A 56,058-nucleotide genomic window follows, 5' to 3' on the forward strand; every position below is an offset into this window, starting at 1 on the left:
GGCTTCCTTGGCGGCGATCTGCGCGCCTGACATTGGGGCATCGATAAGGGTGATGGTCTTTGAAACGCGTTCTCTCAAATCCAAAACATAACGGGGAGATAGGGTGGAAGACACAATAATGCGTTTAAGATGTGGTGCAGTAATGAGGTTTTGCTGCCCGAATAGAACGTCTTCGGTTTGTGAAATATCACGTACGACCGTGATGAGCGTTTCTAAGTTTGATGCGAAACCAAGAGGGTCCTGAGTGACCTGCGCATGCAAATTTGCAAAATCAGGCGCAGATCTAACATCAAAACCTGTGGCACGAATTCCTGCGCGTACGAGGGATTCCAGCATTGGAGCCCCCATGCGACCGCATCCTGCAACACCGATCATTTTACGATAGTCTCGTCTTTGACAAACATATTGGCCCAAGCCCGGTCAATGAGGTCCGGTGTCATTTGGTAGGGGATACCTTCAAATTCGCAAATCGCAATCATCTGGTCGATGAGGAACACGGGTTGATAGTTGGCATAGATGTTGTCGATTGTCGGATATTTCTTCTTGAGCAGGTGAATCAGAGAAGGTTCGTCCAGGGGCATTCCTTTTTTCCGAGCTACGAGGGCAAAGATCTTTAGGAAATTTTCCTGATTGGGACCGTCAATTTTGATTTTAAAGAAGATCCTTCGCAAAGCGGCTTGGTCAAAAATCTCGTTCGGGTGGAAGTTGGTCGAAAAGATCACCAAAGTGTCAAACGGGACTTCGAACTTTTCGCCTGATTGCAGGCCAAGGATATCCTTGCTCTCTTCCAACGGAACGATCCATCGGTTGATCAGGGCCTGCGGGGATTCAGCCTGACGACCAAGGTCATCCACGATAAAGATGCCACCGGTCGCTTTTAACTGAAGCGGGGCCTGATAGGTTCGTGCAGTTGGGTTATAGACAAGATCGAGCATCGAAAGGGATAGTTCACCGCCGGTAACCACAGTCGGGCGCTCGCAACAGACGTACCGTGCATCAAACCGTTTGCGTCGACGCAACTGGGTTGGGTCGTCGGGTTCTTGCTCAATGGCCGTATGTACAATTGGGTCATAGACGGTGATGACCTGACCTGAATATTCAATTGCGCGCGGTACATAAACTTTGTCGCCCAATGCATCGCGAATGCCGTTTGAAATGGACGATTTCCCATTTCCGGGTGGGCCATACATCAGGATAGAGCGCCCGGCGCTTACCGCGGGGCCTAAATGATCGAGCAAACTATCGGGGAGGACGAGGTGTCCCATAGCGTTGAGCAATTGGTGGCGGCTGACTTGGATGTTGCGAATTGATTGGCGTTTTACCTGTTCGCGGTAGACATCGAGCGGGACTGGCATTGCGCCAAAATACTCTGACTGGGCCAAGGCATCCAATGCGCGGGCTTTGCCGGTGTCTGTAAGCTGATACCCCATCTCGTTGCCGCTGTTGGCATTCAGGGTTCCGGTTGCTTCTAACAGTTTTTGATCTCGCGCCATATCGACGAGCTCTTGTGTGACGGTTAAAGGCAAGCTGATGGCTTCGCTGATTTCGCTGACCATGTTGGTGTTCTTGCGGAAAATCGTCTTCAACAGGATGTCGCGCATCATAACAAAGGGCAGCTGCATCTCTGACAACGTGGTCGGAGAGGGAGGGGCACTCACTGTAGGCGTTTGCATATTCATTTTTGAAACCCGTCGGTTGCGGTCACCACGATTCTACGGGCGAGCCCCGTATGATCCCGATTTTGGCGGCGCAATGTGGCAGTACAAGGGCACCGCTTTGGCAGCACCAAGATCGATTAACTGCCGAATTGTGTGCCAAGAATTAGGTACAATGCCAGGCTGCCGCCGAGGCTGAGACCCATTGGGAATTTCCAGCCCATGTCCCAGCTTTTCCAGCCGGGTGCGATTTGGCGTAGTGGGGTGTATTTGACCAGACGATGGGTCACAAAGGCAGCCAGCAGGTTTGCGGCAAACAAAGCCAAGAGTACGCGCAAATCCGCGATCATAATATAAGGTGCAGCGGCGGCTGCGAATTTGGCGTCGCCAGCACCAATTGCACCACCTGCATTCAGCAAAACCCCCAGCACAAGCACGATGATCATCTGGGCAAGCTGCCAGCCATAAACCGGCAGGGGGAACAGAAACGGGCCAACCACGATAAAGACCAACGCCAGCGCCATCACAGCCTGATTTGTAATGCGCATTTCGCGCAGATCTGTGAACGCAACGTAGAAACAGATTGGCAAAACAAAGGGGAGAAACCACAGGGCAACGTGAGCCGGGATTTCCATCAGTTAACTGTTCTCAAGCGCACGCAACGAACGAACGGCTTCTTCGAAATGTTGCGGATGTGTTGCGATGGCTTCGCGCAAAAGACCTTTGCCTGTTGTGATGTCACCTTGTTTGATCGCTGAAAGCGCCAGCGTATGGAGCAGCTGCGCGCGCTCTGCTTGGTCCATTGGGATAACGGGCAGGGTGTAGTTGCGTTGTGCGCTACGGGCCAAGATCAGGTTGTTCTTAGCTGTGAACAGTGTTTGATCTTGGCGGATGGCATCGCCAAACAGTCGCTCTGCTTCGGCGTAATCTCCACGGGTTAGCTTGGAGTAGCCCCAGTTGTTCATGACGCCAGCAGGGCGGGTGGTGAGCCCAATGGCGGTTTCATAAAATGTGTCGGCGCGTTTCCATTCACGATTGGCATCAGCGACCATCGCTTCGAGCCTGTAGCGTTTAAAGGTTTCGTGAAGTGGGGGGACGGAATCCAGTGTTTTTTCGGCGCGTTCCCAATCACCACTACGGATCAACGCATCAGCAAGGTCAACCGAGTCATCCGGTGTCGCATCGTCCATTTTGACGACTTTGGACCAGGCTGCAACGGCTTCAGTGGTCCGCTTGGAGCGGATGAGAGACTTTGCGAGGCCGCGCTGTAGGTCGGTGCGGTTGGGATTGTCGCGTATAGCTTTCTGGAAATAGGAAACCGCTTCGTTGGGGTCCGCAACGGTTAACATCACATCATTCAGGTTGGTTTCATCAACAACGTTGACGTCCTGAAACGCTCGCTCAACCGTTTCGTCTGCCTTTTTGGCGCAGGCTGACAAAGCCAATCCGCCAAGCAAAACTGCTGGAATCAAGATTGTGTGGCGCATTATTGCGTCCTTTTACTGCTCTTGCCTCGATCATGGTGTCTTACGGATTAGGAATTCACCATTACCCCGTTGCACCAATTTATAATCTTCTTGTTGTTCAACAGTATTAGCAGGTTTTTCTGTTTTTGCGAGTGCTATCCGTAAATTGTCTCGGATTGAGTCACTTTGGCCATCATCCAGGGCATAAGCCTTGCGAAAGACTTGTGTTGCCTCAGCAACATTGCCCTGTTCCATCAGCAAAACCCCAAGATTGTTCCAGGCCTCGGGCCAGTCTGGGGCTTCGACAACGGCGCGGCGCAGCAATGTTTCGGCTTGACCCAAACGACCCAAACCAAGATTGGCAGTGCCCAGCCCGGTCAAGATCTCAGTGGTCAACCCTTCATCCAAAGCGGCGCGCGTGAACGCATCAATCGCAAGGTCGTATTCCCCAGCAGCCATCAGGCGTTGACCGACCTCGACACCGCCGACGGCGCTTTTGGTATGGTCTATGCCCGGTGCGAATGGGCTGTCAGGCAGGGGCGGCTGTGATGTCGAATTACAAGAGGCCACCGCTGCCGCAGCAACGATGGCCAATAGTGTTCGGGTAAACGGTGCGTGGTTCATCACACCTGTATTTTTCATTTTATCAGTTGCTCATATTACCAAGGTCCGCGATGCCTTTTGCTGAGGGTCCGATCAGGATGATCAGCAATGGCGGAACCGTCAGCATCATTGTGGCAAGGGTCATTTTGGTTGGCAACTTGTTTGCGGCCTCTTCTGCGCGCATCACGCGTTTGTCACGCATTTCCCCGGCATACACTCGCAGCGCTTCAGCAATCGAGGTACCAAAGGCTGCTGATTGGATCATCACCGTAACAAATGAGGCAACATCGGTCACGCCACTGCGTATGCCCATGTCGCGCAGAACTTTATCTTTGTCTTTACCCGCTTTCATTTCGTGCGAAACAACTTCGAATTCATCCGCAAGATCAGGGTAAGAGGCGCGGAGCTCTTTCGCGACCCGGATAATCGCTTGATCCAAGGATTGTCCGGCTTCCACGCAAACCAGCATCATGTCCAGTGAATCTGGAAAGCCTGCGGTAATCGCCTCTTTGCGTTCTTCGACCCGGCGTGTGACCCAATACTTGGGCAACATATATCCAGCGCCACCTGGGCCTAAAACGCGAATGAGTTGAGCTTGCGTGTCAAATTCCTGATCAGCAGCGATAACGGTGACGTAAATAACGCCTAAGATTAGCCCGGTGATCCCCAGCGCAAACTGGGCAAAGTGAAAGAAACGCACCGAATCTTTCGATTGATACCCGGCCTGACGCAGCTTGAGCTCCATGGCAGACAGCTCTTCAGCATCTTGGGGCTCTAGGAACGTCGCAAACTTCTGAAGTTGTTCATTCCGTCCGCCCTGACGCAATTTTTCTTTCTGGGGGGCGGTTCTCGTTTTTTGATTTATGTCTCGCTTGAATTTCTTAAGCGGATCCTCTGGCTGTTTGAGCATCAAAGGGATTGCCATCAAGATCATAAACAGGCCCAGAACGCCGACTACGATGATGGGACCGAATTCACCCAACTGACCTGTCAAGAAATCATTGATTTGATTCAGGATGTCCATCGAACCCTCCTATACTTTGATGTTCGTGAGTGACCGCATGACGATCAGGTTTACTGTCAGCAAAATCCCTACGACGAAACAGGCCGGAATGAACCAAGGGTGATCCATCACGCCATCGTAGTATCCGGGGTCGTTGAACAAGATGACCATCAGAGCGATCAACGGAAAGGCGGATAGAAACTTGCCCGACCACTGTGCTTCGGCAGTGATGGCTTTGACGCGTCGGAACAGACGGAACCGCGCCCGAATAACCTTGGCCAAACCTGCGAGAACTTCGGCTAGGTTACCACCGGATTGCTGCTGGATCGTCACCGCCACAGAGAGGAAGCGCAAATCCTGCATCCCCATCCGTTCGGCCATTTCCTTGAGCGCTTCGGATACATCCCGCCCATAGGCGCTTTCGTCTGAGATAATCCCAAACTCGGTGGCGATGGGGTCTTCGGATTCTTTGGCGACGATCTGAATGGCGGAGACAAAGGGGTGCCCCACACGCAACGAACGTACCATAAGTTCAACAGCGTCGGGGAGCTGTTCCTCGAACAATGCCATTCGCTTTTTGGCCTTGCTGTTGACCCAGATGTAGACCGCGCTTACCCCGATGAGGACAGACGCTCCCACTCGAATTGGCAGCTCGGTTTGGGTTCCAACACTGAGCCCGACAAAGGCCACGCCTGACAATCCTACCATGATCATGATGAGTTGCCGGGGTGTAAATGCAATCGCGGCTTTCTGTGCTTTCTCAGCGAGCAGGGAATACAGCGGGATAGAGCGCGATTTCATGTGCTGCTGCATTTCCTTGCGCAGCTGCTCTAGAACCTGTTCGCGTCCAGTGCCCTTATCGAGCATTTCCAGACGTCGGTTAACCCGGCTGTTGAGGCTGATAGATTTGCCAAACGCAACCAGATACAGCCCTTCAACAAGGACCAAAACGCCTATGAAAATCAGCCCATAGATAATCGGCTCTGCACTCAGTTGCATATCGGTACCCCTTACATTGTCGTCGGTTCGTAGATCGAGGCGGGCAGATCATACCCCCACATCCGGAACCGTTCGGAATAATGGCTGCGCACACCGGTTGCGGTGAAATGGCCAATAATTTTGTTGTCAGGCGTCAGACCAACCCGCTGATACCGGAAGATTTCCTGCATCGAGATCACATCGCCTTCCATCCCGGTAATTTCGGTGATCGACGTCATCCGACGCGAGCCATCCTGGAGACGGCTGGCCTGAACAATAAGGTTCACAGCGGACGAAATTTGTGACCGAACGGCCTTGAGCGGCATTTCGATGCCGGCCATCGCAATCATGTTTTCCAAACGGCTGACACCATCGCGGGCGCTGTTGGCGTGGATCGTTGTCATCGATCCATCGTGACCGGTGTTCATGGCCTGAAGCATGTCGATGACTTCTTCGCCACGGGTTTCCCCAACGATAATGCGATCAGGGCGCATCCGGAGAGCGTTTTTCAAACAGTCCCGCGGACTGACTTCGCCTTTGCCTTCCACGTTGGGCGGGCGGGATTCCATACGACCCACGTGGGTCTGTTGCAGCTGAAGTTCTGCAGTGTCTTCGATGGTTAGGATGCGTTCGGCGTTGTCGATGAAAGATGACAAGGCGTTAAGCGTTGTGGTTTTACCCGAACCGGTACCGCCAGATACAATAACATTCAGCCGTGTGGCGACGGCAGCCTGAAGATAAGCGGCCATTTCTTCGGTAAACGCGCCGAAATCGACAAGATCATCGATCCCGAGTTTGTCTTTTTTGAATTTACGAATGGAAACGAGCGAACCGTCCACCGCCACGGGGGGCACCATCGCGTTGAAGCGGGACCCATCTGCGAGACGTGCATCAACATAAGGGTTGGATTCATCAACGCGGCGGCCTACGGCGGACACGATTTTGTCGATAATCCGCATCAGGTGCTTTTCGTCTTTGAACGTGACATTGCTCAGCTGCAATTTACCCGCCCGTTCGACAAAGATCTGATGGGGACCGTTAACAAGAATATCGTTAACGCTTTCGTCCTGTAGCAGTGTTTCCAACGGACCCAGGCCGGTGACCTCATCGTAGAGCTCTTTGTTGAGCGCGGTACGATCATCGCGGTTGAGCACGATCCCCTTACTTTCCAGAATTTCGCTGGTGATGGTGCTAATCTCGGTCCGCAGGTCCGCTTCGCTGGCATGTTCAAGCGCAGCCAAGTTTAGGTTTTCCAAAAGATCCCGGTGCAGTTGGATCTTGATCTCACTCATCCGCTCTTTGCGTTTGCGTTCCCGATCTTGGGGGACTGCTTCTGCAGACTTAGCGGGCATCGGGCGTCGCATGCTATTCGACTGCTTTGCGGAAATGCCTTCTGACCCCGCATCTTTAGGGCTTGGCTTTGCAGGAGTTACCGGCTCAGCTTTACCTTGCTTTTTATATCTTGAAAACACGTTACGCCCCTATTTCTGCCTTTCAGGCTGCTTTTGCATCACTGTTGCCCAAATCATGTAGAGATTGAGCCAGTTTCGCGATTTCCCGCCGCAACGGGTTCTTAGGGGCCGAAGCCGCCAGGGGCAGACCATGATCTGCTCCTTGTGTTACCGGCTTGCCGCCGTCAGGTAGTTGCAAATCTATGGATATGCCCAGTGATTCACCCATGCGTTTCACGCGGCTTTTGCCACTGAGATCCGTAAATTTGGGGGCCTTGTTCAAGGCAAAGCGCAACTTGTTGAATGGCAGATCCTCAGATTGCAGTGCCCGCTTCATGCGCAGGGCGTTCTGTGCCGAGCGCATATCCAGTTCAATCAAGGCGAAATAAACATGCGCGGCCTGAAGAATGGTTTCGGACCATTGCACCAATGTCTTAGGCATATCGACGACGACATAATCGAAGTGTGCCCGCGCCATTTCGATAACACGTTCAATGTCTTCAGGTGAAAGGATATCCAGTGGGACCATGTCAGCCGGGGCGGTGAGCACCTGCAGCTTGTCTTCAAAGTTCAACAATGCCTGACCAAATACATCTTGATCCATGCTTTCAGTTTCGGCCAGCATTTCGAAAACCGCCTCTCGGCGAGGAAGGTCGAGATAGGTCGAGACAGATCCATATTGAAGATCAAGGTCGAGCAAGCAGACGCTTGGGCCGTCGTCTTTTGAGACATTGGCCAGCTCCCAGGCAAGGTTGACAGCCATTGTTGTAGAACCGGTTCCGCCCGCCAACCCGTGCACGACTATAAGTGCACCTTCTTTGGCATCACCGGATTTCAATTGCGAAGTCTTGGGAGGTTGAGGTTGCTCTGGATCGGAGGCGGGTGCGCCTAGGCGATCAATTGCAAACTGTAACTCCTGTTCGGGCAACGGATAAGGAACAAATTCATCAGCCCCTTTCCGCAATAATTGATGCAGAGAAGCCGGGGTGACGTCCTCTGCGATCAGAATGACGCTAATTTCACGAGATTTGGCTTGAGTGATGATCTCGCCCATTAGGACAAGATTGTCTTCATCCTCTCCATCCATCGCCAAGGCGATGAATTCCAGTGATTCCGCTTCGGGTTGACCAAAGAAAGCTAGAGCCTCGGCAAATCCGAGATCTCCCCAGCTTTCTCCCATCGTGGCTTCCATGTCTTCAATCAGAAGGTCAAAATTCTGAACATCACGACTGACTGTGCAAGCCAGAATAGGGGTTGCGTCGGGTTGTGGCGTTTCGCTGCTCATTGCCTCGTTCCTCATCTCGAAGGTGAGCAGGCTGTGGCGGTGCGTTCACACTATTGCCAACCTACTTTTCTTACATGCGGCTCAAAATGGTCGCACGTCACCTATTGAAGGTACTGTCGCTTTGAAGTGGGGCAAGATTTGGGCTTAAAGACACCAATTGTAGGGAATTAGGCGACGATTGCCCTGTTTTCCCTACAATTGTTACTCGAGAGCGGTCGCTTTGCCGCCGCCGGTCAGTTTTGTCAGCGGAACTGCACTACCGATATATTCACGATAAACGATCCGAGCATATTTCCCATCAAGGGAATTCGCGTTGCGATCAACAAAGCCTGAGACTTGTGTTATCGTGCGTCGGTTGCGGCGATCTCGTTCGGCAGTCTGAATGATGGGTTGTGTTTCTCCATAAGAAACAAGTGCTTCTAAGCGAGAGCGTGAAATGCCCCGGCTTGCGAAAAAGGCAACAACTGCCTGCGCACGCCGTAGCCCGAGCTGTTTGTTGTAGGCAGATGATCCAACCGCATCCGTGTGTCCGTAGATCCTGAATTTAACTTCGGGGAACTGGGAAATCCAGTTTGCTTGTTGAATGAGAGCCTGTTGGGCAGTGTTGTCGAGCTGCGCGCTGTCGAACGCAAAGTTAATCTGAGACGGGACTTCCCGCGCAAAGCGTTCACCAAGCGCTTGCGCATAGTTTCGCTCGCCGTTCATCATCTGCGTATTGTTTAAGGTGGCGTTGCCAAAGGCGCCTGAATCAACAGCATAACCAGCTTCGCGGTCGCAAGCGGCCACTGCCAGCGTCAGGCCAAGAACCGGGATCCATTTCAACATTGGTCGCATCCTTAGGGTCATTCCATTACATAGCCATAAGAGCCGCTAAAGTCTTGCTTTGCCACTTCGGATGCAGGGCCACTTTGCGGGCGGTTGGTTCGTGCAACGCGCCCAAAGAGGAACAGATCACTCTCACTCGGTGGTTTTACACGATCAGTTGGCAAGGCGAGGGCTTCACCCCGAGTGGGGGAGACCAAGTGTGCAGTAATGATAATGACGAGTTCCGTTTGGCTGCGCTGATAGTTGGCGCTACGGAAAAGAGACCCTAGAACCGGGATGTCTCCGATCCAAGGAAGCTGCGCATTGTTGTCGAGGAAATTGTCTTGGATAAGTCCCGCGATTGCAAAACTTTCGCCATCGCGCATTTCGACGGTCGTTGTGGTTTCTCTGCGTGAGAACGCATTTACCTGCGCACCGTTCACTGTGACGGCGTTGGCCGGATCCAACGCGGAGACTGCCGCAAGAAGTTCAAGGTTGATCAAATCCTTGTCCACGACACGGGGCGTAAAGGCCATCTCGATGCCAAATGGTTTGTATTCGACCGTAAACACGCCATCTTCCTGAGCAACAGGAATCGGATACTCACCCCCAGCTAAAAACGTTGCTTCTTGGCCAGAAAGGGCGGAAAGATTCGGTTCTGCCAGGGTGCGCACAACCCCTTTTTGCTCCAATGCTTCGAGCAGCAGTCGAACCTGCATCGACCCCGCGCCAAACCCAAAAAGCAACGCGCCCGTGTTGTTGTTTCCCGCTGGAATGTTTCCGTTTAGAGCATTCGTAAGGGGACCTTGGCTGTTCAGAGTGTTAATACCGCCGTTTACGCCTACATCTGAACCGCCGCTTACGCCAAGCGAGGCGCTCAACGATTTAGAAACTGACCGCTGCATTTCTGCAAAGCGCACCTTCAGCATGACCTGTTGAACACCGCCGACACTCATCAGGTTCGAAACGCGTTCGGGCGCATAGCGCTCGGCCAAATCCAAAGCCCGCTGGAGGCGCAGGCTGCTTGAGACCGTTCCAGACAAGACAATGCCGTCATTTGCGGTTCGGACTTCAATTTTTTCGCCCGGAAGGATCTGACGCAGCCGCTCTTTGAATTCGGTTACATCTGCGGCCACACGCACATCAACGTTTGTGATCAAACGCCCAGTTGCATCCAAAAGCGTCAAGGTCGTGAGGCCGGGTGATTTACCAAGGACATAGATAGTTCTGTCTGACAAAGACGAAATGTCAGCTATCCCGGCATTGGCGATGCTGAGTTCCGCAAAAGGCCTGTCACTTTCGACCACGACAGCACGGTTCATGGGAACCTCAAGCGTGGATGAAGTGCCTTGTTGAACAACCCGCAAAGTCTCAGCACCAGCTGGGGAACCAACCGGGTTGCACGTCAATGCCAGCCCAAATAGGGCGGCTTTGATCCAAACGTCGAATTTCATGTGACCTGCCTCTCCGATCACGCCTCATTTTCGGGTCTTAGCGCCCGGAATTTTGTTCACCTTGCGCCAGTTCTATTTTTTTTGCAAGAATCAATGGTTTCCGCATCGTTTCTTATGTGGAGAACGCGCAACAACACGAAATGAGACCTCAGCGTGGGCTGAGATCTCATGATTGATAACTATATGAATTCGCTTAGTTTGTGCATGGGATCGGAATTTCCATCACTTCAGCCCCGCGGCGCTGGCGAATTGTGCAAACCTTTTTCTTGGCTTCCACAGGAGCGGCCTCAATTTCGCCGAGACCTAGAAGGGAGCGCTGGTCAACTTCGATGGCTGAAGCAATTGTATCATCTTCAGCTCCAACCAATGCAAGAGACAACCGTCCCGATGTTTGAGCCTGAGCAAGGGCGGCCACCTGTTCGGGCAGCGCCGACACAGTCACTGTTCTGGCGATTGTCGCACGTGTCAGATCGCCACCGGATATCTGGTCGACTGCAATGAGGTTGATGTTGGCCTGGATCAAGCGGGTTACATCACCACGTGCACCTTCGACTGCATCTCGGATGCTGCCGGTCCAATAGACATCAACTCGGTCTCCGGGGCGCAAAAAACCAGACACGCCTGATGCAACGTCCACGCGGATTGCAAATGCACGCATGCCGCGCTCCAACTGAGAGGTCAGCCCAGCATCTTCACCGGGTTTCGTGACTTTCTGCACAAGGATCGCTTCGTCTTTTTCTATCGCACGTAGAACGAAAGGATTGTCCAATGGATCGACCGGAAACAAAGCGTTTACTTCGCTAAAAGAACCCTCTGGGATAGCAGATTTTGGCCAATTGACGGCCCGGACACTGTCTTTGTCTAACCGCTGTCCATACCGAAGGGGTTTAGTCGCAACAAACACGACTTGGGTTGGAACTGCGGGAACTCGCGCCTGGCGTTCACGTGCTAGCTCATTTTGATAGGCGGAGATATAGTTGCGAGCCATCATGACAGCGCCACCTGCTAGGGCGATACCAAGAATCAAAACTAGTCCAAAAACTGAACGCATATCTGCACCTCGTCATATTACTATTGCCTGCGTCAGCGCAGGATACCGGGCAAGGGCCCTTCATGTAGTACTGAGTATCTGTTGATTGTGACCAAATCAGGGAAGATCAATGCCTATTGGGCGGCATGTCTCTACAATTTCTTAGACTTACCCTTCGGTCGAGACATCTGTGTTGACCATCTTGGTGGAAAACTCACCGGTCAGACTGTCGACGCTGTTTTCCATAGACAAGTAGGTGACAGTCCCCAGGCCGAGAGTGACTGCTGTTAGAACAACCCAGTCCACTGTGACGGCGCCATTCTGGTCTTCGACGATTTTTTTAATTGGTTTCCACACGTCGATACCCCAGCTGATGGTTGTAGAAAGTTTGGGCCGCATCGCTGCGCGATGCGGCCCAAGCGGTAATCTTACGACTATCAGGTCGTTCGGCTATTAGCTGCCGCTGGAGCTGGTACCACCGGTCAGAGCGCCTTCGCTACCCAGTGTAACTGTGGTGCCGGACATTGCAGTGTCTACGTTTGTGGCCAGGCCGGATGCACCATCCGAGATGCCTTGGTATGCAACGCCACCCAGAGCAACAACGGCTGCGGTCAGTACAACCCAATCAACAGTTACAGCGCCGTCTTCGTCATTGCGGAAGTTTTTGATAAAGTTCATCATGGTATGTCCCTCCAAAGGATCACTAGATTTTGTTTCGTTGTCTTAACCGCTTCGTCCGTGTGGCCCTGTCTCTCTCTCAGTAGGACCGTGTCCGTCGTGGTATGCATTACTTTTGCCTGTTCCCCGTGGCAGGAATTGGGCCAAAAATGGAATTAGATTGCCTAATTTTAACTTTTCCCAAAGAATTTTGCTAACACGTTGAAAAGTATGGGGATAAATTTGAATTTTTTTGTAGACACCTGCCATAAGCGATGCAAATCGGTGTCAATTGGGGCGAAACTGCCCTATTTGGCCGGGTTTTTCTGGTTTTGAGGGACAAAATTGGAGAAAAACACGTCAAAGCAGATAGAGAGGCGAGCAGATGGTCCTCCGGATATTGATAATAAGTGGTGGAATCGCGCTTTTGGCGTTGTCACAGCCGACTCGTGCAGAAGCGCAGTCAGCTTTTCCTGAAGTAAAATCGAAGCGGATCAAGGTGACGCGGTCAGGGTTACCCAAAGGGGGGCTTGTTCAGATCTCGCCTGAGGAGCACGCAGCTGCACCTTTTGCTGGGCGCAATTCGCCAGCTTTGGCTGATACTCCTAAACCAAGTGGCAAGTCGCCTGTAAAAGCTAAGCCGGCGCTTGGGCGGTTCTCATGGTTCTGGGAAAAGATTTCACCTGATATGACCAAGTCCCGGCCGGGACGCCTGCAAGATGCCATGCGCACGCTTACGGCGTCTGGTCAGGTGTCCGCGCCGCGGTTGCAAGCCTTGCAGGAGATTGCGCAGGCGCGTGGGGTTCCGATTCTGCGATCTACGATTGGCACTAATGTTTCGCCTGCTTTGGTGTTGGCTGTGATTGCCGTGGAGTCGGGTGGTCGTGCGGACGCGGTCAGTGGGGCAGGGGCACAGGGATTGATGCAACTGATGCCAGCAACGGCGTCCCGGTTCGGGGTCACCGACAGTTTGGTCGCTGAAGATAATATCGCAGGCGGGGTCAAATACCTCGATTGGTTGATGGGCGAATTCAAAAACGATCCGATATTGGCCTTAGCAGGATATAACGCCGGAGAGGGGTCTGTGCGCACTCATAAAGGTGTTCCCCCCTTCGCAGAGACCCGCGATTACGTGCCAAAAGTGCTGGCAGCGTTTCAGGTCGCGCGAGGGCTTTGCAAGACGCCACCTGAGCTGATCACAGATGGCTGTGTCTTCGCCACTATGAACTAAACAAAAAAGGCGCCCTAATCTAGGGCGCCTTTTCTTTGAGTGTGTGGGCAGAGTTAGACGAGAGTCGCCTGCGTTGCCGCGCGCAGTTCTTCTTCGGTCACGCCTTCAGCGCACTCAACGATCTTCAAGCCGCCCTCGACGACATCAAGCACGCCAAGGTTCGTGATGATGCGATCTACAACTGATTTCCCGGTCAGGGGGAGTGTGCATTCCTTGAGCACCTTGGAGTCGCCATGCTTGTTGGTGTGATCCATTACAACCACCACGCGACCAACACCTGCGACCAGATCCATCGCGCCGCCCATGCCTTTGACCAGTTTGCCCGGAATCATCCAGTTTGCCAGATCGCCGTTTTCAGCAACTTCCATTGCGCCCAGAATGGCCATGGCGATTTTACCGCCTCGGATCATTGCAAAAGACTGTGCACTGTCGAAATATGCAGTCTGAGGCAGCTCTGTGATGGTTTGTTTGCCTGCGTTGATCAGGTCTGCGTCTTCTTCACCCTCAACAGGGAAGGGGCCCATGCCCAGCATGCCGTTTTCGGACTGCAGGGTCACTTCGACTCCTTCAGGGATGTAGTTGGACACCAGCGTCGGAATACCGATGCCGAGGTTCACATACCAACCGTCTTGCAGTTCTTGCGCCGCACGTGCGGCCATTTGATTACGATCCCACATGTTCGCTCTCCTTATGCCGCTGGCCGAGTGGTGCGCTGTTCAATGCGCTTTTCGTGATCGCCCTGGATGATCCGGTGCACATAGATGCCCGGCAGGTGGATCGAATCCGGGTCCAAAGAGCCCGTTGGCACGATCTCTTCAACTTCGACGATGCACATCTTGCCACAGGTCGCAGCAGGGGCGTTGAAGTTGCGGGCGGTTTTGCGGAAAACAAGGTTGCCAGTTTCGTCGGCTTTCCATGCTTTCACGATGGCGAGGTCAGCAAAAATACCCTCTTCCATGATGTAGGTGTCACCATTGAAGTCTTTGTGCTCTTTGCCATCGGCAATCACTGTGCCCACACCGGTTTTGGTATAAAAACCTGGAATGCCTGCCCCACCAGCGCGCATACGCTCAGCCAGAGTACCCTGAGGGTTAAATTCCAACTCGAGCTCGCCGGACAGATACTGACGCATGAATTCTGCGTTTTCGCCGACATACGAGCTGATCATTTTCTTGACCTGTTTGGTCTGCAACAGGATGCCGATACCGAAATCGTCCACACCCGCGTTGTTTGAGGCAAAGGTCAGATCCTTAGTGCCTGCGTCTTTGATGGCGTCCAGCAGCAATTCGGGGATGCCGCATAGGCCAAAGCCACCCGCCGCGATAAACATGCCATCGTGCAGCAGTCCATCGAGCGCCTCAGCGGCGTTTGCATAGATTTTTTTCATGGAAAACTCTCCCAATACCTTGGTGATGGGGCGGTTGTGCCGCCGCGTCACAGCGAAGTCAACAATCGGAGAGGGGGGCGGGTATTTCTACCTAATGATCTGGCCCAGTGTTTCAAACACCGGGCCAGACGGCATTATTCGCTGTCAGCAGCCTTGGCCGCTGGTTTTTTTGCTGCCGGTTTTTTGGCCGTTGTTTTCTTTGCGGCTGGCTTCTTCGCCGGAGCTTTTTTCGTAGCGGGTTTCTTTTTGGGCGCGGCTTTTTTCTTTGCGGCGGGTTTTTTAGCGGCTTTCTCAGCAATCCAACCCACGGCCAGTTCCATGGTCACATCTGCGGGTTCGGTGCCCTTGGGAATAGTTGCGTTGACCTTTTCCCATTTCACATAGGGACCATACCGTCCTTCCATGACGTTGACCGGACCGCCGCTTTCAGGATGTTCGCCCAACTCTTTCAGAGGTTTGGCCGCGGTACCACCCCGTCCACGCGGGTTGGCGCGTTTTTCGGCCAACAGTTCGACTGCGCGGTTCATACCAATTTCAAAGACGTCATTGGGGTCTTTGAGGTTGGCATAAACCGGTTTCGCCTCTTCAGGAGCCTGATGCATGATGTAGGGGCCAAAACGACCGAAGTTGGATTTGATCTCGCCGCCTTCGGGGTGCAAGCCAATTTCACGGGGCAGGCTGAGCAGCGTCAGGGCCTTGGTCAGGTCCATATCTTCGGCTGACCATCCGCGCGGTAGACTGGCGCGTGGGGGTTTCTTGTTCTCTTCGGTGACCTCCCCACGCTGAACATAGGGGCCAAAGCGACCCTTTTTCAGGCTGATCTCGTCGCCGTTGTCTTCGCCGAGAACCTGATCGCCGCTGTCGTCCGCATCACCGTTAAGCGGTCGGGTATAACGACACTCGGGATAGTTCCCGCACCCAACGAAGCCGCCGGTCCGCGAGGTTTTCAAGTGCAACTGGCCGCTGCCGCATTTCGGGCAGATGCGTGGATCGCTGCCGTCTTCGCGCGGCGGATAGAGCTGTGGTGCGAGCGCTTCGTCAAGTTTGTCCAGCACTTCGGAGATCCGAAGCTCGGATGTTTCGGCGATGGCGGCAGAAAAATCGCGCCAGAACTTGTTTAACAGCTCTTTGTAATCCCCTTCGCCTGCGCTTACATGGTCAAGCTGACTTTCGAGGTCGGCCGTGAAATCATAACCCACATACTGACGGAAGAAGTTCAGCAGGAAAATCGTAACGATCCGACCTTTTTCCTCGGGGATCAGGCGGTTCTTGTCTTTGCGGACGTATTCACGATCCTGAATCGTGGTGACGATACTGGCATAGGTCGACGGACGCCCAATACCCAACTCTTCCATTCGCTTGACCAGAGTCGCCTCTGTATACCGCGGTGGGGGCTGGGTGTGATGCTGCAAGGCGAGAACGGATTCGTTATCGGACAGAACCGCCTCTTTGGCGACCTTCGCGCCCTCAGTGACCTGTGCTTCGCCCGTCGCCTTGGTAAATTGGTCGGACAGAGAGGTCTTGGCGAATTTGGCGGGTTCGCCCTGCATGATTTGGGGCAGACGCTTGTCATCTTCGTCAGCAACATCGTCACGGCCTTCTTCGTAGACGCGCATGAAACCGTCAAAGAGAACAACCTGACCTGTGGCGCGCAAGGCAACCTGACGGTCTTCGCTGCCGATATCAACTGTGGTGCGTTCCAGACGTGCGGCGGCCATCTGGCACGCAAGCGTCCGTTTCCAGATCAGGTCATACAGCTTGCGTTGGTCGGCTTCGGTGACCTTTAGCTGTGAAGCGTCCAACGTCATATCCGTTGGACGGATACATTCGTGCGCTTCCTGCGCGTTCTTCGCTTTGTTTTTATAAACGCGTGGGCTGTCTGGCACGTAATCGGCACCATAGCGGTCTTTGATCGCCTCACGGGCGGCAGTCACGGCTTCGGGGGCCATGTCGATGCCATCGGTCCGCATATAGGTGATGTAACCTGCCTCATACAGTCGCTGTGCTGCGCTCATGGTTTGGCGTGCACCCATGCCGAACTTGCGGCTGGCCTCTTGCTGCAGGGTCGAGGTCATGAAGGGGGCCGATGGGTTTCGGTTGGCCGGTTTGGCTTCGACAGACTGAACGGACAGAGCACGGCTGGTGATGGCTTGAACGGCCAATTCTGCCTGCGTCACGTTAGACAGGTCGTGTTTGTCCAGTTTGTTGCCTGCCAGAACCGTCAGGCGGGCTTCGAATTCTTGACCGCGAGGCGTTTCAAACAGGGCTTTGACAGACCAGTATTCGCGCGGATTGAAAGCTTCGATGTCCATTTCGCGTTCAACGATCAAACGCAGGCACACCGATTGCACCCGGCCAGCGGATTTCGCACCGGGAAGTTTGCGCCACAAAACAGGCGACAGGTTGAAGCCCACAAGATAGTCCAGTGCCCGGCGGGCCAGATAGGCCTCGACCAGCGGCATGTCGACTTGGCGCGGATTTTGCATGGCTTCGGTGACGGCGGCCTTAGTGATCGCATTGAACACCACTCGGCTGACCGGTGTGTCCTTTTTGATCGAGCGGCGTTTGGTGAGCGCCTCTTGCAGATGCCAACTGATAGCTTCGCCTTCGCGATCGGGGTCAGTCGCGAGGATCAGTTCGTTGTCGTCTTTCAACGCGTCTGCGATGGCTTTGACATGTTTGCGGCTGTCGGTCCCGACCTCCCATTTCATGTCAAAATCATGCTCGGTATCGACGGATCCATCCTTGGGTGGCAGGTCACGAACATGACCATACGATGCCAATACCGTGTAATTGGAACCGAGATACTTATTGATCGTCTTGGCCTTGGCAGGGGATTCTACAACAACTACGGGCATTTAAGGGAAAACCTCATTCAACAGACACGGCGCGTTCTATGGCCGGGCAAGATGTGGGGTGCAAGACCTGATTGTCAATCCGTGTGATTTGGGCGCAGTTTGAGGGTGGTATTGTTGCACTTAAACGAGGGATGGCATGCGAAATGTGATGTTGGCGATAGCGGTGTGTTTGGTTGGGCAAGGGGCCTTGGCATGGGAAGAGCCCGCGCGAGGCACGGCAACACGTGCCGCGTTGATGGATGCCATTCGACCGCATTTGGAATGGACCCTCGGGGCGCCGATTGAATTTGTGGTGCATGATTTGCGGGTTCAGGGACCGGTGGCTTTTGCTGCCGTGACCCCGCAACGACCGGGAGGGGGGCAAATCGATTTGCGTCAAACGCCAAGTGTCCGGCGCGGGGATGTTGATCTGGAGTATATCGATAACCTTGGGGTGCAGGCCCTGTATCGGAAATCTGGCAATACTTGGGTTGCAGTGCATTGGGGGATTGGGGCAACGGATGTCTGGTATTCTGATCCGAACCTGTGTGCCAGCTGGCGATCGGTTATCCCGGATGTTTGCCAAGGTTTGTAACCGGCTCAATCCGATCGGGAGAGCAATCCGCCTGATTGGCGGTTGATCTTGCCATCAAGTTCCAGATCCATCAGCGCCGATCCGACCTCACCCGCTGAAGACGATAGATCGCGGATCAGTTGATCTTCGGCGACGGGTGAGGGTCCCAACCGGTTCAGGATCTGGAGGTGCAGCTTGGCGGTTTCCTTGAGGGTGCGTTTGGGGGGCGGTGCTGGGGCCGTTTCCATGAGATCGTGCAGCGTTTGCTCGGGCTGCTCTTGTTCCTGTGGAGGCAGCGCTGCAATGACATCTTCGGCGTTGCGCACCAATGTGGCCCCGTCGTGGATCAGCATATTGCAGCCGGACGCGCGGGCATCAAAGGGGTGGCCGGGCACCGCTAGAACCTCGCGACCCTGATCAAGGGCATCGCAGGCGGTGATCAGGCTGCCGGACTTGGCTGCGGCTTCGACAACGACCACACCAAGGGCGAGACCTGAGATAATGCGATTGCGGCGGGGAAAGTGGCGCGCCTGCGGAGGTAAGCCCATGGGTTGTTCCGAGATCCGCACGCCTTGGCGTGCGATGTCCTGAGCAAGGCCTGTGTTTTCAGTGGGATAGATGACGTCAACGCCACCGGCCATCACTGCGATTGTCCCGGTGGGAAGGGCGGCGATATGGGCTGCGGTGTCAATTCCGCGCGCCAAGCCTGAAGCCACGACATAGCCTTGTGCGCCTAAATCATGGGCCAAAGCCCGCGCCATGCGGGTTCCGAGCGAGGAACAGTTGCGCGCGCCGACCATGGCAATCGAGGGGCGATTAAGGATAGAAATATCCCCGATGGCCCAGAGCACGGGTGGCGCGTCAGCCAGGGTAGCGAGTTGTTTGGGATAGCGTGCATCCCCCAGGCACAAAAGCTGCGCTTTGGCAGCTTTTGCGGCCTTGAGTTCTGCGTCAACGACACCGATAGGGCATATTTCATACCCTTTTACACCGGCGTCACGTGCCACTTTGGGCAACGCGGCAAGCGCGTTCTGCGCTGTACCATGCTCTGCCAGGAGACGCCGGAAGGTTGCCGGTCCGACCCTGCGAGAGCGCAACAGACGAAGCCACGAAAACCGATCATCTTCCGTGGTGGGTGGGAGTGGGGGGTGATTGGAAGAAAGTTTATCCTCGGTCATCCGTTGCTCCGCCTGCTTGCAAGTTAGGTTTAGCGGTACGGAGGTTAACACAGCGTGAATCGCTACAAATTAGATGCAGATTTTTTCAAAATGGTTTGGGTCAGGGTTAAGACACAACAAAACAAGGGATTTGAGGGGGGGGTGCCATCTGTACACCCGCCGTGCACCGGGCGTGCACCCCCATGCACCGGGGGGAATCACCGGCCGACCTCATTAAGAGGTCGCCCGGTGTAGAGACGAAATATTAAGCCTGAAATTTAGGCGGCTGAGCCGCCGACTGTCAGCCCATCCATCAGAACAGTTGGTTGGCCGACGCCTACGGGCACGGATTGCCCTTCTTTGCCGCAAGTGCCCATTCCGGGATCCAAGGCCATGTCATTGCCCAGGCCGCGGACGCGTTTGAGGGCCGAGGCCCCGTCGCCGATTAGGGTGGCGCCTTTGACCGGCGCACCGATCTTGCCGTTTTCGACGCGGTAAGCTTCGGTACAAGAGAACACGAACTTACCATTGGTGATGTCGACCTGACCGCCACCGAAGCCAACCGCCCAGATACCGTCTTTGATTTCCGCCACCAGATCCGCAGGGTTGGCATCGCCCCCCAACATATAGGTGTTGGTCATGCGCGGCATCGGTTTGTAGGCATAGCTTTGACGCCGCCCATTGCCGGTGGGTTCAACGCCCATTAGGCGCGCGTTTTGACGATCTTGCATAAAGCCGACCAGAATGCCGTCTTCGATCAGGGTGGTTTTGTTCGAGGGAGTGCCTTCGTCATCGACACTGATCGAGCCGCGCCGGTCGGGCAGGGTGCCATCATCGAGAACGGTAACGCCCTTGGCAGCCACGCGCTGTCCCATCAGACCGGCAAAGGCCGAGGTGCCCTTGCGATTAAAATCGCCCTCTAACCCGTGGCCGATGGCCTCGTGTAACAGAATGCCCGGCCAGCCGGGGCCAAGCGCGACCTCCATCACCCCTGCCGGAGCCGGGACGGCTTCGAGGTTCACCAAGGCGATGCGCAGCGCTTCGCGTGCTTTGCCTTGCCAATCCTCGGGAGCGATCAACCCGTCAAGGCCAACGCGGCCGCCACCGCCAGCCGAGCCGCTTTCGCGTCGCCCGTTCTGTTCAACGATGACCGAGATATTGACGCGGGTCATTGGGCGGACATCGCGCACGTGCATCCCGTCGGGGCGCAGGATCTCGACCTCTTGCACCGATGCGGCAATCGTGGCCGAGACCTGAACCACGCGTGGATCCATGTCGCGGGCAAAGGCGTCCATTTCGCGCAGGGTTTCGATTTTGACTGGAAAGGACGCGGATTCGATCGGGTCATCATCCGTATAGAGACGGACATTGGTGGGGCGGGGGGCAACCGCGAGTGTGCCGCCACCATCACCAACCGCAAGGCGCGCGGTTTCGGCTGCGCGCTTCATCGCGGGAATCGAAAGTTCGGTTGAATGGGCATATCCGGCCACATCGCCCTGCACCGCGCGCAGGCCGAACCCTTCGGAGGCGTCATAGGACGCCGAGCGCAATCGCCCGTCATCAAACATCAGTGCTTCGGATTTTCGACGCTCGACAAACAGGTCGCCGTCTTCGGCTCCGGCGGTCGCCTCTTGCAGGACTCGGAGTGCTTCGTCATGCGGAAGGGTGGTTTCGAAGGGACGAAATGGGTCTTTGGGCATGTGCCGGGGCCTCGCGGTTTGATCTGGATCAAAAATAGCGTCCGTTTGACGCAAGCATTTTGCTTTATCTGCTACCCGGAATATGATTTCTAGCGACGTTAAAGACAACGGGGCGAGAATTTTTGATTCACCGACCCTGTCAGGGACATAAAGATCAACCGATCAGGACACGACATGAAGAACGTTTTGACGCTTTCAGGGCTTTTCGCTGCCCTTTCTAGCCTGCCGGCCGCCGCGCAGGATCTGGAGATTATCGGAAAACCTGTTGATGGCGCTTGGGGCTTTCAGCCTGCCGCAACTGAATTGGCACGTGACTTGCAGTCGCTGGACTGGATGATTCTGGTGATCATCACTGTGGTCTGTGTTTTTGTTGCTGCGTTGATGCTGTATTGCATCGTGCGCTTTAACCGCCGCGCGAACCCGACCCCTTCTAGCTTTACCCACAACACTCCGATCGAGATCCTGTGGACCATTGGCCCCATCTTGATCCTGGTTTTTATTGGTGCGTTCAGCTTGCCGGTTCTGTTTAAGCAGCAGGAAATCCCAGAAGGCGACATCACCATCAAAGTAACCGGTTACCAGTGGTACTGGGGTTACGAGTATGTCGACCACGAGTTCGGTTTTGAAAGCTTTATGCTGGGTCGTGAAGGTCTGGAAGCCGCAGGGTACAGCCAGGATGAGTATCTGCTGGCCACCGACACTGCCGTTGTCGTGCCAGTAAATAAAACTATCGTCATGCAGGTCACCGGCGCGGACGTGATCCATTCTTGGACCATTCCAGCCTTTGGCGTAAAGCAGGACGCGGTTCCCGGTCGTTTGGCTGAGCTGTGGTTCAAAGCCGAGAAAGAGGGCATCTATTTTGGTCAGTGTTCGGAGCTGTGCGGTAAAGACCACGCATATATGCCGATCACCGTCAAAGTGGTGAGCCAGGAAGCCTATGACGCATGGCTGACAGGCGCGATCGAAGAGTTTGCGGGTCTGCCGCAGAGCTTTCAGGTTGCTTCTAAGTAAAATGCCGCGATTGGATGGGGGTGACCCCATCTATGGCCACAAGACGTTGGGTGCGCAATTTGCGCACCTTTCGCCCTCAGAGGACCAAAGATGAGCGACGCAAGCATCAACGCCAGCACCATTCGGGAAGACGAGGCGCAGTTTGGCGATTATTTCGCCCTGTTGAAGCCTCGGGTCATGTCCTTGGTTGTGTTTACGGCTCTGGTTGGGTTGGTGGCTGCACCGGTTTCGGTCAATCCCGTGATCGCGTTCTGCGCCATTTTGTTCATTGCCATTGGCGGTGGTGCGTCTGGCGCGTTGAATATGTGGTGGGATGCTGACATCGACCGCGTGATGAAGCGTACCAAGGGGCGTCCGATCCCTGCGGGTAAGGTCACCGAAGGCGAGGCCCTGTCCTTGGGCATAGCGCTGTCAGGTCTGGCCGTGATCATGCTGGCCTTGGCCGCCAATGTGTTTGCCGGGCTGTTTCTGGCCTTTACGATTTTCTTTTACGTGGTGATCTACACCATGTGGCTCAAGCGTTCGACGCCCCATAACATTGTTATTGGTGGCGCAGCGGGGGCCTTTCCGCCGGTGATCGGCTGGATTGCTGCGACAGGGTCGATGACGCTGGAGCCGTGGCTGATGTTTGCCCTGACTTTCATGTGGACCCCGCCGCATTTCTGGGCCTTGGCGCTGTTTATGCGCTCGGACTATGACGATGCGGGTGTACCGATGTTGACCGTGACCCATGGGCGCCGCGCGACGCGGGTTCATATTCTGGTCTACACGGTGTTGCTGGCCATTCTCGCTGTTGGTACTGCGTTTTCAGGTATTGGTGGACCGATCTATCTGGCCGTAGCTCTGGTCATGAATGCACTATTTCTGTTGGGTGCGTTGAAGATTTTGCGCCGCAACGAAGATGATTCCGAAGTGGATGATTTCAAAGCCGAGCGGAGCTTTTTCAAGTTGTCGCTGCTGTACCTCTTCCTGCACTTTGGTGCGATTCTGGTTGAGGCTGTGCTGAAACCATACGGATTGGGGGGCTGGTCATGAGCCTGCGCAAGGAACATGAGATCCACGAACGTCGCTATAGCCGGAACTTGGGCGTGGGCCTGACGTTGGCTGCATTCATCGTGATCGTTTTCGGGCTAACCGTGGCCAAGGTAACAAGCGGCGGTTTCGAAGTGCCCCGCGCTGAGGTGCAGAACTGATGGCGATGAGCGGTCCCAAAAAGACGGTGCTACAGCTGGTCGGCGTGGTTGTCCTGATGGGCGGTTTATCGTGGGCGTCTGTGCCGTTTTATGACTGGTTTTGCCGGGTGACCGGATTTGGCGGCGTGACGGGTGTTGCGACGGCTGGATCTGATGAAATCCTGAACCAGACCATCAAGGTCCGGTTCGATGCGTCCAAAGATCGTGACATGCCGTGGGAATTCAAACCTGTGGTGCGTCAGATGGAAATGCGGATCGGGGAAACCGGTCTGGCATTCTACGAGGCTTACAATCCAACAGACCGCCCTGTCGCGGGCGCTGCGTCTTATAACGTGACGCCGTATTCCGCAGGTGCGTTCTTCGAAAAGATTCAGTGCTTTTGCTTTGAAGAGCAGGTGCTGCAACCGGGTGAACGGGTGCAAATGCCCGTGACCTTTTTTGTCGATCCTGAGATCGTAACAGATCGGGAAGGCAAATATGTACATACGATAACTCTATCGTATACTTTCCACGAAATTGATCTGCCAGAGGGCTACGCGGCCCTTGAAACCAAGGCAGACAATAAATTGAACTAAGCCGCTAGGTGAGGGACACTTAAATGGCACATGCTAAGAACCACGACTATCACATTCTGCCCCCTTCGATCTTGCCCCTGCTTGGTGCAATCGGTGGCTTTATCATGCTATTTGGCGCTGTCGTCTGGATGGCCGGCCCTGTGCCAACGTTGGGCGGTTCTGTTGAACTGAGCGGCCCTTGGATGTTCCTGATCGGTCTCGCGATGGTGTTGTACACCATGTTTGACTGGTGGGCGAAAATGGTCACCGAAGGCAACACAGGCGACCACACCCTGGTTGTGCGCATCGGACTGCGCTATGGCTTTATCTTCTTCGTTATGTCCGAAGTGATGTTCTTTTTCGCTTGGTTCTGGTCGTTCTTTAAGCACGCCATGTACCCGATGCAGGACTATATCGGCACTGAATATATCCAACCTGCGATTCACACTGTTGACCCGTTCCACCTGCCGCTGATCAACACGCTGGTCTTGCTGCTGTCGGGCTGTGCCGTGACATGGGCGCACCACGCGTTGGTTCACAACAACGACCGCAAGGCGCTGATCCAGGGTCTGGCAATTGGCATCATTTTTGGCATCTTCTTCACCGGTCTGCAGGCCTACGAATATGCTGAACTGCTGCTTCATGATGGTTGGGAATTTGGCAGCGATGTGTTCTATTCCAACTTCTTCATGGCCACAGGCTTCCACGGCTTCCACGTTCTGATCGGGACCGTGTTCCTGACAGTCTGTCTTATCCGCGCCATGAAGGGGGATTTCACCCCCGAGCAGCACGTCGGTTTCGAAGCCGCTGCATGGTACTGGCACTTTGTTGACGTTGTCTGGTTGTTCCTGTTCTTCGCTGTCTACATCTGGGGCCAAGCGGTTCTGTAAGACAGGCGGTTGCAAAACGGCTGACAAAGCTTAAACAAGCTACGGCGCGCGGGATCACCGCGCGCTGTTTTCGTATCCTACCGGAGCCATCAATGGGCCGCGTCCTGTTCACGTTGATTTTTGGTCTGACTGGCTTGGCCATTCTGGTGTCATTGGGCATGTGGCAATTGCAGCGCCTGACGTGGAAAGAGGGCGTGCTGGCGGATATCGAGGCGCGTATCAGCGCTGATCCCGTGTCTGTGCCGCTGAACCCAGATCCTGTATCAGACCGCTATCTGCCTGTGCGCCTGACCGGCGAGATGCTGGAGGGCGAGGTGCATGTTCTGGTGTCGGTCAAACAAGTGGGGCCGGGTTATCGAATCCTTGCGCCGTTTGTCACCCAAGATCAAACCCTGTTGGTCGATCGCGGGTTTGTCGCGCTTGAGGACAAGGATACTCCACGCCAGATTGGCGAGATGGAGATCATCGGCAACCTGCATTGGCCCGATGAAATTGATGAATACACACCCGACCCTGATATCGACGCCAACATCTGGTTTGCGCGCGATCTGGACGTGGTGCCTGCTATTTTGGGCACAGAACCTATTCTGGTCATCGCAAAGTCGAAAACCGACCCGAATGTGACGCCGTTGCCCGTAGATACCAACGGCATTCCGAATGATCACTTACAATATGTCGTGACGTGGTTTGGCCTGGCTTTGGTCTGGGCTGGTATGTCTGTCTATTTCCTCTGGCGTACACGCGCCGCAAAACGAGCTGAAAGCTGAGAGCGATGAAATATATCTCGACCCGTGGGCAAGCGCCCGAGCTGACATTTGACGAGGCCATGTTGACTGGTTTGGCGCGGGATGGGGGGCTGTATGTGCCTGCCGAGATCCCGATGTTCACGAGCGATGAAATCGCCGCTATGGCGGGCCAGACTTATGAGGAAGTCGCGTTCCGGGTGATGAAGCCCTTTGTCGGCGACAGCTTTGACGATGTTGAGCTGCGCGGCATTATTGACCGGGCCTATGCCGGGTTTGGCCATGCGGCGCGTGCGCCGTTGGTGCAGCTGAACGAGGGGCATTTCCTGCTGGAGCTGTTCCACGGTCCAACGCTGGCGTTCAAAGACTTTGCGATGCAGCTGATTGGTCAGTTGTTTCAGGTGGCGTTGAAAAAGCGCAATGAGCGGGTGACCATTGTGGGCGCGACGTCTGGAGATACCGGGTCGGCGGCGATGGAGGCGTTCAAGGGCTTGGACGCGGTAGATGTGTTCATTCTCTACCCACACGGCCGGGTGTCCGAAGTGCAGCGCCGTCAGATGAGCACACCACAAGAGGCCAACGTGCATGCCTTGGCTGTAGATGGGGATTTCGACGATTGCCAGGCGGCCGTCAAAGAGATGTTCAATGATTTTGAGTTCCGCGATGGCGTAAGGCTGGCGGGTGTGAATTCGATCAACATTGCACGGGTTCTGGCGCAGGTGGTGTATTACTTCTCGTCCGCTGTCAGTCTGGGCGCGCCGCACCGCAAGATCAGCTATACCGTTCCAACGGGCAACTTTGGCGACATCTTTGCCGGTTTGGTGGCCAAGAAAATGGGCCTGCCGATTGATCGTCTGGTGGTGGCCACCAATCAGAACGACATTCTGCATCGCTGTCTGAGCGGGCAGGGCTATCACAAGGGCGATACGATTCCGTCGATCAGCCCGTCGATGGATATTCAGGTCAGCTCTAACTTTGAGCGCGCGTTGTATTATGCCTATGGGCAGGACGCTGGCGCGGTGGCGCAGTTGATGGAAGAGCTGAAATCCGGTGGCTTTGATGTGAGCCAAGGCGCGATGGAAGCGCTGCAAGAGGTGTTTGATTCGGGGCGTGTGTCCGAAGAAGAAACACTGGCGACCATCAAATCGACACTGGCGTCGAGCGGCGAGTTGTTGTGCCCGCATTCGGCTGTGGGCGTAAAAGTTGCAGAAGATGAGCGGGTTAGCACCACGCCGATGATCACTTTGGCGACTGCGCACCCGGCGAAATTCCCGGCGGCGGTTGAAGATGCAAGCGGCGTACATCCGCCTCTTCCCCCGCGCATGGCGGATCTATATGACAGGTCGGAACGCGTAACCCGGATTGGCAACGATCTGGGCGCACTGAAAACTCATATCAAAGGGCATATCGCCACGTGACTGTTCAACAAGACCAACTGCCCAACGGCTTTCGTATCGTAAGTGAACATATGCCGGGGCTGGAATCGGCCTCGATTGGGATCTGGGTTTCAGCCGGGGGGCGGCACGAGCGGATCGAACAGAACGGTATCGCGCATTTCCTTGAGCATATGGCGTTCAAGGGCACGAAACGGCGGACTGCTTTAGAGATTGCGGAATCGATCGAAGATGTGGGTGGCTATATCAACGCCTACACTTCGCGCGAGGTGACGGCCTATTACGCGCGGGTGTTGAAGGCAGATGTGCCGCTTGCGATGGATGTGATTGGCGATATCGTCATGAACCCTGTGTTTGACCCCAAAGAGATCGAAGTCGAGCGCGGCGTGATCTTGCAGGAAATCGGTCAGGCGGCGGATACGCCGGACGATGTGATCTTTGACTGGTTGCAGGAAGAGAGTTACCGGGATCAGCCGTTGGGCCGGACCATTCTGGGCCCAACAGAGCGGGTCAGCGCGTTTTCGCGGGACGATCTGTCGAGTTTTGTGAACGAGCACTACGGTCCTGAGCAGATGATCCTGTCAGCCGCCGGTGCAGTTGATCACGACGTGTTGGTGAAGTTGGCCACCGAGATGTTTGGTCATTTGAAGCCGCGCAAGGGTCTAATCCCATCGCCTGCGTTGTTCACCGGTGGTGAGGCGCGTCAGGCCAAGGATCTGGAGCAGGTGCATTTTGCGCTGGCTTTGGAAAGCCCCGGCTATCGTGACGATGAAATCTATACTGCTCAGATTTATTCCAGCGCGTTGGGGGGCGGCATGTCGAGCCGTCTGTTCCAAGAGGTGCGGGAAAAGCGCGGTTTGTGCTACACAATCTTTGCGCAGGCGGGCGCCTATGCGGATACCGGGTCGACCACGATTTACGCCGGGACCTCGGCGGATCAGGTAGCTGAGCTGGCCGGTATCACCATTGATGAGATGAAGCGCGCTGCTGAAGACATGACCCCGCAAGAGGTCGCCCGGGCGCGAGCGCAGATGAAGGCCGGGATGCTGATGGGGTTGGAAAGTCCGTCGAATCGCGCCGAACGTCTGGCGCGTTTGGTGCAGATCTGGAACGATGTGCCCTCGCTTGAGGATACGATCGCTCGGATTGATGCCGTGACCACCGAAGACGTGCGTGCCTTTGCTGAAATGATTGCAATCAAAGCGCCTGCTGCCTTGGCGGTTTATGGGCCGATCGACACGGCACCGACCTTGGCGGAGCTGCAAGAAAGGCGCGCTGCTTGATGCTTTTGGGCAAGCGCAAGTTAAAGATCGAGACCGAACGTCTGAGCCTGCGCCCACCGGTGCATTCGGACTATCGGGAATGGTCTGCCTTGCGCCGCTCTAGTCAAGAGTATCTGACGCCGTGGGAACCTAGCTGGGCCCATGACCATCTGGGGCGCAAGGCGTTCACCAATCGGGTTTATTGGGCGCAACGGTCAGTTTCGGCAGGATCGGCGATTCCGTTGTTTCTGTTCCGGCGCGAGGATGACCGGTTGGTCGGCGCGATCACCTTGGACAACATCCGACGTGGCCCGGCACAAGCGGGAACGGTCGGGTATTGGACCGGGGAATGTTATGCGCGCAACGGCTATATGCGCGAGGCCATTGGCGCGATGTTGCATTACGCCTTTGCTCGTCTGGATTTGAGCCGGATCGAAGCGGCCTGTTTGCCAGAAAACACCGCGTCGCGCGGGTTGCTGGAAAGCTCGGGCTTTAAATATGAGGGCGTGGCGCAATCTTATCTGCAGATCGACGGACGGTGGCGAACCCATGTTTTGTATGCCTCGTTGCGGTCAGATCGGCGTGGGCGTACGGACGCCGGATAAAGGCGCACAAAAAACACAGGCATGACTTTGAGCGCTGATGCGTTAATGTTTCAGTTATGCGGTGGTTTTGGACCCTTCTTTTTTGCACGTTAGCGGCCAGTGTTGGCGCGCAGGATCGGCGGTCGAGCCATTGCATTGCGCTGGCTGAGACAGCGCCGGGCCTGCGTTATGTGACCCTTGCGGGTTGGCAGGATCCGATACCCAATTATTCCGTTCGGCTGAGTTACATCGCGCATGCCTCGTTTCTGTTGCAGACGCAGGGCGGGCTGAATGTGGTGACGGATTTCACCGGGTTTACCGGGACGGCGGCGATGATCCCGGATGTGGTCACAATGAACCATGCCCATGAAACCCATTGGACGGCCTTTCCTGACCCTGCAATCCCACATGTTTTACAGGGATGGGGGGCATTCGGCGAAGGGATCGAGCATCATCTGGACCTGGGTGAGATGCTAATCCGTAATGTATCGACCGACATACGATCCCAATTTGCAGGCGTCGAGCCGCGCGGCAATTCGATTTTTGTATTCGAGGTCGAAGGGTTGTGCATCGGCCATCTGGGGCATTTGCATCATGTGCCGACGGATGCACAATTTGCAGCCCTTGGTCGGCTGGATGTGGTGATGGCGGCGGTGGATGGCGGCACGACCATGCCGTTGCCTGAAATGATTTCGGTTCTCAGGCGGCTGAAGTCATCACTGGTGATCCCGATGCATTGGTTCGGTGATTTCACTTTGGAGGTGTTTCTGAGCGGTGTGTCCGATGTGTTTGAGGTGCAACGCAGTTCAGAGTCCTCGGTCGAGGTTTCGTTGGCAAATCTGCCGGATCGGCCAACAGTGCTTGTGTTGCAACCCAAATATCTGGTTGAACAGGCTGAGTAAGCGCAGCAGGACAAGGGTACAGGATGAAACTGAACGCAGCAGATGAAAGTTTTGCAGCGCTGTTGCGCACACGGCTACCCGAGGGTGTCGTGCGGGACATCGAACCCAGATACCTGGACGAGCCGCGCGGACGATATGCGGGGAAGGCCGGGGTGTTGGCCGCGCCACGCACGGTTGAGGAAGTTTCAACGCTGGTTCGTTGTGCGGATGAGGCATGCGTGCCGGTGGTGCCTTATGGTGGCGGGACGGGGCTGGTGGTCGGACAGGTCAAGCCCGATGGCCCAGCACCCTTGGTTGTTTCGTTGGAACGGATGACCGCGATCCGGGGGATTTACCCGGATGAAAATGTATTGGTGGCTGAGGCTGGTGCGATCCTGGCGGATGTGCAGGCGGCGGCCTCGGGTGCAAACCGATTGTTTCCCTTATCCTTAGCAGCTGAGGGGTCGTGTCGAATTGGGGGCAATCTGGCGGTGAATGCGGGCGGGGTCAATGTGCTGCGCTATGGCAATACGCGGGATTTGTGTCTGGGGCTGGAGGCGGTGTTGCCCAATGGTGATATCTGGCATGGGCTGTCGCGGCTGCGCAAAGACAACACCGGGTATGACCTGCGCAATCTGTTGATTGGTTCCGAGGGGACTTTGGGTATCATCACGGCGGCGGCGCTGAAACTGTCGCCGGTTCCGGTTGGGGTGGGCACGGCGATGATGGTGGTGCCATCTGCGGATGCGGCCCTTGCGTTGTTGTCGATGGCGCGGGATCAGGTCGGCGAAGGCGTCAGTACGTTTGAGTTGATCCACGGGCAGGGGCTGGCGTTTCTGTCCGAGGTCTTGCCAATGGTGCGCCAACCCTTTGATCACCGCCCTGAGTGGTCCATTCTGATCGAGCTGGGTCTTGCAGAGGGCTTGGATCCGACTGCGGCTCTGGAGCGGTTGTTTGAGGCAGGACTCGAGCGCGATCTGGTGTCGGACGGGGTCATTGCCCAGTCCGAGGCGCAGCGCGCAGATTTGTGGAACGTACGCGAAAACATCCCCGAGGCGAACCGGTTGGTCGGGTCGATCGCAAGTCACGATATTTCGGTGCCGATTTCATTGATCCCGGCGTTTGTCGCCGAAGGGCAACGCCGGATAGCTGAGCTGGGTGGATTGCGGATCAATTGCTTTGGGCATTTGGGCGATGGGAATTTGCATTTCAACGTGTATCCGCCTCAAGGTGAAAATCGGGCGGACTTTAGCGGTGTCAAAGCGCAGGTAACGCGGGTTGTGCATGATCTGGTGCAGGAGATGGACGGATCCATCAGTGCGGAACATGGGATTGGGCGGCTCAAGGTCGCGGAGCTGGAACGCTATGGGGACCCGGTAAAGTTGGCGGCGATGCGGGCGATCAAAACCGCGCTGGACCCGCGTGGGATCATGAATCCCGGGGCGGTGCTTGCTGTGGCGGGCTAGACGCGCGTGAGGTTGGGCTTGCCTCTGGGTGGGGGGCATATTACGGACTGTCCCTGATTTCGAGAGCGGGGTCTGCAGGCGATCAGTGTCAGCGACCAGAGCACAAGGGGACGGCTATGGACGAGGCGACACCACTGGATATCGCACATGCGGCGATGGAGGCAGACCTTGGCGATGATGGCGCCCGGTTGCGGTTTTACGAGCGGCTGGCCGACAGTGAATTGTTTTTGCTGCTGAACGAAGAAGCCGATGGTGACAATCTGTCTCCAGAAATGTTCGATGTTGCGGATGGGCAGTTTGTTCTGGTTTTTGATCGCGAAGAGCGATTGGCGGATTTTGCGAAAGGCAGCGCACCTTATGCGGCAATTTCGGGCCGTATTCTGGCAGGGATGCTCGAAGGGCAAGGCATTGGCTTGGGGGTGAACCTTGAGGTGGCCCCTTCGTCGATTTTGATCCCTGCAGATGCGGTGCAATGGTTGCTGTCCACACTCGGTCATGCACCGGATGAAGTCGAGACTGCGATTGCCGAAGTGTCCGCACCTGTTGGATTGCCAGGTGTGCTGATTTCAGCGCTGGATACAAAACTGGCGACAGCGGGTGGCCTGGCTAAGCGAGCGTATCTGGTTGGGGTGACTTATGGCGATGACAGCCGGGGGCATCTGCTGGGCTTTGTCGATGTGGTAGAGGGCGCGCAAGGTGCCTTGGCCAAAGCCGTCTCAGAGTCGTTGACGTTTTCTGGGATTGATGCGGGGGCACTGGACGTTGGCTTTTTCGACGGAATCGATCAGGTAGCGGTTAAACTGGCCAAGGTGGGGCTGTGTTTTGAATTGCCTAAACCAGAAACCAAAACATACCAGCCTGTAATCCCCGGTAGCGACCCGGACAAACCGCCGCTGTTGAAGTGAGGGGCGCGGGCCCGGGGGCTGGCTGCATGCAGCCAGCCCCCGGGCCCGCGCGTCAGCGCTACTGCGCCTCTGCTTCGAGCTTGTCTTGAGTTTTGGTGTCAAAGTCGCTGGCGTCGTGGCGTTCGCGCAGTTGGGTGTGCAGCTCACCAAAAGCACGGTTCACTTTGCGGCCTCGGCTCACGGCGGGACGGGCGTCGATCGCTTTGGCCCAGCGCATCACGTGCGTATAGCTGGTGACATCGAGGAATTCGGCTGCATCGTAGAGGCGACCCAGCACCAGTTGCCCGTACCAAGCCCAGATTGCCATATCGGCGATGGTGTAATCGTCGCCTGCGATATAGGTGTTTTCAGCCAATTCGCGGTCCAGAACGTCCAGTTGGCGTTTGGTTTCCATCGAAAAACGATCGATGGGATATTGCCACTTCTCTGGTGCATAGGCGTAGAAATGGCCGAACCCACCGCCAAGATAGGGCGCGCTGCCCATTTGCCAGAACAGCCAGTTCATGACCTCGGTCCGTGCGGGGCCGTCTTTGGGCAGGAAGGCGTCAAACTTTTCGGCAAGGTGCACGAGGATAGATCCGGATTCAAACACGCGCACTGGTGTGTCGCCGCTGTGATCCATCAGGGCCGGGATCTTGGAATTCGGGTTCGCCCCAACAAAACCGCTGCTGAATTGGTCGCCTTCGCCGATGTTCACCAGCCAGGCGTCGTATTCTGCACCGCTGTGGCCCAGTTCCAGCAGCTCTTCGAGCATGACGGTGACTTTGACGCCATTGGGGGTTGCCAGTGAATAGAGTTGCAGCGGGTGTTTCCCGACCGAGAGGTCCTTGTCATGCGTGGCCCCGGCGATAGGGCGGTTGATATTGGCGAAGCGTCCACCGCTTTCGCTGTCCCAAGTCCAAACTGCGGGCGGGGTGTAGGTTGTGTCATCACTCATGGTGTAGATCATCCGTGTTAGGTCTGGGCAGCGTCGCCCCCAATAGGCGAGCTAGTGCGCGGGTAATCAAAATTCAACAGAGGGCCATGCACAAGGGTTGTTTGAAATATTCCGCTGCGTCTGATCACGAAATCTCTTGTGCTGTCACAGCGACGCGAGGTGGTCTTCGTTTAGTTCAGAATATCCCTATTGTTAGAACAGGCCCAGAATTGCTGGCGCTTACCTCTTTGAATGGACCCACAAAGGACCCCCGCTATGAAAAATTTCGCTCTGGCCTTGGCCACCGCAGCAGTCACTGCTTTTGCTGTCCCCGCATTTGCGGGTGAGCAATATATTGATGGAACAGGCTTTGCTGTTTCTGGGTATGATGTTGTTGCCTACCGTAGCTTGCCTCAATCGGCTGTTGGCACCGCCCAACAGGCTGGCGTCAAAGGCAATGCCGCCATTACTGCAGATTACAACGGATCAACTTTTGCGTTTTCAACCGAAGCAAATCGCGATGCCTTTGAAAAGAACCCTGCGTATTACGCGCCCCAGTACGATGGTCACTGTGCCTACGGCGTGTCCAAGGGCGGCAAAGTGCCGGGCAACCCCAACTTGTGGCGCATCGTTGACGACAAGCTGTTCTTGAACATCACCAAAAACGTGGTTGGGTTCTGGGAAGAAGACATTCCGGGCAACATTGATCTGGCGCAGAACAACTGGCCGGGTATCGAAGGCAAAGACGCATCGGAAAATAAGATCCCTGATTTCACATCAGCGGCACCGATCAAGAACTAAAGTTCAAGGGTTTGTAGCCAGTGCGCGCCCGGGAGAGATCCTGGGCGTTTTTTGTTTGGGCTCTATGGACGACCCTTGGGGGAGGTTCGGGGGCAGCGCTGTGCACGTGGGAACGCGCAGCTGAAAAAACAAAACCCCGCGCAGGAGCGCAGGGTTTGTGTCGTGTGTACGGTGTCAAAAGCGGTTAGCGGCGACGGTCGCGGCGGGCGCTCATTGGTTGGAAGGCCACGCCGACGTGGGCTTCGCAATAGGGTTTGCCTTGTTGAACAGGCAGACCGCAGAACCAGAAATCTTCGGTTGCGGGGTCACCAACCGGCCATTTGCAGGTCCGCTCGGTCAATTCCATCAAGGTGATCTTTTTGGATTTCTTCTCGACCTCGTTCACCTTGGCCAGCGCTTCGGGGCTGATTTCGTTTGCCGAAGGCTGCGGCGGCAGCGGCTGACCGGCTGGGATGATCTGTTTGCGCGCCGAGATCGGGCGCGATTCGGATGCCGGGGTTGCCGCAGGCACCGGGCGTGCGGGCTCGGTCTTGGGCGATGGTTTGGATTCGGCCTTGGGCGGGGCTGGTTTCGGTTCGGCCTTGGGTTTCGGCTTGGCGTCCGCTTTGGCGGCTGTCGCACCCGTGGTCCGGTTCGACAGGCCCAGACGGTGTACTTTGCCGATCACGGCGTTGCGGGTTACTCCGCCTAGTTCTTTTGCGATCTGGCTGGCCGATTGGCCCTCGCCCCACATTTTTTTGAGCAGTTCAACGCGCTCGTCAGTCCAGGACATGGCTTGCCTTTCAAAAGCGGGAAAGCGGCCCATTTTGATGGCCGCCTTTGGAATTCGTTTCAGCGCTCTATTCTAATCACTGCGCCCCGAGTTACAAGGCACTTCGAATCAGATTCGCCAGCGTAGGGAACAAAGCACATGTCGGACTTCGTGGAATTGGGTGAACGCCGCTTTGGACGGATGAATTGGCTGGGGCTTTATACGCTGGCAAAGCGCGAAACGATGCGATTCTGTGTGGTTTGGACGCAGACGTTGCTGGCGCCACTGGTGACGACGGGGTTGTTTCTGTTGATTTTCACTATCGCCGTTGGACCGGGGCGGGGAGATGTGATGGGCGTGTCGTTCATGACTTTTCTGGCGCCGGGGCTATTGATGATGACGGTGATTCAGAACGCCTTTGCCAATACGTCGTCCTCGTTGGTGATCACCAAGGTACAAGGCAACATCGTGGACACATTGATGCCGCCGTTGTCGGCGTTGGAACTGGTGTTGGGCTATCTGGCAGGCGGGCTTGCGCGGGGGCTGTTGGTTGCGTTGGGAATCGGAACCGCGCTGGCCTTGGGTTTGGGGATTGTTCCGGTGCATCCAATAGTGGCGTTTGCTTTTGTAGTGTTGGGGGCCACGTTCATGGGGGCAGTTGGCATTGTGGCCGGGGTTTTTGCCAATAAGTTTGATCAGATGGCCGCAATCACCAATTTTATCGTGACCCCTTTGGCGTTTTTGTCCGGCACGTTTTATTCGGTCGACGCGTTGCCGCCTGTTTTGAACAAGATCACCCATATGAACCCGGTGTTCTACCTGATTGATGGGGTTCGGTTTGGTGTGATCGGAACCTCGGACAGCTCCCCGTTGTTGGGGTTTGCCGTGTGCAGCGGGGCCACATTTACGGTGTGCCTGATCGCGTGGTGGATGTTGAAAACCGGCTATCGGCTGAAGCCTTAAGCCAGTTCCAACGGGGTTTCAGAGTCGCTTGGCGGTTTTGCGGGCTCCATGGTGATTCGCGCCTTGCCCAATCGCGGATGCAGATGCGCGGCGATGGCCCAGGCGCCGATCATGGCGGCCCCGCCTGCAGCAAAGATTCCGGCCACGGGCGAAACCAGCAAGACGAGCCAGGCCGCGCCGGGGGTGAGGATGCCTGAAACATCGCGATAGCTGGAATAGACGGCCGACATTTCGGTGCGTTCCGAGGGTTTCACGGCCATCAGGAAGGGCAGACCGGCGCTGATGTCCAGAACGATGAGCCACAGCGACCCCGCAACCATCATGGCAACGGCGAGACTGGGCAATCCTGCCAGTGCGGTTGCGGCAATGAAGCAAGCGGCGGCGGCGAGAAACCCGGTGCGCACGGTGCGTTTGACGGAAGTTCGCTGCATCCAGCGCAGGATCAGGGGAGCCGCAAACAGCATGCCGTTGGTAAAAGACAGCAGGATGCCTCCGAGTTGGTCGCCTAAACCGGCCTCGATGGCGAAAATCGGCAGGTAGACCACATAGATCCACCAGCCGCAGGATCTGATTACGGCAAACAACCATCCGGCCACCAACCGGGGTTGGGCAAAGAAACGGGGCAGAAAGGTCAGCGGGTTGCCGGTTTGGGCCTTGGCCCGCGAGATATGTTTGCCATTGCCCAGCCGCATACGCCAAAACACTATCAGCATCGCAACGGCGGCCAGTGCGCTGATGACAAAGGGCGCGGGCGGCCAATATTCCATAGCGATAACGCCCATCATCGGCCCACCGGTCCAGCCTAGGGCGCTGTAGAGCATGCGGCTGGTTTCACATTTTCCCAGTTCAATCCGATTGATGTAATCCAGCACATAGGCGTTGAAGCAGATAAAGGTGGTCACCGCTGCAACCGTGTTCAGGGCCAGCGCGGCGATGACAGCCATGGGGCTGCCTTCGATCGCGAGGAGGGCGGAAACGATGAACAGGCCGGTACCAAAGCTATAAGCCCAACGGCGGGGCACAAAGCGGATCAGCGACGGCACCATCAGGCCCACGAGCAGTGAAACGATCCCAATGGAAAAGTACACAGACGACACCGCCCCGGCATCGCCAAGGGCGCGATAGATTACGAGCGGAAAGACCGAGATCAGGATTCCGCGCACGACGGCTTCGAGACCGGCAAGGATACCAAAATCACGAACCGATGGCGCGGGGGCGTGGCGGACCCATTCGGGAATACGGCGTTCATGCATGGCGCGTCCTCGCTAACAAACTAAGGTCAGATTGCGCCTTTGAAGAGGGCCTTCATTCGGAAATACGACATTAGCGTCGCGGACAGGCCGCGTTCAGGAAAATTTGACCGCGAAGTGCATGATTTTGTGGGTTTCAGCGATTGGGAGCCGTTAAGCTTTTGATTTTAAGGATTTGTTATAGCCTTCACGCCAGGCGAGCAGCAGGGCACCGCTGAGAATGATAACCGCACCGCTGAGGCTGATGGCGTCCGGGATCACGTCGAAACCCACAAAATCATAAAGGGCTGCAAAGATCAGCGTTGCATAGCTAAAGGGCGCAACAAATGATGCGTCCGCGCGTGCCATTGCGTTCACAAAACACGCCTGCGCGCAGGCCATAAGCAGGCCAATCCCGACGAGGGCCATCCATTGGTGCAGTGTTGGCATTTGCCAAACAGGCAGCACAGCCAGCGTGGCGATGCCCAAGCCAAGCGCATTGTTCACGAGCAGGATCTGAAACGGTGATTCGCGACCTGAGAGCTTTTTGATGATGATCAGCTCTAATCCCATGATCACGGCGGCCCCCAGGGCCAAAAAGGCCGCGGGTTGAAAGCTGTCTGGGGTTGGGCGCAATAAGATCACGGCGCCAATCAGGGCGATGCCGGCCGCGCTCCACCGCCATGGGCCGACCCGTTCCTTCAAGAGGGGAATAGCCAGAACCATGGCAAACACGGGGTTCAGGAATGAAATGGCCGTCGCATCTGACATCGGAATGAACGCGACCGAGGCAAACATGAGGGTTACGCCGCCCCATCCAAACAGGGTGCGCCCGATATGCAGACGCCAGTGGGGGCGGCTGAGCGGGGGGCGCATGACGGCGACAGCGGTCGCGATGGCCATAAACGCAAAGAGGAATCGCCCGTGGCTGATCTGAAACGGGCTGAGCGGGGCCCCAAGCGTCTCTGTACCCAAAGCTTTGGCGAACAGGGTCGTGCCCGCGATGAAGGCCGAGGCGATGAAGATCAGTAGCGCAGCCAATGCAGGGTTTTGGGCTTTGGGTTCGAACATGGCCAAGCGGTGCGCCTGTTTTGGGGGATTGGCAAGGAAAAATGCCGGTTATTTGGAATTTCGACTGTGATGAATGCGATGTGGAATGCCGTTTGATTTTATAGATGTGAATACCTTTTAAAAACAACGTTTTGCGGTCGTTTTGGCCGTGGTGGATGTGTCGTTTGGTGGGGTCGGTGAAGTATGTGAAGTGGTCAAATCGGAGTGCCGAATTGGTCATTTTGAGTTAAAATTAGCCATATCGGAAGTGAACGCGTCCGATAGGGGGTTTTCTTCTGGTGGATCCTCGGCTAAGCATCGCGTCATGATCAAACACACACATATCACGTCTGTCCGACGCCGACGCTAATTTGCGTACCGACCCGATTGATCCTCGGCGCGACTAAATCCGCGCACCCCTCTCCAAAATGTTGACGAAACCGCCCCTTGTGATGCACTCATCGGGGCTCAAGTATCCAAAAAGGATGATCCAGATGATCCCGTCCGTTCTGCCGACTTATAACCGTGCGCCGCTTCAGTTTGTGAAGGGCGAAGGCACTTGGCTGATCGAGGCTGATGGGCGACGCTTTTTGGATCTGGGTGCGGGCATTGCGGTGAACGCGCTGGGCCATGCGCATCCGGCGCTGGTCGAGGCGCTGACCACACAGGCGCAGGCGCTGTGGCATGTGTCGAACTTGTATGAGATTCCACAACAGCAGGCGTTGGCGGACAAGCTGGTCGACAACACTTTTGCGGATACCGTATTTTTCACCAACTCGGGCACCGAAGCCTGTGAGTTGGCAGTCAAAATGGCGCGCAAGTATTTCTATGAAAAGGGCCAGCCTGAACGGATCGAGATTCTGACTTTTGACGGGTCATTCCATGGTCGGTCTTCGGCAGGGATTGCCGCGGCAGGGTCGGAAAAGATGACCAAAGGGTTTGGGCCAATGCTGCCCGGCTTTGTACATCTGACTTTTGGCGATCTGGATGGGGTGACCAATGCGATCACCGACAAAACAGCGGCGATCATGATTGAACCGGTGCAGGGTGAGGGCGGCATTCGTCCGGTCCCTGATGCGGAAATGAAGGCGTTGCGTCAGATCTGTGATGAGCACGGCTTGTTGCTGATTCTGGACGAGGTTCAGTGCGGTGTGGGCCGGACAGGCAAGTTGTTTGCCTATGAATGGGCGGGGATCACCCCGGATATCATGATGGTTGCCAAAGGCATCGGCGGGGGCTTTCCCTTGGGGGCGGTTCTGGCCACAGAGGACGCGGCCAGTGGCATGACGGCAGGGACCCATGGGTCGACCTATGGCGGTAACCCGTTGGGATGCGCCGTGGGTTGTGCTGTGATGGATCACGTGGCGGATGCGGAGTTTCTGGCCGAAGTGAACCGCAAATCCGGCCTGCTGCGCCAAAAGCTGGAAGGGTTGGTTGCGGACCACCCCGAGGTGTTTGAATCGGTGCGTGGGTCGGGCCTGATGTTGGGGCTGAAATGCGTGGCGGTGAATATTGATGTGGTCAATGCGGGCTATGACAATCAGGTCATCACCGTGCCTGCAGCAGACAATGTGATCCGATTGTTGCCGCCCCTGACACTGACAGATGACGATATTGCCGAGGCCGTGGCGCGGCTGGATAAGGCGGCGGCGCTGGTCGAAACTCAGCTGGCGACAGCTTAACATTACTCGGGACTGATACGGCAGGGTGGGGCGATGTTCCCATCGGCGCCGAAAAGCAAAAGCGATACAGACATGAACCATTTTCTAGACATTCACAAAACTGATGCGGCTGATTTGCGGTCGATGATTGATCAGGCGGCAAAGACCAAGCAGGCCCGCGCGGGGCAACCAAAGGCAGCGGTGGATGAAGATCAACCGCTTAAGGATCGCATGGTCGCGTTGATTTTTGAAAAACCGTCAACCCGGACGCGCGTTTCTTTTGATGTGGGTGTGCGCCAGATGGGCGGGCAATCCATGGTGTTGTCGGGCAAGGACATGCAGTTGGGGCATGGTGAAACCATCGCCGATACCGCCCGCGTGCTTAGCCGCTATGTCGATATGATCATGATCCGGACCTTTGACGAGGCGGTTCTGACGGAAATGGCCGAATACGCGGATGTTCCGGTGATCAACGGTTTGACAGATCGCACGCACCCTTGCCAGATCATGGCGGATATTCTGACCTATGAAGAACATCGTGGTTCGATCAAGGGCAAGAAGGTTGTGTGGGCTGGGGATGGAAACAACGTCTGTGCCTCGTTCCTGCATGCGGCGGGCCAGTTTGGGTTTGATTTGACCTTTACCGGGCCAGCCCAATTGGACCCCGAAGAGGAATTCATGGGATTTGCCCGTCAAAAGGGCAGCACGGTCGTCATTGAGCGTGATGCGTTCAAAGCGGTTGAGGGTGCGGATCTGATTGTTGCGGACACGTGGGTGTCGATGCATGACGCGCAATCGGCCAAAGAGCGGCGCCACAACATGCTGCGCCCCTATCAGGTCAATGATGAGCTGATGAGCCACGCCAAGCCGGACGCTTTGTTCATGCATTGCTTGCCTGCGCACCGCGAAGAAGAAGTCACCAGCGCGGTTATGGATGGCTCGCAGTCGGTGATTTTCGACGAAGCTGAGAACCGTCTGCATGCGCAAAAAGCGATCATGCGCTGGTGCCTTGGCTCTTAATTTAACTGTGATCTGAAAAAATGACTGTGCAGTTGCTGTTAAACGCGCTGCCGGGGACCTATGCGGTGTCCCGGCGCGCGCCCGAAAAAGGTGTGCCTGATTGGGTATCTGGTCCGGGGCTGGTGAGCGCCACCCAAGCCCCCGACGAAACATCTATTCTGTGTTTGGCGGACCGTGTGCCCGACGGGGTTGAGACCTCGGGTGGGTGGCAGGCCGTGCAGGTGAGTAACCTTGTGGATTTGGATGTGCCCGGCGTTGTGCTGGCGGCGGTGCGCCCGATTTCCGAGGCTGGGTTGGGGGTCTTTGTGACATCGACCTTTGATCGAGATTACCTTTTGGTACGTTCGGCACAGCAAAGAGCGGCGCAGGCGGCGTGGATCATGGCGGGGCATAGCTATGTCGATGGGGGGCTGACCCAGCGATTGGCCGGGCTGGAGGAGTATGAGGCGGTCGCCGCGCTGCATTTCCGGGTTTGGCAGGAAACCTATGCCAAGATTGCGCCGCCTGAGGTGCGTCTGGCCCTGAACATGGTGCGGCGCACGGCCTATTGGCGGGATCGGTTGGCGTTTGGGGCCCAAGCGGTTGTGGTTGAACGGGATGGAGAGCTGATTGGATTGTGTGCCCTGTCTGAATGTGCGGGCGAGATTGAACATCTTTATGTCGCTAGGGCTGCGCGGGGTGCAGGGCTAGGGCGGCAGTTATTGCAGCTTGGTCAGGCCATTTCACATCAACGCGGTGCGCAGCAGGTCACGCTAGCCGTGGTGCGGGACAATGCACCGGCGGTCGCGTTTTACGCAGCCTGCGGTGGGGATGTGATTGCTGAGTGTCAGGACAAAGGCCCGCTTTGGCAGTCTGACAACTTGATTTATGGCTGGTCGCTGCCGGCCTGACCGGGGCGCGGGGGCTGGGCAATCAAGTCCAGTGCCGCGGGGCTGTTGAACCAGCTGTGCAGGGTGTCTTGGAACACTTGCACCAGACGGCGCGGTGCCCCGGCGGCGCGACCAGAGACCAGGTTCAGGCTGGCTCCGTCGATTAGGGGGATAGCGCGAAGTGCGTCGCCACCGTAGCTGAGCGTGGTGCGCGGGCGCATGTTCAGTACGGCGGCACCCATGCCAGCCCCAACCAGAGAGCGGACCATTTCTACGCTGCTGACGGTGGCGACAATATCGGGTGTGACGCCGGTTGTGCGGAACAATCCCCGGACATAGGCCCCTGCAACGGGCAGATCCAACAAGACCAACGGCACGTTGCTGAGATCGCTGAATTGGAGTACGTCAGCGGTGGCCAGGGCATGCCCCTCGGGCAACAGCGCATAGGGGGGCAGGTCCATCAGAGGCCGGGTTTCGACCCCTGTCAGCAGATCATCCCCGGCGAACAGGGCGATGTCCAATGTGCCATCCAAAAGCCCGGATTGTGCCGTTTTGTTGTCGCATTCTTGCAGGTTGAATTTAAGGTCCAGGCTTTGTTTCTGTAATTTTTGCAAGATGATTGGGAGAAATGCGGGCGCAACGGGGGCGTAATATCCTATATTAAGTGTTCCGCGCAAACCTTGGCTAAGGGCGTAGCCCTCTTGCATAACGTTAGAATAATCCTCGATCAGGGGGCGGATACGAGCGGCTAAGGCGCGACCTGCGGGGGTTGCGGTGATGCCGCGGGCGCGGGCGCGTACGACCAGTGACGTGCCAAATTCCGCCTCGACCCGGTCCAATGCTGCGGCCACGGCAGAGGGGGCCACGTTCAACGCGGTTGCCGCCCCGGTGATCGAGCCATTATCGACTGCAAACATAAAGGCGCGCAGCAAACGCAAAGAGAGGCGCAGGTCATCCATCGGGCTATTCCTCAGAAAATCTGAGAAAGGTTTTCAAACCTTTCTGTTTTTCTTGATTAGATTGGCATGCCACCCTGCGTCAACACCATCCACGTAACGCGCAGAGGTTCCGATGTCCGACTCCCCCAAATTGCCCGGCTGGGCGCATACGCCGGATGTACCGGTTGCGGTTTCGCCGTTTTTCAGTTGGCCGCCCAATCCGGTCCGCATAGCGACATGGGTTGCGGATCGTTGGCTGGGAGTCGCGGAGAACGTGATTGTTCTGTTGATTGCTTTTGTCAGCTGGACCTGGTTGACCCCGGCGATGGAGCGTATGGCGAGCCTGTCGATAGATTGGATTGTGCTGATCTGGCTGCGCAATCTGGCATTGATGATATTGGTTGCAGGCGGGCTGCATCTGTTCTTTTTCAGCGCCAAGAAGCAGGGTGAAAGGCTCAAGTTTGATCCCCGGCCGTTGTCTGGCAATGGCAAGCAATTCACGTTCTCTAATCAAGTGCATGACAACATGTTCTGGACCTTGGGCAGTGGTGTGGCCTGTTGGACTTTTTTTGAGGTGCTGATGTTTTGGGGCATGGCCAATGGCTGGGTGCCGATGTTGGTTCCATCTGAACATCCCATTTTGTTTGTGTTGTTTTTCCTGCTGACACCAGTGTGGATTTCGTTCCATTTCTACTGGATACATCGGGCCTTGCATTGGGGGCCGCTGTATCGGTTTGCCCACGCGTTGCACCACCGCAACGTCAATGTGGGGCCATGGTCGGGACTATCGATGCACCCGTTCGAGGCGTTCTTTTTCTTTACCTCGATTCTGATCCATTTCATCGTGCCCGCGCATCCGTTGCACATTCTGTTCCATTTGCAGCATCAGGGCCTGACAGCGGCCAGCTCGCATACGGGCTATGAGAGCTTGTTGGTTAAGGATCGAAAATCGCTGGCATTGGGGACGTTTCACCACCAGATGCACCACAGGTATTTCGAGGTGAATTACGGCAATCTGGAAATGCCATGGGACAAGTGGTTCGGCTCGTTCCATGATGGTACGCCCGAGGCGCATCAGCGGTTGAAATCGCGACGTCAACGCCGCGCTGGCTGAGCAAGAGTTGTCTCTCCTTGTCTTCCGACGCAAGATCGCGTTTGAGGAACATGGGGAGAGGTCGAATGCGAATTGTGATCGCGGGCGCGGGCAGTATCGGGTGCTTTACCGGTGGGCTTTTGGCAGCGGCGGGGCATCAGGTGACTTTGCTGGGGCGGCCTCGGATTCTGGGCGAAATTGCCGAACACGGGCTGACATGCACCGATTTCTCTGGGATGACGCAGATGATTGAGGCGGATCGGTTGACCCTTGCCACCGATCCGACCTGTCTTGCGGACGCTGAAGTGGTGATTGTCACCGTCAAATCCCGAGCCACTGCGGAAATGACCGCGTTGATTGCAGCGCACGCCCCGGCTCAGGCCCCAGTGATTTCTTGGCAGAATGGGATGGACAACGGAACAAGCCTGCGTGCGGGACTTGTCGGGCGGGATGTACGGGCCGGGATGGTTCCGTTCAACGTGGTGCCATCAGGGGCAGGGTGTTTTCACCGCGCGACCTCGGGCGATATTGTGATTGAGACGGGGGCCGGGGATCTGGCCAAAGCGTTGAATGCGCCCGATCTGAGTGTCACTGAAAGTGCGCGCATCGAGGCGGTGCAGTGGGGCAAACTGGTGGTAAACCTGAACAATGCGTTGAACGCCCTGTCCGGGCTCACGATCCTTGAACAGTTGTCAGACCGGGCTTGGAGACGATTGATGGCGGATCAAGCGGCCGAGGCGATACGTGTCCTAAAGGCGGCTGGGATCGAGGCGCAGCCAACCACGCCTTTGCCGGTCTGGATGATGCCGTTTGTTTTGCGTCTGCCAACTGCGCTGTTCTCAAGGATTGCAGCGCAGATGCTGACAATTGACCCCACGGCGCGCACTTCAATGGCCTATGATCTGGCCGAACAGCGCCCGACTGAGATTGACAGTTTGCAGGGGGAAATCATCGCACTGGGCGCGCAATACGGATGTGAAACGCCGGTCTGCGTCCGTGTCGCGGAGTTGATCAACAGAGCGTCACAGGAGGGGGTCGTTCAACCGCAATATTCCCCGAAGCAGATATGGGGATGAGGCCGGGACAGGCCCGCGTGTGCGTGACCTGTCCCGGTTTGCTTAGATAAAGGCAGTCAAAAGCCAGAAGATGACGCCAGACATCAAAGCGGCGGCAGGGACCGTGATGACCCAGGCGGCAATGATGGTCATGAAGTGTGACCGGCGCACCAGTTTGCGGCGCTGGCGTTCTTCACGAGCAAATGCGGGCTTGATTTTGGCGGTCCCAGTGGAGAGACGGCGGCGACGCTCGGAATCCCATTCACGGAAGAACCCGACCCCAAACACGCCGCCGACGGCGATATGGGTGGAGCTGACTGGCAGACCCAAAGAGCTGGCGACGATCACGGTGATCGCTGCAGACAGGGCCACACAGAATGCCCGCATGGGGTTCAGCTTGGTGATCTGACTGCCCACCATCCGGATCAGTTTGGGACCAAAGAGGAACAGGCCAAACGAGATACCAAAGGCGCCGATGATCATCACCCACATCGGGATAGACACTTTGGAGGCGAAATCACCAAATTCAGTCGCGTGCACAATCGCGGCCAGCGGGCCAACCGCATTGGCGACGTCGTTGGCCCCATGAGCAAAGCTGAGGAAGGCGGCGGACACAACCAAGGGCAGGCCAAACAAGGTTTTTAGAGAGCGTGTGCGGTTCTCCAGACCTTCGGATTTGCGGCGTACCCAAGGGACGGTCGCGGCCCATGTCACGACTGCTGTGGCCAAACCGATCAGGACTGCGACCTCTAGCTCAATCTTAACGATCCGCTTGAGACCTTTGACCGACAGATAGGCCGCAAAAGCGCCAGCCATAATGGCCACGAGGATGGGAACCCAACGACGCGCGGCGCCGATTTTGTCCTCTTGGTATTGGATTTTGGCTTTGATGATGGCCAAAAACAGGGCAGCAATGGCCCCGCCCAGAACGGGTGAAATCACCCAGCTGGCGGCGATCTTGCCCATTGTGGGCCAGTTCACTGCGGCCATGCCTGCAGCCGCGATCCCTGCGCCCATAACACCACCGACGACCGAATGCGTGGTCGAAACAGGGGCGCCGACCCAAGTTGCGAGATTCACCCATAGCGCCGAAGAGATCAGCGCGGCCATCATCGCCCAGACGAACACTTCGCTGTTTTGGACGGACATCGGATCGATGATGCCTTTGGAAATGGTCGAGACCACGTCGCCCCCTGCCAGCAGAGCACCGGCACTTTCAGCGATTGCTGCGATGACAATGGCCCCGCCCATAGACAACGCATTTGCGCCAACAGCCGGACCCATGTTGTTGGCAACATCGTTTGCCCCGATGTTGATCGCCATATAGGCGCCAACGGCTGCGGCTGCGATCACGATATAGCTGCCGGGAGTGTCGCTAAAGAAAATTGCTGCGATCAGTGCGGCTGTGATGATGAAGGCCATCGCAATGCCGGTCCCGATCAGTGGTCGTGCCACGTACGATGTGGCAAGCTCCATTCGCGAGATCCTGTTCAGATCCTTATCCAAAGTGGTCCATTTGGTCTTGATCGGGGTATTGGTCATGGCCGAGGCTTTCCATCCAGTGGTCGCGCCTGCGGTTAGAGACTCATGAACAATGAGGCAAGTCTGTTGACATAGAACTGACGTAAAGGTGTTACAAATGCCGCAACAAGGCTTGTAATTGGGGCTCGCGGACCAGGTTCGCAGCTTCCTTGGTCGAAATCCAGCGACGCTCGCGCTGCCCCGCTTCGGGGTAGTCATCGGACAAAGCTGCTACATCGATTCGATATACATTGGCGCGGACCGGTTGAGAAACGCCAGCGAACAGCTTTTTGTCATAGCGGTACTGGCCAACAGGTTCCGGATCATAGCCTGCGGTTTTCACGCCAGCTTCTTCCCAAGCTTCTTGGACGGCGGCTTCGGCCCCGTTCATGCCGGCGATATGCCACCCCTTGGGGACAATCCAGCGACCGGTTCCACGACTGGTGATTAGAAGGACTTCTTGGCCCTTGGGCGTTGAGCGTAGACACAATGCGGCGACCTGCACCTGATACGGGCGCTGGATCAGAGGTCTTACAACCTCATGCCATGCTTTGGTCCATTTTTCAGTCATCGCGCGTTTCTGCTCTTTTGATGCAGTTATGTGCACCAATTCCTGTTGAACATAGGTGTTTTTTCACTAAGTGCAACGTTTGCCACTGGAAACTAATCGCAATTGGTCATCTTGCGTCCACTGGCGTCCTGACGCAGATTGCAAGAACCAAGACCACAGAGGTGATGGATGAGCAAAGCGCGGATCGGCGTATACGGTTTGGGAACCATGGGCAGCGCTTTGGCGTTGAACTTTGCCAGCCGTGGCATCCCGACTGTTGTTTGTAACCGTGAGATCGAGTGGATCGCACCGTTTCTGAAAGAGGCAGGACCGTTGGCGGACCACCTGAGTGGCGCTGAAACGTTGCAGGCATTTGTCGCAAATCTAGAGACGCCACGGTTGATCTTGATGATGATCCCCTCGGGTGCACCGATTGATACGATGATTGCGCAATTGCAGCCGTTGCTGGACGCAGGGGATACGTTGATTGATGCGGGGAACGCCGATTTTAACGATACGCGCCGCCGATCCAGTGATTTTGCCGGAACCGGGCTTCACTTTGTGGGGATGGGTGTTTCCGGTGGCGAAGAAGGCGCGCGCACCGGCCCGTCAATGATGGTGGGGGGATCGGAGCACAGTTGGGCCCAGTTGCGCCCGGTGTTAGAGCCGATCGCCGCAGAGTTTCAGGGATTGCCCTGTGTGGCGCATGTGGGGCCGGACGGCGCCGGGCATTTCGTCAAGACGGTACACAACGGTATAGAATACGCTGATATGCAGATGATTGCCGAGGTCTATGGCCTGCTGCGCGATCATGCCGGGATGCCGGCGGCTGACATCGGTGCCGTGCTTGCAGGCTGGAATGATGGCCCCCTGTCATCTTATCTGATCGAAACCACGGCCAAGGTATTGCAAACTATTGACCCGGAGACCGGCAAGCCGCTGGTAGATCTGATCCAGGATCAGGCAGGTCAAAAGGGCACCGGTCGGTGGACGCTGATCGAGGCGCTCAAGCTGGGTCAATCGGCCTCGACCATTGAAGCGGCTGTGGGCGCACGCGCTTGGTCCTCTGCAAAGGAGGGGCGTGTAGCGGCGGCTGATGTGTTGCCTGCCGGGGCTTTGGATGTGGTGTTGCCCGCACCAGATGTCTTGGCGCAGGCGTTGTTTGCAGGGCGTATTCTGGCCCATATTCAAGGGTTTGAGATTTTGCGCGCGGCCTCTGCTGAGTTTACGTGGGCGCTGGACTTGGCCGAGATTGCCGAAATCTGGCGTGCAGGCTGCATTATCCGGTCCAGTTTTTTGGATGATCTGGCCGAGATGTTACGTGCCAGCGGGTCAGAGCCGGTTCTGCTCGTACCCGCCGTGGGTGAATTGTTGACGCCCATCCTGCCTGCGTTGCGTCAAACCGTGTCGGCGGCGATGCAAGCTGGTTTGCCGATGCCAGCCATGGCGGCGGCACTAAGTTGGTATGACAGTGCCCGGCAAGCGCGCGGTACCGCCAATTTAATCCAAGGCCAACGCGATGCCTTTGGCGCGCATGGGTTCAGGCGGGTGGATCACGACGGGGTCCATCACGGCAATTGGGGCGCATGACCCAAGATTTACACGAAATATTTGACCCAGGCGTGTAAACGCCGCGCCTTGGTCTGAGGGAGACAGCACCAATGGGGCAGCCACTTGATGGAAGCTATGACTATGTGATTGTGGGCGGCGGCACGGCTGGATGTGTGCTGGCCAATCGTCTGAGCGAAGACCCCGGCACCAAGGTTTTGCTGTTAGAGGCCGGGGGCAATGACCGCTATCATTGGGTCCATATTCCGGTTGGTTACCTTTATTGTATCGGCAATCCGCGCGTTGACTGGATGATGAAGACCGCACCAGAACCGGGCTTGAATGGCCGTTCGCTGGTGTATCCGCGCGGTAAGGTTTTGGGCGGCTGCACCTCGATCAACGGCATGATCTATATGCGGGGACAGGCGGCGGATTATGATGGTTGGCGGCAGATGGGCAACGCGGGTTGGAGTTGGGCGGATGTGCTGCCGTATTTTCGCAAATCCGAGGATCACCACGACGGCGAAACTGATCTGCACGGTGCGGGCGGCGAGTGGAAGGTCACGAAACAACGCCTGAGTTGGGATATTCTGAGCGCCTTTCAGGAGGGCGCGCGTGAATTTGGCTATCAGCCCACCGAGGATTTTAACTCTGGGACCAACGAGGGATCGGGTTTCTTTGAGGTGAACCAAAAGAACGGGGTGCGTTGGAACACGACCAAGGCGTTCTTACGCCCGGCGATGAAGCGGCCCAATCTACGGGTGTTGACCCATGCGGTGACGGATCATCTGATATTGGACGGGAAGCGCGTCACGGGTGTTGCGTTTCGCCACAAAGGTCAATCGATGACGGTTGAGGCGGGGCGCGAGGTGCTGCTGGCAGCCGGAGCAATTAACTCGCCCAAGATTTTGGAACTTTCTGGAATTGGGCAGTCTGATCGTTTGAGCGGTTTGGGGATCACGCCAACGCATGATCTGCCCGGTGTTGGAGAAAATCTGCAGGACCATTTACAAATTCGAACCGTGTTCAAAGTGAAGAATACCGAGACCCTGAATGAGAAAGCGAACTCGCTGATTGGGCGAATGAAGATCGGGATGCAATATGCCACGTCGCGATCTGGGCCATTGGCCATGGCCCCCAGTCAGTTTGGTCTGTTCACCAAATCTGACCCTGCGCTGGAAACGCCTGATCTGGAATATCACGTGCAACCACTGTCGACCGACAAGCTGGGTGATCCATTGCACCCGTTCCCGGCCATTACCGTTTCGGTCTGTAATCTGCGTCCTGAAAGTGTGGGGGCCTGTCACATCACCACAAAAGAGACTGACCCTCAGCCGCATATTCAGTTGAATTATCTGAGTGCCGCGCGAGACAAACAGGTTGCGGTCACCGCGATCAAACAGGCACGCCAAGTGATGACAGCCAAGGCTTTGCAGCCCTATCAGCCTGAGGAATTCTTGCCCGGTCCCTCGGTTCAGTCCGAGGCAGAACTGGTCGCCGAAGCAGGCAATATTGCCACCACGATTTTCCACCCGACGGGCACATGTAAAATGGGCAGTGATACGATGGCAGTTGTAGGCGCTGATTTGCGGGTGCATGGGCTGGACGGATTGCGGGTCATTGATGCGTCGATCATGCCTAAAATTGTATCAGGCAACACCGCATCACCGGTCATCATGATTGCAGAAAAAGCCGCCGATATGATCCGCAACGCTTGAACTTGGGGCGTCTACTGACGGTCGGGCGGCCGATAAAGCCGCCCCAAGGGATTTTGCTATGCTGGTTTGATGTCGATCAGTTTGGTTCCATCCAGACAATCTAACCCCTGTACGGCAACTCTATCGCCATTGATGGCCTGTATTTGCACAACAGAGGCGGCGATTGGGTTGGGTCTGTGTGGCGAAAGCAGGCTGAAGACGCCAACCGGGTCTTTGTCGGGCTTGTTGCCGGGACGTTGCAAGAGCAAGGATCTGTCCACGCCTTCGAACCAGTAGAGCAACAGAACGTTTTGCCCATGTTTCAGGCCCGACAAGCCAGCGGCACAGTTGGAGTCCAATACAACCTCGCACGTTGGCCCGTCGTGTTGGATGTTATTAGGGCAGTCGTTCAGGGTTTTGTACGGGGTTTCGAGGTGGCCAATGAAAGTGAGAGTAGGGAGCATCGGTTTGGATCTCAATTTTGGGTGCGGTTAGAGGTCAAGGCGTAGGCAAGGATAGTCACTAGGATGATGGCCCCACCAATGAAGCTGGTTTGAGGTGGGACTTCGCCAAAGAAGCCAAAGGCGAACAGGGGGGCGAACACGGCCTCCATCATCAGGATCATGCCGACTTCGGGGGCGGTGATGTATCGGGTTGCGACTTGCGACATCACGCGGCCAAAGGGGGCGGTGAACAGGCCCATCAGCCCCATGATAACCCAAGTGCTAAGGCTGAATGTCGAAGGTGCGGCAAAAGCGAACATGACGATGGCAAGGAACAAGCCCCCCATGCCCACGCTCGCCATGCGGCTGACGTATTGGTATTTCCGCAAAAGTGTTTGGTTGAGGGACAGGCAGGTGACCGCTCCAAAGGCCAAGGCGTCCCCGTAAAGATTGCCTGACCCAAGCGACCCGGACACCACCACGCTTATGCCAATCATGACGGATGCGATGGCAATCCAAGTTGCGCGCCGTGTGACTTCACCCAGAAAAAGACGGCTAAACACAGCGGCCAGAGCAGGGGAAATGCTGAGGATCACAAATGTGTTGGCAATGGATGTGTTTTTGATGCTGAGCACCAACGCCGTTGCGCTGCCCAACATAAGGATACCGGACACTAGTACGGGCCAGCCACTTGCTTTGAGGGTGCCGATCAATCCGCGTTTGTCCCGGAGTTGGATGAAAAACGGCATCGAAATCGCGGTGAACAACCCAAAGAGAAAAGCGGTGTCAAAACCGCTGACGCCTGAGAAACGTATGAAAATGGGGTCAAAGCTCATCAAAATGGCGCCGAGCAGCGCGATGAGGATACCCGATGTGCGCAGATTTTTGTGCGCGAGTTGGGAGGCGGAGATGTCAGACATGGTGCTTTCCTAAATAGTCATACTTGTTGGTATGATTTAACTCTACTTGCGCAGGAGTCAATAAAATCATACTTAGTGGTGTGATTTGCGGGGTGATATAGCGTGGGAAAGATTGAACAAAACAAAGAGCAAAAGCGTCGGGCAATTTTGGCGGCAGCCAAACAGCAGTTTTTGGCCGAGGGCTATGCATCTGCGAACATGGGGAAAATTGCAGATCAGGCCCAAGTGACGAAGCAGACCGTCTATAGATATTTTCCGTCAAAGACTGAGCTGTTTCAGGCGACGCTGCGTTTCATGGGGAATAGCGCCGGTGAGAATTTTTTGGATCATTTGGAAGACCCAAATGCCGAAGATGGCCTGCGCAGATTCGCTTTGGCGTTTGCCCAAGCGCATTTGACTCAAGATCACCTGGAGACTTTCAGGTTGCTGATCGCGGAAAGCGGCAAAGCCTCCGAAATGATCGAGAGCTTTTTTCAAGTGGGGCCAAACGAAACCGGCGCGACCCTTGCGATGTTTTTTGCGGATCGGTTAGGAGTGCAGGATTCAGAGCAGCCCGTTCGGTTGTGGCTCGCGATGCTTTTGGCGTTTCGAGATAAGGCGTTGTTGGGACAGGAACGCCCAACGGAACAAGAGATGCGCGATCATGTGACCGCAGCGACTGACCTGCTGTTGCTGGGCCTTGCCCAAAAGGGGTGATCGCACGCTGCTGCCGGTATTAGCGGCGCGGTTTGGCGCGCACGGTTGGGTCGGCTTGGGTTGGATCTTCGGGCCAAGGGTGACGCGGATATTGAGCCTTCATGTCTTTGCGAACGTCCGCATAGGAACCGGCCCAAAATCCCGGCAGATCCCGGGTGATCTGTATCGGGCGCTGGGCGGGGGACAACAGCGTCACTTTTAGCGGCACGCCCCCAACTGTTGGGTGTCGGGTCACACCAAACATTTCTTGCAGACGGACAAGGATTTCGGGAACCTCGCTGCCGTAATCAATTGGCACTTTTCGCCCCAAGGGGGTAACGAAGTGGCCCGGTGCTTGTTTGTCTAATTCTTGGGTTTGCGCCCAACTGAGAGCGTTGCGCAAGGCGGGGAGCAGATCAAAGCGTTTCCATCCTTCGGCGGTTTTTACGCCTGTGAACATGGGCAAAAGCCAATCCTCAAGAGAGGCGATAAGCCCAGCGTTTGAGAAATCGGGCAGGTCTGCGCCTTCGGCCCGGACCAGTTCAACCCGCGCCGCCAAACGGGCGGCGGCTCCGTCCAGACGCAGGCCCAAATCGCGCACCCCGTCCAACATCGCCTCGGCAACGCGGTCTGCGGGAACGTCTTTCCAGATCCGATCCTCAAGCGTAATCGATCCGAACCGCTGTTGTTGACGGGCAATCACACGACGTTCGCGCTTGGACCATTCGCAGACATCGACCCATTTGATCTGATCCTCGAACAGATCCCTGATTTCACCTTCGGAGATTTGGACAGCCATCCGAATGCGGGCTTCGCGGGGGTTCCCGTCGGTGTCGATGGCAACCAGATAGGGGGCGCTGGCCAAGGTGTCTTCGGGGGCGAGAACCGCGCCTTTGCCACCGGACAGGACAAAGCGTGGCACATCGCCTTTGCGCCGTTGCCCGATGCGGTCAGGGTAGGCTAGGGCGGCCATGGCGGCGGGGCTCATTCTGTGTCCGGTGCCGCGTCCGCGCAGGCGCTTGGTCTCGCCCTTGATGCGATCCAGCACGCCATAATTTACCTGATACGGGCGGTTGCGTTGGAACGCTTTGGCATCGCGCATTGCCTCAAGTCGCAGCGTCAGATCAGAGGGTGCCCCGCGCAACGGATCGCGTTCGGCCATCAGGGCGGCAAGGGGGGCGGCCTCGTTGCTGGCGGTGACCAGCATATGACCCAAGCGGGGGTGCAGGGGCAGGGCGCTGAGTGCGCGGCCGTGTTTGGTGATCTGTCCTTTGGCATCCAGCGCCCCGAGCATGTGCAAGAGCGTACGCGCCTCGGCCAATGCGCCACCGGGTGGGGGTGTCAGAAAGGCGAGGTCATTGGCATCGGCCCCCCAAAGCGCCAGTTCCAGTGCCAAGCCGGTCAAATCGGCGGCTTCAATTTCAGCTGGCGGGAAGGCCATCAGGGCCCCTTCTTCACCTTTGGTCCAGAGACGGTAACAGACCCCATCAGAGACACGGCCAGCCCGACCGGCGCGTTGGGTGGCTTCGGCGCGGGTAACACGCTCGGTAACTAATCGGGACATACCTGCGCCGGGGTCGAACCGAGCGCGCCTGGCTTGGCCCATGTCGACCACGACTCGGATGTCCTGAATCGTAAGTGAGGTTTCCGCGATTGACGTGGCCAGTACCACCTTGCGTCCCGATTTGAGCGGTGCAATGGCGGCGCGTTGATCGGCAAATGGCATAGCCCCAAACAGTGGACGCACCACACAATCACCGGATAAACGCCCCTTGAGTGCGCCTTCGGCGCGTCGGATTTCACCTTCGCCCGGGAGGAACACCAATATCCCGCCGCCCATGGCGCGGGTGTCGCGGTCTGCTTGAAGCACGAGATCGACTAGAGCATCGGTTCGGCGGGCTTTGGGGCCAAGAGGTCGATCAAGCCAGCGGGTTTCGACCGGAAAGCTACGCCCTTCGGAGGTGATTAGCGGGGCATTCATCAAAACTCCGACAGGCCCCGCATCCAACGTGGCGGACATGGCCATCAGGATCAGGTCGTCGCGCAGGGCCTCGGCCACTTCTAGACACAAGGCCAGCCCAAAGTCGGCGTTCAGAGACCGTTCGTGAAATTCATCAAAGATCACCGCGCCGATGCCGGGTAGATCGGGGTCTGATTGCAACATCCGGGTCAGGATGCCTTCGGTCACAACTTCGATTTTGGTGGTTTTGGAGACCTTGGCGTCGCCGCGCACCCGGTAGCCCACGGTTTGTCCCGGCGTTTCCCCCAGCGTTTCGGCCATACGTTCGGCGGCGGCACGCGCAGCAAGGCGGCGGGGTTCTAGCATGATGATCTTGCCGTCTGTCAGACCGGCCTCGAGCATGGCGAGCGGCACGCGTGTTGTCTTACCTGCCCCGGGTGGGGCCTGCAAAACGGCGCGCCCCCGGGTGCGCAGGGCGTCGATCAGGTCGGGCAGGGCGTCTTCGATGGGTAATTTAGTCATGTCTGCCTTATCGCCAAAGCAAAGCCTGAGGTCTAGCTCCGGATCATGGAACGCAGGCGGGGTAGAGACATCACAACGCAGGTTGATCCGTCATTGGGACTGGACAAATCGCATTCCGCCCCGTCAATTGGCGCCCAGTTTTTAAGAGGGCGGCCAATGGATATCAAACAGCTCGGAGAGAGAGTTCTGGCGGGGGAGCGGCGCGCGTTGGCGCGCTCGATCACATTGGTGGAAAGCCAGCGCAGTGATCACCGGGCCCAAGCGTCTGAGTTGTTGGAGTATCTTGCCGAGGCGAAACGCCAAGCCTTGCGCATTGGGTTGTCTGGGACACCTGGCGTTGGCAAGTCCACGTTTATCGAAAGCTTTGGCCTGATGTTGACGGCACAGGGGTTACGGGTCGCAGTTTTGGCGGTTGATCCGAGCTCCTCGCGCTCGGGTGGGTCCATCTTGGGGGATAAGACGCGGATGGAACGCCTGTCGCGGGATCGCAATGCGTTTATTCGCCCGTCGCCCAGCCAGACCCACCTGGGGGGGGTGGCACGTCGCACCCGTGAGGCGGTGGCCTTGTGCGAGGCGGCGGATTTTGATGTGGTGCTGATTGAAACGGTGGGCGTTGGGCAATCTGAAACCGTGGTGGCGGAAATGTCTGATCTGTTTCTGTTGCTGCTCGCCCCTGCGGGCGGGGATGAGCTGCAAGGTGTTAAGCGCGGCATCATGGAGATGGCAGACCTTATTCTGGTGAACAAAGCAGACGGAGATCTAAAGCATGCTGCGATGCGCACCTGTGCGGATTATTCCGGTGCATTGCGCCTGTTGCGCAAACGGCCACAGGATCCGGAGGGCTACCCAAAGGCAATGATGGTTTCGGCATTGCAGGAAGATGGTCTGTCGGTAGCGTGGGAAGAGATGCAAGCGTTGACCAAGTGGCGCCGGGAGAATGGGTTTTGGGAGTCGGGGCGCGCCAATCAGGCCAGGTATTGGTTTGACCAAGAAGTACGTCAGGCTTTGCTGGCGAAATTGAACACGCCAGAGGCACGGGCGACGATGGATCAACTTGGCGGGGATGTTGCGCAGGGGGGGATCGGTCCTGCGGCGGCGGCGCAAAAGATGTTGGAGCAGTTGAACGCCATCTAAAGGGGCGAATCTCTGCCCGATTTTGAGGTGTGATAAGCTGATCAGCGGGGCCTTGGAGGTGTTAGGTTGGACAAAACGTCCTTAGCCACAGGGAAAGACAAAGATTCCGTGACACTTGTCTTGACCATCCCGGCGATTCCTCCTACTAGCATTCAACCAGTTTTCGGGTGTCGCCTTTGGCCGCACCCAGAGTGATTTGGCACCGGGCTGCCCGTTGCCACCAGATACGAAGGATGAACCCATGTCGCGCCGTTGCGAACTGACCGGAAAAGGCCCGATGACTGGCAACAATGTCAGCCATGCTAAAAACAGAACCCGTCGTCGGTTTCTGCCTAACCTAAATGACGTTACCCTGCAGTCCGAAACATTGGGCCGTGGCGTCAAGCTGAAGATTTCTGCAGCTGCTCTGCGCTCTGTTGATCACCGTGGTGGTCTGGACGCGTTCTTGGCAAAAGCCAAAGACGAAGAGCTGTCCACAGGCGCTTTGAAAGTGAAGAAAGAGATCGCTAAGGCGCAAGCCGCAGCCTGATCTGATCTCACGATCCGAATTCTAACGGCTCTGCATCGTAAGATGCGGGGCTGTTTTC

General features: G+C 56.3%; 55 protein-coding genes (1 of these 55 cut by a window edge). 26 read left to right on the forward strand and 29 right to left on the reverse strand.

Annotation, left to right across the window (positions count from 1 at the left end):
• From ABWV33_RS00700 to ABWV33_RS00765, 14 genes are all read right to left on the reverse strand, one after another.
• Positions 1 to 375 carry the 5' portion of an NAD(P)-dependent oxidoreductase gene (locus ABWV33_RS00700; RefSeq protein WP_353328604.1) on the reverse strand. It extends 432 nt beyond the left edge of the window, so only the first 375 of its 807 coding nucleotides appear in the window; it begins with the start codon at positions 373 to 375; the stop codon falls past the left edge of the window.
• The gene (locus ABWV33_RS00705; RefSeq protein WP_164620146.1) at positions 372 to 1,679 is read right to left on the reverse strand and encodes a DUF8689 domain-containing protein; all 1,308 of its coding nucleotides are present in this window, start codon (positions 1,677 to 1,679) and stop codon (positions 372 to 374) included. Before ABWV33_RS00705 ends, ABWV33_RS00700 begins: the two co-directional genes overlap by 4 nt.
• Positions 1,680 to 1,795: 116 nt before the next feature.
• Positions 1,796 to 2,290: a prepilin peptidase gene (locus ABWV33_RS00710; protein WP_113821810.1), complete on the reverse strand. Its 495-nt coding sequence runs from the start codon at positions 2,288 to 2,290 to the stop codon at positions 1,796 to 1,798.
• Positions 2,291 to 2,293: 3 nt separating this feature from the next.
• Positions 2,294 to 3,142: a tetratricopeptide repeat protein gene (locus ABWV33_RS00715; RefSeq protein WP_353328606.1), complete on the reverse strand. Its 849-nt coding sequence runs from the start codon at positions 3,140 to 3,142 to the stop codon at positions 2,294 to 2,296.
• A gap of 30 nt (positions 3,143 to 3,172) precedes the next feature.
• Positions 3,173 to 3,763: a tetratricopeptide repeat protein gene (locus ABWV33_RS00720; RefSeq protein ID WP_353328608.1), complete on the reverse strand. Its 591-nt coding sequence runs from the start codon at positions 3,761 to 3,763 to the stop codon at positions 3,173 to 3,175.
• A 4-nt stretch (positions 3,764 to 3,767) separates the two neighbouring features.
• Positions 3,768 to 4,748, reverse strand: coding sequence for a type II secretion system F family protein (locus tag ABWV33_RS00725; RefSeq protein ID WP_113821807.1), 981 nt, complete (start codon positions 4,746 to 4,748; stop codon positions 3,768 to 3,770).
• Between the two features lie 9 nt (positions 4,749 to 4,757).
• Positions 4,758 to 5,726: a type II secretion system F family protein gene (locus tag ABWV33_RS00730; RefSeq protein WP_113821806.1), complete on the reverse strand. Its 969-nt coding sequence runs from the start codon at positions 5,724 to 5,726 to the stop codon at positions 4,758 to 4,760.
• A gap of 11 nt (positions 5,727 to 5,737) precedes the next feature.
• On the reverse strand, positions 5,738 to 7,177 hold the full coding sequence (locus tag ABWV33_RS00735) for a TadA family conjugal transfer-associated ATPase (protein ID WP_353328611.1): 1,440 nt from the start codon (positions 7,175 to 7,177) through the stop codon (positions 5,738 to 5,740).
• 22 nt (positions 7,178 to 7,199) lie between these two features.
• The gene (locus ABWV33_RS00740) at positions 7,200 to 8,441 is read right to left on the reverse strand and encodes a CpaE/TadZ family protein (RefSeq protein WP_113821804.1); all 1,242 of its coding nucleotides are present in this window, start codon (positions 8,439 to 8,441) and stop codon (positions 7,200 to 7,202) included.
• Positions 8,442 to 8,642: 201 nt separating this feature from the next.
• Positions 8,643 to 9,266, reverse strand: a complete 624-nt coding sequence (locus ABWV33_RS00745) for an OmpA family protein (protein WP_353328613.1) — start codon at positions 9,264 to 9,266, stop codon at positions 8,643 to 8,645.
• Between the two features lie 17 nt (positions 9,267 to 9,283).
• Positions 9,284 to 10,699, reverse strand: a complete 1,416-nt coding sequence (locus tag ABWV33_RS00750) for a type II and III secretion system protein family protein (RefSeq protein ID WP_113821802.1) — start codon at positions 10,697 to 10,699, stop codon at positions 9,284 to 9,286.
• 193 nt (positions 10,700 to 10,892) lie between these two features.
• On the reverse strand, positions 10,893 to 11,750 hold the full coding sequence (gene cpaB / locus ABWV33_RS00755; protein ID WP_121999484.1) for a Flp pilus assembly protein CpaB: 858 nt from the start codon (positions 11,748 to 11,750) through the stop codon (positions 10,893 to 10,895).
• Positions 11,751 to 11,897: 147 nt separating this feature from the next.
• Positions 11,898 to 12,086 (reverse strand): hypothetical protein, encoded by a 189-nt coding sequence (locus ABWV33_RS00760; protein ID WP_113821890.1) that lies wholly within the window; start codon positions 12,084 to 12,086, stop codon positions 11,898 to 11,900.
• A gap of 96 nt (positions 12,087 to 12,182) precedes the next feature.
• Positions 12,183 to 12,410 (reverse strand): Flp family type IVb pilin, encoded by a 228-nt coding sequence (locus ABWV33_RS00765; protein ID WP_251134524.1) that lies wholly within the window; start codon positions 12,408 to 12,410, stop codon positions 12,183 to 12,185.
• Between the two features lie 361 nt (positions 12,411 to 12,771).
• Between ABWV33_RS00765 and ABWV33_RS00770 the strand changes: the two genes are divergently transcribed.
• The gene (locus ABWV33_RS00770) at positions 12,772 to 13,617 is read left to right on the forward strand and encodes a lytic transglycosylase domain-containing protein (protein WP_121999486.1); all 846 of its coding nucleotides are present in this window, start codon (positions 12,772 to 12,774) and stop codon (positions 13,615 to 13,617) included.
• Positions 13,618 to 13,670: 53 nt separating this feature from the next.
• Here ABWV33_RS00770 and ABWV33_RS00775 read toward each other — a convergent pair whose 3' ends face one another.
• The 3 genes from ABWV33_RS00775 to topA form a co-directional block, all read right to left on the reverse strand.
• Entirely contained in the window at positions 13,671 to 14,294 is a 624-nt protein-coding gene (locus tag ABWV33_RS00775; protein ID WP_113821798.1) for a 3-oxoacid CoA-transferase subunit B, read from the reverse strand.
• Positions 14,295 to 14,305: 11 nt separating this feature from the next.
• Positions 14,306 to 15,004, reverse strand: coding sequence for a CoA transferase subunit A (locus ABWV33_RS00780; protein ID WP_121999487.1), 699 nt, complete (start codon positions 15,002 to 15,004; stop codon positions 14,306 to 14,308).
• 134 nt (positions 15,005 to 15,138) lie between these two features.
• Positions 15,139 to 17,862 carry a type I DNA topoisomerase gene (gene topA / locus ABWV33_RS00785; RefSeq protein WP_353328617.1) on the reverse strand — a complete coding sequence of 908 codons (2,724 nt, stop codon included), beginning with the start codon at positions 17,860 to 17,862 and terminating at the stop codon, positions 15,139 to 15,141.
• A 136-nt stretch (positions 17,863 to 17,998) separates the two neighbouring features.
• On the opposite strand from topA, the gene ABWV33_RS00790 reads away from it, so the two are divergent.
• Positions 17,999 to 18,436 carry a hypothetical protein gene (locus ABWV33_RS00790; protein WP_164620134.1) on the forward strand — a complete coding sequence of 146 codons (438 nt, stop codon included), beginning with the start codon at positions 17,999 to 18,001 and terminating at the stop codon, positions 18,434 to 18,436.
• Positions 18,437 to 18,441: 5 nt separating this feature from the next.
• Here ABWV33_RS00790 and dprA read toward each other — a convergent pair whose 3' ends face one another.
• Positions 18,442 to 19,593: a DNA-processing protein DprA gene (gene dprA, locus ABWV33_RS00795; RefSeq protein WP_353328619.1), complete on the reverse strand. Its 1,152-nt coding sequence runs from the start codon at positions 19,591 to 19,593 to the stop codon at positions 18,442 to 18,444.
• A gap of 257 nt (positions 19,594 to 19,850) precedes the next feature.
• Positions 19,851 to 21,272: a metalloprotease TldD gene (tldD, locus tag ABWV33_RS00800; RefSeq protein ID WP_353328621.1), complete on the reverse strand. Its 1,422-nt coding sequence runs from the start codon at positions 21,270 to 21,272 to the stop codon at positions 19,851 to 19,853.
• Between the two features lie 174 nt (positions 21,273 to 21,446).
• Here tldD and coxB point away from each other — a divergent pair, with 174 nt between their 5' ends.
• The 12 genes from coxB (at position 21,447) to ABWV33_RS00860 (ending at position 32,155) form a co-directional block, all read left to right on the forward strand.
• Complete coding sequence (coxB, locus tag ABWV33_RS00805) at positions 21,447 to 22,283, forward strand: cytochrome c oxidase subunit II (protein WP_164620130.1); 837 nt, start codon at positions 21,447 to 21,449, stop codon at positions 22,281 to 22,283.
• Between the two features lie 90 nt (positions 22,284 to 22,373).
• Positions 22,374 to 23,318 (forward strand): heme o synthase, encoded by a 945-nt coding sequence (gene cyoE / locus ABWV33_RS00810; RefSeq protein WP_353328622.1) that lies wholly within the window; start codon positions 22,374 to 22,376, stop codon positions 23,316 to 23,318.
• Positions 23,315 to 23,476, forward strand: a complete 162-nt coding sequence (locus ABWV33_RS00815; RefSeq protein ID WP_162930756.1) for a cytochrome c oxidase system small membrane protein — start codon at positions 23,315 to 23,317, stop codon at positions 23,474 to 23,476. The genes cyoE and ABWV33_RS00815 overlap by 4 nt, the downstream gene beginning before the upstream one ends.
• Complete coding sequence (locus ABWV33_RS00820) at positions 23,476 to 24,051, forward strand: cytochrome c oxidase assembly protein (protein ID WP_113821790.1); 576 nt, start codon at positions 23,476 to 23,478, stop codon at positions 24,049 to 24,051. The genes ABWV33_RS00815 and ABWV33_RS00820 overlap by 1 nt, the downstream gene beginning before the upstream one ends.
• A gap of 23 nt (positions 24,052 to 24,074) precedes the next feature.
• Positions 24,075 to 24,920 carry a cytochrome c oxidase subunit 3 gene (locus ABWV33_RS00825; protein WP_113821789.1) on the forward strand — a complete coding sequence of 282 codons (846 nt, stop codon included), beginning with the start codon at positions 24,075 to 24,077 and terminating at the stop codon, positions 24,918 to 24,920.
• A gap of 92 nt (positions 24,921 to 25,012) precedes the next feature.
• Positions 25,013 to 25,687, forward strand: a complete 675-nt coding sequence (locus ABWV33_RS00830) for an SURF1 family protein (protein WP_353328624.1) — start codon at positions 25,013 to 25,015, stop codon at positions 25,685 to 25,687.
• Between the two features lie 5 nt (positions 25,688 to 25,692).
• The gene (thrC, locus tag ABWV33_RS00835; RefSeq protein ID WP_353328626.1) at positions 25,693 to 27,081 is read left to right on the forward strand and encodes a threonine synthase; all 1,389 of its coding nucleotides are present in this window, start codon (positions 25,693 to 25,695) and stop codon (positions 27,079 to 27,081) included.
• A complete protein-coding gene (locus tag ABWV33_RS00840; RefSeq protein ID WP_113821786.1) occupies positions 27,078 to 28,340 on the forward strand; it encodes a M16 family metallopeptidase in 1,263 nt (420 codons plus the stop codon). The genes thrC and ABWV33_RS00840 overlap by 4 nt, the downstream gene beginning before the upstream one ends.
• Positions 28,340 to 28,924 carry a GNAT family N-acetyltransferase gene (locus tag ABWV33_RS00845; RefSeq protein WP_113821785.1) on the forward strand — a complete coding sequence of 195 codons (585 nt, stop codon included), beginning with the start codon at positions 28,340 to 28,342 and terminating at the stop codon, positions 28,922 to 28,924. Before ABWV33_RS00840 ends, ABWV33_RS00845 begins: the two co-directional genes overlap by 1 nt.
• Before the next feature lie 56 nt (positions 28,925 to 28,980).
• Positions 28,981 to 29,805: an MBL fold metallo-hydrolase gene (locus tag ABWV33_RS00850; RefSeq protein WP_353328628.1), complete on the forward strand. Its 825-nt coding sequence runs from the start codon at positions 28,981 to 28,983 to the stop codon at positions 29,803 to 29,805.
• A 23-nt stretch (positions 29,806 to 29,828) separates the two neighbouring features.
• The gene (locus ABWV33_RS00855) at positions 29,829 to 31,250 is read left to right on the forward strand and encodes an FAD-binding oxidoreductase (protein WP_113821783.1); all 1,422 of its coding nucleotides are present in this window, start codon (positions 29,829 to 29,831) and stop codon (positions 31,248 to 31,250) included.
• Positions 31,251 to 31,366: 116 nt separating this feature from the next.
• On the forward strand, positions 31,367 to 32,155 hold the full coding sequence (locus tag ABWV33_RS00860) for an SseB family protein (protein WP_353328630.1): 789 nt from the start codon (positions 31,367 to 31,369) through the stop codon (positions 32,153 to 32,155).
• A gap of 58 nt (positions 32,156 to 32,213) precedes the next feature.
• Here ABWV33_RS00860 and yghU read toward each other — a convergent pair whose 3' ends face one another.
• Positions 32,214 to 33,092 (reverse strand): glutathione-dependent disulfide-bond oxidoreductase, encoded by an 879-nt coding sequence (gene yghU / locus ABWV33_RS00865; RefSeq protein WP_164620122.1) that lies wholly within the window; start codon positions 33,090 to 33,092, stop codon positions 32,214 to 32,216.
• 255 nt (positions 33,093 to 33,347) lie between these two features.
• Between yghU and ABWV33_RS00870 the strand changes: the two genes are divergently transcribed.
• Entirely contained in the window at positions 33,348 to 33,872 is a 525-nt protein-coding gene (locus ABWV33_RS00870) for a YHS domain-containing (seleno)protein (RefSeq protein WP_353328632.1), read from the forward strand.
• 184 nt (positions 33,873 to 34,056) lie between these two features.
• Here the strand turns inward: ABWV33_RS00870 and ABWV33_RS00875 are convergent, their stop codons facing one another.
• Complete coding sequence (locus tag ABWV33_RS00875; protein ID WP_353328633.1) at positions 34,057 to 34,644, reverse strand: GcrA family cell cycle regulator; 588 nt, start codon at positions 34,642 to 34,644, stop codon at positions 34,057 to 34,059.
• A gap of 138 nt (positions 34,645 to 34,782) precedes the next feature.
• On the opposite strand from ABWV33_RS00875, the gene ABWV33_RS00880 reads away from it, so the two are divergent.
• Positions 34,783 to 35,586: an ABC transporter permease gene (locus tag ABWV33_RS00880; protein WP_353328635.1), complete on the forward strand. Its 804-nt coding sequence runs from the start codon at positions 34,783 to 34,785 to the stop codon at positions 35,584 to 35,586.
• Here ABWV33_RS00880 and ABWV33_RS00885 read toward each other — a convergent pair.
• The gene (locus ABWV33_RS00885; protein ID WP_353328637.1) at positions 35,583 to 36,839 is read right to left on the reverse strand and encodes an MFS transporter; all 1,257 of its coding nucleotides are present in this window, start codon (positions 36,837 to 36,839) and stop codon (positions 35,583 to 35,585) included. The genes ABWV33_RS00880 and ABWV33_RS00885 overlap by 4 nt on opposite strands.
• Before the next feature lie 150 nt (positions 36,840 to 36,989).
• The gene (locus tag ABWV33_RS00890; RefSeq protein WP_353328639.1) at positions 36,990 to 37,886 is read right to left on the reverse strand and encodes a DMT family transporter; all 897 of its coding nucleotides are present in this window, start codon (positions 37,884 to 37,886) and stop codon (positions 36,990 to 36,992) included.
• Between the two features lie 473 nt (positions 37,887 to 38,359).
• Here ABWV33_RS00890 and ABWV33_RS00895 point away from each other — a divergent pair, with 473 nt between their 5' ends.
• The 3 genes from ABWV33_RS00895 (at position 38,360) to ABWV33_RS00905 (ending at position 41,436) form a co-directional block, all read left to right on the forward strand.
• Complete coding sequence (locus ABWV33_RS00895) at positions 38,360 to 39,547, forward strand: aspartate aminotransferase family protein (RefSeq protein WP_353328641.1); 1,188 nt, start codon at positions 38,360 to 38,362, stop codon at positions 39,545 to 39,547.
• Positions 39,548 to 39,619: 72 nt separating this feature from the next.
• Complete coding sequence (gene argF / locus ABWV33_RS00900; RefSeq protein ID WP_353328642.1) at positions 39,620 to 40,546, forward strand: ornithine carbamoyltransferase; 927 nt, start codon at positions 39,620 to 39,622, stop codon at positions 40,544 to 40,546.
• Between the two features lie 20 nt (positions 40,547 to 40,566).
• A complete protein-coding gene (locus ABWV33_RS00905) occupies positions 40,567 to 41,436 on the forward strand; it encodes a GNAT family N-acetyltransferase (protein ID WP_353328644.1) in 870 nt (289 codons plus the stop codon).
• Here the strand turns inward: ABWV33_RS00905 and ABWV33_RS00910 are convergent.
• Positions 41,412 to 42,374, reverse strand: a complete 963-nt coding sequence (locus tag ABWV33_RS00910) for a LysR family transcriptional regulator (RefSeq protein WP_353328645.1) — start codon at positions 42,372 to 42,374, stop codon at positions 41,412 to 41,414. The two genes, ABWV33_RS00905 and ABWV33_RS00910, sit on opposite strands and share 25 nt — an antisense overlap.
• A 112-nt stretch (positions 42,375 to 42,486) precedes the next feature.
• Between ABWV33_RS00910 and ABWV33_RS00915 the strand changes: the two genes are divergently transcribed.
• On the forward strand, positions 42,487 to 43,467 hold the full coding sequence (locus ABWV33_RS00915) for a sterol desaturase family protein (protein WP_353328647.1): 981 nt from the start codon (positions 42,487 to 42,489) through the stop codon (positions 43,465 to 43,467).
• 65 nt (positions 43,468 to 43,532) lie between these two features.
• Positions 43,533 to 44,522: a 2-dehydropantoate 2-reductase gene (locus ABWV33_RS00920; RefSeq protein WP_353328649.1), complete on the forward strand. Its 990-nt coding sequence runs from the start codon at positions 43,533 to 43,535 to the stop codon at positions 44,520 to 44,522.
• 42 nt (positions 44,523 to 44,564) lie between these two features.
• On the opposite strand, the gene ABWV33_RS00925 is transcribed toward ABWV33_RS00920, so the two are convergent.
• Positions 44,565 to 46,043 carry an inorganic phosphate transporter gene (locus ABWV33_RS00925; protein ID WP_113821772.1) on the reverse strand — a complete coding sequence of 493 codons (1,479 nt, stop codon included), beginning with the start codon at positions 46,041 to 46,043 and terminating at the stop codon, positions 44,565 to 44,567.
• Positions 46,044 to 46,134: 91 nt separating this feature from the next.
• The gene (locus tag ABWV33_RS00930) at positions 46,135 to 46,593 is read right to left on the reverse strand and encodes an NUDIX hydrolase (RefSeq protein ID WP_113821771.1); all 459 of its coding nucleotides are present in this window, start codon (positions 46,591 to 46,593) and stop codon (positions 46,135 to 46,137) included.
• Positions 46,594 to 46,761: 168 nt separating this feature from the next.
• Here ABWV33_RS00930 and gnd point away from each other — a divergent pair, with 168 nt between their 5' ends.
• Both gnd and ABWV33_RS00940 read left to right on the forward strand, forming a co-directional pair.
• A complete protein-coding gene (gene gnd, locus ABWV33_RS00935; protein ID WP_353328651.1) occupies positions 46,762 to 48,162 on the forward strand; it encodes an NADP-dependent phosphogluconate dehydrogenase in 1,401 nt (466 codons plus the stop codon).
• Positions 48,163 to 48,233: 71 nt separating this feature from the next.
• Positions 48,234 to 49,838 (forward strand): GMC family oxidoreductase, encoded by a 1,605-nt coding sequence (locus tag ABWV33_RS00940; RefSeq protein WP_164620101.1) that lies wholly within the window; start codon positions 48,234 to 48,236, stop codon positions 49,836 to 49,838.
• 56 nt (positions 49,839 to 49,894) lie between these two features.
• Here the strand turns inward: ABWV33_RS00940 and ABWV33_RS00945 are convergent, their stop codons facing one another.
• Complete coding sequence (locus ABWV33_RS00945; RefSeq protein ID WP_353328654.1) at positions 49,895 to 50,281, reverse strand: SAM-dependent methyltransferase; 387 nt, start codon at positions 50,279 to 50,281, stop codon at positions 49,895 to 49,897.
• 11 nt (positions 50,282 to 50,292) lie between these two features.
• The gene (locus ABWV33_RS00950; RefSeq protein WP_353328655.1) at positions 50,293 to 51,180 is read right to left on the reverse strand and encodes a DMT family transporter; all 888 of its coding nucleotides are present in this window, start codon (positions 51,178 to 51,180) and stop codon (positions 50,293 to 50,295) included.
• 102 nt (positions 51,181 to 51,282) lie between these two features.
• On the opposite strand from ABWV33_RS00950, the gene ABWV33_RS00955 reads away from it, so the two are divergent.
• On the forward strand, positions 51,283 to 51,876 hold the full coding sequence (locus ABWV33_RS00955) for a TetR/AcrR family transcriptional regulator (RefSeq protein WP_353328657.1): 594 nt from the start codon (positions 51,283 to 51,285) through the stop codon (positions 51,874 to 51,876).
• 19 nt (positions 51,877 to 51,895) lie between these two features.
• Here the strand turns inward: ABWV33_RS00955 and hrpB are convergent, their stop codons facing one another.
• Positions 51,896 to 54,337 carry an ATP-dependent helicase HrpB gene (gene hrpB / locus ABWV33_RS00960; protein WP_353328659.1) on the reverse strand — a complete coding sequence of 814 codons (2,442 nt, stop codon included), beginning with the start codon at positions 54,335 to 54,337 and terminating at the stop codon, positions 51,896 to 51,898.
• Between the two features lie 156 nt (positions 54,338 to 54,493).
• Here hrpB and meaB point away from each other — a divergent pair, with 156 nt between their 5' ends.
• A complete protein-coding gene (gene meaB, locus ABWV33_RS00965; protein ID WP_353328661.1) occupies positions 54,494 to 55,471 on the forward strand; it encodes a methylmalonyl Co-A mutase-associated GTPase MeaB in 978 nt (325 codons plus the stop codon).
• A 241-nt stretch (positions 55,472 to 55,712) separates the two neighbouring features.
• Positions 55,713 to 56,000, forward strand: coding sequence for a 50S ribosomal protein L28 (gene rpmB, locus ABWV33_RS00970; RefSeq protein ID WP_113821763.1), 288 nt, complete (start codon positions 55,713 to 55,715; stop codon positions 55,998 to 56,000).
• Positions 56,001 to 56,058 lie beyond the last annotated feature (58 nt).

Origin of the sequence: Phaeobacter sp. NW0010-22 (assembly GCF_040365955.1) — a bacterium.
Classification (GTDB): Bacteria; Pseudomonadota; Alphaproteobacteria; order Rhodobacterales; family Rhodobacteraceae; genus OMPR01.

What these genes read in the sequence shown, in the direction of transcription:
- ABWV33_RS00705 (WP_164620146.1), bottom strand. Translation starts at nt 1,679, where the DNA reads ATGAATATGCAAACGCCTACAGTGAGTGCCCCTCCCTCTCCGACCACG.
- ABWV33_RS00710 (WP_113821810.1), bottom strand. Translation starts at nt 2,290, where the DNA reads ATGGAAATCCCGGCTCACGTTGCCCTGTGGTTTCTCCCCTTTGTTTTG.
- ABWV33_RS00715 (WP_353328606.1), bottom strand. Translation starts at nt 3,142, where the DNA reads ATGCGCCACACAATCTTGATTCCAGCAGTTTTGCTTGGCGGATTGGCT.
- ABWV33_RS00720 (WP_353328608.1), bottom strand. Translation starts at nt 3,763, where the DNA reads ATGAAAAATACAGGTGTGATGAACCACGCACCGTTTACCCGAACACTA.
- ABWV33_RS00725 (WP_113821807.1), bottom strand. Translation starts at nt 4,748, where the DNA reads ATGGACATCCTGAATCAAATCAATGATTTCTTGACAGGTCAGTTGGGT.
- ABWV33_RS00730 (WP_113821806.1), bottom strand. Translation starts at nt 5,726, where the DNA reads ATGCAACTGAGTGCAGAGCCGATTATCTATGGGCTGATTTTCATAGGC.
- ABWV33_RS00740 (WP_113821804.1), bottom strand. Translation starts at nt 8,441, where the DNA reads ATGAGCAGCGAAACGCCACAACCCGACGCAACCCCTATTCTGGCTTGC.
- ABWV33_RS00745 (WP_353328613.1), bottom strand. Translation starts at nt 9,266, where the DNA reads ATGTTGAAATGGATCCCGGTTCTTGGCCTGACGCTGGCAGTGGCCGCT.
- ABWV33_RS00750 (WP_113821802.1), bottom strand. Translation starts at nt 10,699, where the DNA reads ATGAAATTCGACGTTTGGATCAAAGCCGCCCTATTTGGGCTGGCATTG.
- cpaB (WP_121999484.1), bottom strand. Translation starts at nt 11,750, where the DNA reads ATGCGTTCAGTTTTTGGACTAGTTTTGATTCTTGGTATCGCCCTAGCA.
- ABWV33_RS00765 (WP_251134524.1), bottom strand. Translation starts at nt 12,410, where the DNA reads ATGATGAACTTTATCAAAAACTTCCGCAATGACGAAGACGGCGCTGTA.
- ABWV33_RS00770 (WP_121999486.1), top strand. Translation starts at nt 12,772, where the DNA reads ATGGTCCTCCGGATATTGATAATAAGTGGTGGAATCGCGCTTTTGGCG.
- ABWV33_RS00775 (WP_113821798.1), bottom strand. Translation starts at nt 14,294, where the DNA reads ATGTGGGATCGTAATCAAATGGCCGCACGTGCGGCGCAAGAACTGCAA.
- ABWV33_RS00780 (WP_121999487.1), bottom strand. Translation starts at nt 15,004, where the DNA reads ATGAAAAAAATCTATGCAAACGCCGCTGAGGCGCTCGATGGACTGCTG.
- topA (WP_353328617.1), bottom strand. Translation starts at nt 17,862, where the DNA reads ATGCCCGTAGTTGTTGTAGAATCCCCTGCCAAGGCCAAGACGATCAAT.
- ABWV33_RS00790 (WP_164620134.1), top strand. Translation starts at nt 17,999, where the DNA reads ATGCGAAATGTGATGTTGGCGATAGCGGTGTGTTTGGTTGGGCAAGGG.
- dprA (WP_353328619.1), bottom strand. Translation starts at nt 19,593, where the DNA reads ATGACCGAGGATAAACTTTCTTCCAATCACCCCCCACTCCCACCCACC.
- tldD (WP_353328621.1), bottom strand. Translation starts at nt 21,272, where the DNA reads ATGCCCAAAGACCCATTTCGTCCCTTCGAAACCACCCTTCCGCATGAC.
- coxB (WP_164620130.1), top strand. Translation starts at nt 21,447, where the DNA reads ATGAAGAACGTTTTGACGCTTTCAGGGCTTTTCGCTGCCCTTTCTAGC.
- cyoE (WP_353328622.1), top strand. Translation starts at nt 22,374, where the DNA reads ATGAGCGACGCAAGCATCAACGCCAGCACCATTCGGGAAGACGAGGCG.
- ABWV33_RS00815 (WP_162930756.1), top strand. Translation starts at nt 23,315, where the DNA reads ATGAGCCTGCGCAAGGAACATGAGATCCACGAACGTCGCTATAGCCGG.
- ABWV33_RS00820 (WP_113821790.1), top strand. Translation starts at nt 23,476, where the DNA reads ATGGCGATGAGCGGTCCCAAAAAGACGGTGCTACAGCTGGTCGGCGTG.
- ABWV33_RS00825 (WP_113821789.1), top strand. Translation starts at nt 24,075, where the DNA reads ATGGCACATGCTAAGAACCACGACTATCACATTCTGCCCCCTTCGATC.
- ABWV33_RS00830 (WP_353328624.1), top strand. Translation starts at nt 25,013, where the DNA reads ATGGGCCGCGTCCTGTTCACGTTGATTTTTGGTCTGACTGGCTTGGCC.
- thrC (WP_353328626.1), top strand. Translation starts at nt 25,693, where the DNA reads ATGAAATATATCTCGACCCGTGGGCAAGCGCCCGAGCTGACATTTGAC.
- ABWV33_RS00845 (WP_113821785.1), top strand. Translation starts at nt 28,340, where the DNA reads ATGCTTTTGGGCAAGCGCAAGTTAAAGATCGAGACCGAACGTCTGAGC.
- ABWV33_RS00850 (WP_353328628.1), top strand. Translation starts at nt 28,981, where the DNA reads ATGCGGTGGTTTTGGACCCTTCTTTTTTGCACGTTAGCGGCCAGTGTT.
- ABWV33_RS00855 (WP_113821783.1), top strand. Translation starts at nt 29,829, where the DNA reads ATGAAACTGAACGCAGCAGATGAAAGTTTTGCAGCGCTGTTGCGCACA.
- ABWV33_RS00860 (WP_353328630.1), top strand. Translation starts at nt 31,367, where the DNA reads ATGGACGAGGCGACACCACTGGATATCGCACATGCGGCGATGGAGGCA.
- yghU (WP_164620122.1), bottom strand. Translation starts at nt 33,092, where the DNA reads ATGAGTGATGACACAACCTACACCCCGCCCGCAGTTTGGACTTGGGAC.
- ABWV33_RS00870 (WP_353328632.1), top strand. Translation starts at nt 33,348, where the DNA reads ATGAAAAATTTCGCTCTGGCCTTGGCCACCGCAGCAGTCACTGCTTTT.
- ABWV33_RS00875 (WP_353328633.1), bottom strand. Translation starts at nt 34,644, where the DNA reads ATGTCCTGGACTGACGAGCGCGTTGAACTGCTCAAAAAAATGTGGGGC.
- ABWV33_RS00880 (WP_353328635.1), top strand. Translation starts at nt 34,783, where the DNA reads ATGTCGGACTTCGTGGAATTGGGTGAACGCCGCTTTGGACGGATGAAT.
- ABWV33_RS00885 (WP_353328637.1), bottom strand. Translation starts at nt 36,839, where the DNA reads ATGCATGAACGCCGTATTCCCGAATGGGTCCGCCACGCCCCCGCGCCA.
- ABWV33_RS00890 (WP_353328639.1), bottom strand. Translation starts at nt 37,886, where the DNA reads ATGTTCGAACCCAAAGCCCAAAACCCTGCATTGGCTGCGCTACTGATC.
- ABWV33_RS00895 (WP_353328641.1), top strand. Translation starts at nt 38,360, where the DNA reads ATGATCCCGTCCGTTCTGCCGACTTATAACCGTGCGCCGCTTCAGTTT.
- argF (WP_353328642.1), top strand. Translation starts at nt 39,620, where the DNA reads ATGAACCATTTTCTAGACATTCACAAAACTGATGCGGCTGATTTGCGG.
- ABWV33_RS00905 (WP_353328644.1), top strand. Translation starts at nt 40,567, where the DNA reads ATGACTGTGCAGTTGCTGTTAAACGCGCTGCCGGGGACCTATGCGGTG.
- ABWV33_RS00910 (WP_353328645.1), bottom strand. Translation starts at nt 42,374, where the DNA reads ATGGATGACCTGCGCCTCTCTTTGCGTTTGCTGCGCGCCTTTATGTTT.
- ABWV33_RS00915 (WP_353328647.1), top strand. Translation starts at nt 42,487, where the DNA reads ATGTCCGACTCCCCCAAATTGCCCGGCTGGGCGCATACGCCGGATGTA.
- ABWV33_RS00920 (WP_353328649.1), top strand. Translation starts at nt 43,533, where the DNA reads ATGCGAATTGTGATCGCGGGCGCGGGCAGTATCGGGTGCTTTACCGGT.
- ABWV33_RS00925 (WP_113821772.1), bottom strand. Translation starts at nt 46,043, where the DNA reads ATGACCAATACCCCGATCAAGACCAAATGGACCACTTTGGATAAGGAT.
- ABWV33_RS00930 (WP_113821771.1), bottom strand. Translation starts at nt 46,593, where the DNA reads ATGACTGAAAAATGGACCAAAGCATGGCATGAGGTTGTAAGACCTCTG.
- gnd (WP_353328651.1), top strand. Translation starts at nt 46,762, where the DNA reads ATGAGCAAAGCGCGGATCGGCGTATACGGTTTGGGAACCATGGGCAGC.
- ABWV33_RS00940 (WP_164620101.1), top strand. Translation starts at nt 48,234, where the DNA reads ATGGGGCAGCCACTTGATGGAAGCTATGACTATGTGATTGTGGGCGGC.
- ABWV33_RS00945 (WP_353328654.1), bottom strand. Translation starts at nt 50,281, where the DNA reads ATGCTCCCTACTCTCACTTTCATTGGCCACCTCGAAACCCCGTACAAA.
- ABWV33_RS00950 (WP_353328655.1), bottom strand. Translation starts at nt 51,180, where the DNA reads ATGTCTGACATCTCCGCCTCCCAACTCGCGCACAAAAATCTGCGCACA.
- hrpB (WP_353328659.1), bottom strand. Translation starts at nt 54,337, where the DNA reads ATGACTAAATTACCCATCGAAGACGCCCTGCCCGACCTGATCGACGCC.
- meaB (WP_353328661.1), top strand. Translation starts at nt 54,494, where the DNA reads ATGGATATCAAACAGCTCGGAGAGAGAGTTCTGGCGGGGGAGCGGCGC.
- rpmB (WP_113821763.1), top strand. Translation starts at nt 55,713, where the DNA reads ATGTCGCGCCGTTGCGAACTGACCGGAAAAGGCCCGATGACTGGCAAC.